The organism is Streptomyces sp. NPDC056486 (assembly GCF_042795295.1).
Lineage (GTDB): Bacteria > Actinomycetota > Actinomycetes > Streptomycetales > Streptomycetaceae > Streptomyces.
The window spans coordinates 1-40,415 of sequence record NZ_JBHTSF010000085.1 but is presented as its reverse complement, the minus strand read 5'-3'; the positions used below and the strand labels follow the sequence as shown (position 1 = coordinate 40,415).

Below are 40,415 nucleotides of genomic sequence, written 5' to 3'. Positions count from 1 at the left end.
GCGGCCCCGGGCCGCCGGTTTTGGGGGGGTTGGGGCCCCCCGACCCCTCGTGCCGGGCGGGGGTCCCCGGCGGCCCTCTGCCCTTGCGGAACAGCAGTTCAGGGGAAGCAACTCCAGGAGAAGCAGGTTCAGGAGAGGCAGGTTCAGGAGAAGCAAGTACTCGGCGTCGCGTGCGCCGGGTCCAGCGCGTTCGCGACCTCGTGGTGCGCGACCCGGTCGAGGATCCCTATCGCCACGTGCTCCGACAGGTCGACGGGGCACAGATCCTGGATGGTGACGTTGCGTACGCCGGGGCCGTTCAGGAACTGTGTGCGGTACGGGGTGACCACCTCGTCGTACTTGGTGGCGATGACGGTGTAGCGCACGCCGGGGACGGTGTCGCCGCCTTCGTTGAGCTTGGTCAGGAACGGCGATCCGGCCACCTGGTCGGCGAGGCTCGGGGTCTTGGTGGTGAGCAGGTCCTCGATGCCCGGGAAGTAGGGCAGCAGCTTGGCGAAGCCGAGCAGAGTGGTGCCGTGGTTGTCGGGCGCGAGACCGACCAGGGCGTTCACCTTCTGCGCGCCGCCGAGGAACTTCAGGTAGTAGCGGGGCATCATGCCGCCCTGCGAGTGGCCCACGAGGTCCGCCTTCGCGGCGCCCGTCGAGGACAGGATCTTGTCGACGAAGCCGTCGAGCTGCTCGGCCGACTTGTCGATCGGGCCGAGCCCGTTGAAGAACGGCACGCCGGGCAGCTGGCCGTAGTCGAGCGAGAAGACGCAGTAGCCGCGCCTCACCAAGTAGGGCGCAAGGACGAGCCAGTTGTCGATGGAGTTGCCGAAGGTGCCGTGGACGAGGACCACGGGGCGCGGGTGGGCGGCGGACGGCTTGCAGCCGTAGTCGTTCCAGCCGCTCGACGAGGCAGCGGGAGCGGCGGGGGCGGCGGACGCCGTGGCGGTGGGGGCGGTGAGGGTGAGCGCGCCCGTCACGAGGAGGGCGGCGGTGAACGCTCTGAGCGCTCGTCTCCAGGGCAGCATCGTGTGATCTCCTTGCGGCTCAAGGGAGTTGCGATGAGTGAGCCCTGTGATCCGGATCACGAGGATGCCGTGCACACGCCAAATTACGGGCGAGTAGTAAAAGTGTGAAGTTACGCGTCGGTAAAACTTCCAGCAGGTACTGGCACGGTCGCCCGGGAACGTCCGCTGCGGGCGCCTACCGCGGGGGCGCCTACCGCGGGGGCGTCACGAGCCCCACCTCGTACGCGATGATGACCAGTTGGACCCGGTCGCGGGAGTCGAGCTTGGTGAAGAGCCGCGCCACGTGCGCCTTCACCGTGGCGACGGTGATGAAGAGTTCGGCGGCGATCTCCGCGTTGGACAGACCGCGGCCCACCAGCGTGAGCACTTCGCACTCGCGGTCGGTGATGCCCTTGACCGTCCGCCGGGCCTGTGGCGCCTGATCGGGCCGCGCGGCGAACTCCTCGATCAGGCGCCGGGTGACGCTCGGCGCGATCAGACCGTCCCCTGCGGCCACCACATGGATCGCCGCGAGGATGTCCTCGAGCGCCATGTCTTTGACGAGGAATCCGCTCGCGCCCGCGCGGAGCGCGCCGTAGACGTAATCGTCGTCGTCGAAGGTGGTGAGGACGAGGACACGGGTCGTGCCGCCCTCCGCCATGATCAGACGGGTGGCTTCGATGCCGTCCATGCCGGGCATGCGGATGTCCATCACGACGACGTCGGGGCGTACGTCACGGGCAAGGCGGACCGCCTCCGCGCCCGTCCCGGCCTCCCCCACGACCTCGATGTCAGGAGTGTCGGCCATCAGGACGCGCAGGCCCGCGCGGACGAGGGGCTGGTCGTCGGCGAGTACGACACTGACGGTGCGGCCGGTCATCGGGCCGTCTCCGGCAGGGGCAGCAGGGCCGTCACCCGGAAGCCGCCTTCGGGGCGCGGCCCCGCGGTGAACCGGCCGTGCAGCAGGGCGACGCGCTCGCGCATGCCGACGAGGCCGAACCCGGTGCCCGCGGACAGACCGCCGCGGCCGTCGTCCTCTATTTCGAGGGACAGCTCGCCGCCCCGCTGCTCGACGGTCACCCGGCAGGTGTCCGTTCCCGCGTGGCGTACGACATTGGTGAGAGCCTCCTGGAGGATGCGGAACGCGGCCAGATCGATGTCGGGGGGCAGGGGCCCGCACTCCCCGCGCCGGTGGACCTCCGCGCGGACTCCCGCGTCCCGCGCCGACGCGACGAGACGGTCGATGTCGGCGAGCCCGGGGGCGGGTTCGCGGGGCGGCGCGGACGCGTCGCGGTCTTTGGAGCCCGGCGCGTCATCGGCGGCCCCCGGCTCCGCATCGGGCCTGCGCAGCGCGACCAGCGTCCGCCGCAGCCCCGCCAGGGTCTCCCTGCTGGTGGCCTCGATGGTGCTGAGCGCGTTGCGGGCCTCCGCGGGCTGGGTGTCGATGACCCGGCTGCCCACACCCGCCTGGATGGCGATGACGCCGATGCTGTGGGCGATCATGTCGTGCAACTCCCTTGCGATGCGCAGCCGTTCGGCGGCGACGGCACGGGCCGTGGCCTGGGCGCGCAGCGCGGCGGCGTGCGTACGGCGCTCACGGACCGAACTGCCCGCCATCCAGGCGGCGATGAGGGCGACGGCGATGAACACCACGGTCTCGCCGTTGTTGCTCGCCCAGCCGGAGGGCCGGCAGCCCTCCGGCCGGTACGGGACGGGTTGGCAGTCGCCGTCGGGCGGGAAGGCGAAGAGGGTGACGGCCTGGGTCGTGAACGCCATGAGGGCGGCGGCGATCGAGGTGCGGCGCGGGCGGGTGGCGGCGAGACAGCCGACGGCGCAGACCCCGGCAAGCGTCTGGAGGTAGCTCATCTCGATCTTGCGCATCTCCATCGTGGCCGCCACCGCTCCCAGGAGCAGGAAGGCGAGCGCCGGCAGCGGCCGGTGCCTGAGGAGGGACGCGACCACGGCCGTCAGCGCGATCGACGCGAGGACCATCAGGATGTCGAAGCCTTGCTGCCCGTTGTCGAAGGTCACGTACGTGACGACCGGATAGATGGCGGCCCCACTCCAGGCCAGACCCGTGCGCACCCAGTGCCACAAGCGCCCTCCGGCCACGCGTCGGCTCCGTCTCTCCTCGGTCTCCACGGCATCCACGGCCATGGGCTGACCTGGGTCGATGTCCATGCGCCGATCGTATGTGCCCTTTCCCCGCGGGGGTATTGGCCCGCGGTCGTACGCCCAAGGACTACCGGAAGCCTCCGGGGCGCTCGGTCACGCCGCCAGCGTTCCCGGCACGATCGCGCCAGGACCGAACTTCGCCCGCGCCCGGTCGGCCACCTCCTCGATCCGCCGGGCCTTGTCGTCCACCGGATCGAACATCAGCTGGTGGGCGGCCCGTTCGGCGGGCCCGAGCCCTTCGGCGCGCAGCGAGATGCCGCGCACCCGGGCCCGCTGGAGGCCGAGCGCCTCGTACATCCCGTACGCGGTCGTGGTCAGCGCGCCGGAGTGCGCGGTCGGTTCGGGCAGCGTACGGGTGCGGGTCGTCGTGGAGCGGTCCGCGTAGCGCACGGCGAGGGTCAGGGAACGGCACACCTGGTCCTCGTCGCGCATCCGCGCACCGAGTTCATCGGTGAGCGAGAGCAGCGCTCTACGGTGTCGTGCGGGGTCCAACTCGTCTCGCGGGAAGGGCCGTTCGGAGGCGAGGGAGCGGGCGGCGGCGTTCGGCACGACGCGTGCGCGGTCGACGCCGTGCGCCTTCTCGTGCAGCTCGCGGCCGGCTCGGGCGCCCACGAGGCGTTGCAGCGTGGACAGCGGCGCGGCGGCCACCTTGCCGACGGAGTCGAGCCCGTACCCGCAGAGGGTGCGGGCGGTGGCGCGGCCGACCCCCGGCAGTTCGGCGACCGGCTTCGGCCCGAGGAACTCCGCGACGGCGCCGGGCTCCGGACCCACGACCCGGGTCACCCCCGGCGCGGCTCCCCGCACGGCCATCCGCGCCAGCATCGGCCCGGGCCCTGCGCCGATCACGCAGTCCACCCCGTAGTGGGCGAGCGCCCGCACCCGGATCACCGAGGCGAGTTCGACGGCGTCGCGCCCGAAGTAGCGCATCGCTCCCCGTACGTCGACGAGCGCGGCGTCGGGCGGCAGGGCCTCGACGACAGGGCTGAACTCGCCGAGCAGCATGAGCAGTCGGGGTACTGCGGCCTCGTACATGGGCGGCAGGAGAAAACGTACGCAAAGGGTGCTCATCCCGCGCTCCTCCTCATCCCGCGCTCCCCGGACTCTGGTGCCACAACTTGCGTCCTGTCGCCGCCCGTTCGCCGGGTGGCTGGAGGTCGGCCCAGGGGTGCATCTCGTACCCCGTGGACATCCGGATACGTCGGCCGCCGTCTGCCGAGCCCCGGCGGCCGCCGTCCTCCGACGCCCCGTCGGGCTCCCCTTCCGGTCCTGGCCCGACAAGGCTTTCCGGTCCCGGCTCCGCGAGCCGCGCGCCCACCGCCTCCAGCCCGCCCTCCTTCCGCAGCTCCACCAGCTCCGCCAGATTCCATGCCGCCGCGCCGACCACGCTGAGGCTGCGCGGCCCGCGCCGCTGCACCACTCCGCGGACAAGGAGCAGCCAGGAGTGGAAGACGGTGTGCGCGCACCGTTCGTGGGCGTCGTCGAAGAAGGCCAGGTCGACCAGGCCCGTGCCGTCGTCCAGAGTGCTGAAGATGACCCGCTTCCCGGACCGGATCGGCGGGGTCTGGGTGGCCGCCTTGGCGCCCGCGACAAGGACGGTCGCCCCGTGTTCGGCCTCCCGCAGACGGCGGGCCGTCAGTACGCCGAGCTCACGGAGGAACTCCGCGTGGTCGCCCATGAGATGGCGCGATGAGTCCATGCCCAGGACGCCGAGCTCGGCGCTGAGCCGTTCCGCGTCGTCCAGGTCGGGCAGCCCGGCGGGTGCCGTCTGCCGCCCGCCGGACAAGGGGAGTTGGGCCCCGGATGAGCTCCGCGCGCCCCGCCGCAGCTCCGTCAGGTGAAGTTGCAGGTCGCGGCGGTTGGCGCCGAACGCGTCGAGCGCGCCGACCTGCGCGAGCCGCTGCGCGACCGGCTTTCCGGGCCTTGCCCGCTCCCAGAAGTCGAGGAGCGAGGCGTAGGGCTGCCCGTCCGCGATCCGCGCGGCCTCGGCCTCGCTGATGCCGTGGACGTCGGAGAGCGCGAGGCGCAGGCCCCACACCTCCCGGGGCCCGGCTGTATCAGCTTTATCAGCCTTATCAGCTTTATCAGACACCAGTTCGATACGGTGAGCGACCGCGGACCGGTTCACGTCCAGCGGAAGGATCGGCACCCCCCGCCGCCGCGCGTCCGCGAGCAGCAGCCGCTTCGGGTACATGCCGGGGTCGTGCGTGAGCAACCCCGCGTAGAAGGCAGCCGGGTGATGGGCCTTCAGCCACGCCGACTGGTAGGTGGGCACGGCGAAGGCCACCGCGTGCGCCTTGCAGAAGCCGTACGAACCGAAGGCCTCGATGATCTCCCAGGTCCGGCCGATCGTCTCGGCGTCGTACCCCTTCGCCGCCGCCTGCTGCGCGAACCAGAACCGGATCCGCCCCTGCGATTCAGGGTCGGAGAGCCCCCTGCGCACCCGGTCCGCCTCGTCGCGCCCGCAGCCGGTCATGATGTCCACGATGTCGATGATCTGCTCGTGGAAGACGACGACGCCGTACGTCTCCTTGAGCGGCCCCGCCAGATCCGGGTGCGGGTAGCGGATGGGCGCGCGGCCGTGCCTGGCCTCGATGAAGGGCCGCACCATGTCGGCGGCGACCGGTCCAGGACGGAAGAGCGAGATGTCGACGACCAGGTCGTGGAAGGTCGCGGGCTGCAGCCGTCCGACCAGGTCACGCTGGCCCGGCGACTCGATCTGGAAGCAGCCGAGGGTCTCGGTCGACTGGATGAGCCGGTACGTCGCCGGGTCGCCCGGCGGCACCGCGTCCACGTCCACCCGCTCACCCGTGGCCCGCTCGACCTCCCCCACCGCGTGCGCCATCGCCGACTGCATCCGCACGCCGAGCACATCGAGCTTGAGCAGCCCGAGGTCCTCCACGTCCTCCTTGTCGAACTGGGACATGGGCAGACCCTCGCCACTGGTGGGCATCACGGGCGTACGCGCGAGCAGCGAGGCGTCGGAGAGCAGTACCCCGCACGGGTGCATGGCGACCCCGCGCGGCAGCGCGTCCAGGGCCTCGACCAGGTCCCACAGCCGCCCGTGTTTCTCCGTCTCCCCTGCCACCGCCCGCAGTTCGGGCAGCTCCTCCATCGCCGAGCGGGCGTCCCGCGCGCGGATGTGCGGGAAGGACTTGGCGATCTTGTCGATCTCGGCCGGGTCCATGGAGAGGGCGGCGCCCACATCGCGGATGGCGTGGCGGACCCGGTAGGTCTCGGGCATGGCGACGGTCGCGACCCGCTCGGTGCCGAAGCGGCCGATGATCGCGCGGTAGACCTCGAGACGGCGGGCCGACTCCACGTCGATGTCGATGTCCGGCAGGACGGCCCGCCGCGTGGACAGGAACCGCTCCATGAGCAGGCCGTGCTCGACGGGGTCGGCGTGCGCGATACCGATGAGGTGGTTGACCAGGGACCCGGCGCCGGAGCCGCGCGCCGCGACCCGGATCCCCAAGTCACGTACGTCGTCGACCACTTGGGCCACGGTGAGGAAGTAGGAGGCGAAGCCGTGGTACGCGATGATGTCCAGCTCGTGGTGCATCCGCTCCCAGTACGCGCGCTGCGTGCGGCGCCTGTCGTATCCCCGGAGCACCATCCCCGCCGCCGCCCGCGATGCGAGCACGCGCTGCGCGGTGCGGCGCCCCGCGCCTACGAGGTGCGGCTCGGGGAAGCGCACGGAGCCGATGCCGATGTCGTCCTCGGGGTCGACGAGACACTCGGCGGCGACCGACCGGGTCTGCTCGACGAGGTGGCGGGCGGTGTCGCGGCGGAAACCGGCCGCCTCCACGATCCGCTCGGCGTTGCCCAGCATGGCGTCGGCGCCCTTCAACCACCGCTCTCCGCTGTCGAGTTCCTTGGTCGGGTCGACGGGGACGAGGCGGCGTGCGGCGTCGAGCACGTCGGCGACCGGGCCCATGCCGGCGTCGGCGTAGCGGACGGCGTTGCTCAGGACGGGGCGGACGCGCTGCTCGGCGGCGAAGCCGACGGTGCGGGCGGCGAGGCGGAGGGAACCGGGTCCGGTGCCTTCGCGGCCGTGCCACACGGACTCCAGGCGCAGCGCGTCTCCGTAGCGCTCGCGCCAGGGGATCAGGAGGCGGGCGGCCCGGTCGGGGCGCCCTGCGGCCAGTGCGCGTCCCACGTCGGACGCGGGGCCGAGCAGCACGGTCATGCCGTCGCCGTGGTTCTCCTCCCACGGAAGCACGGGCTGCCCATCGCCGCTCCGGTGCGCGGCGGTGATCAGGCGGCACAGCGCGGCCCAGCCCGTGGCGCCGTCGCGGGCGAGGAAGGTCACGCGCGGGGTCGACTCATCGATGAAGGCACCTCCGCGCACCGGGGTCCGTCGCCGCGCACCGCTCGCCGGGGTCGGTTCCCCCACCGCGAGCTCGGCCCCGAACAGTGGCCGCACCCCCGCCTTCGCGCAGGCCTTGGCGAACCGGACGGCTCCCGCGAGGGTGTCCCTGTCGGTGAGCGCGAGGGCGTCCATGCCCCGCTCGGCGGCGCGCTCGGCGAGCCGCTCCGGATGCGATGCCCCGTAGCGCGGGGAGAACCCGGAGACGGTGTGCAGATGCGTGAACCCGAGCACACGCACCTCCTGAAACCCTGAATCGATCCGTTCTCACATCCCCCGCCTCCACCATAGACCAAGTTTCGAACGTACGTACGACACCGACGTACGGCACTCGGTCCGAACCCGGTCCGACCCGCACCCGCTTCGCCCATTCGGCCCCGCCCACCTGCGGGAACGACAGGGGCCACGGAGCGTGGGGGCATGAGTTTCACCGATGAGTTGAAGAGCGCCGTCACCCCGCGAGCAGCCCTGCTGGTCATCGGCGTACTGGTCCTGCAGCTGCTGTTCATCGCCTCCTACGTAGGGGCCCTGCACGACCCGAAGCCGAAAGACGTGCCCTTCGGAGTCGCCGCTCCGGGTCCCGCGGCGAAGGAGACCTCGGACAAGCTCGGGAAACTCCCCGGTGGCCCGCTCGACCCCCGCGTGGTCAAGGACGAGGCCACGGCCCGGCACCAGATCATCAACCGCGACATCGACGGCGCCCTGATCGTCGACCCCCGGGGCACCACCGACACCCTCCTGGTCGGCTCGGGCGGCGGCACCGTCCTGGCCACCGCACTGGAGAAGATCGCCACCCAGGTCGACGGCGCCGAGAAGCGCACGGTCAAGACCGTGGACGTGGCCCCGGCGTCCACCAAGGACTTCGACGGGCTCTCGTCCTTCTATCTGGTCGTCGGCTGGTGCGTCGGCGGCTACCTGTGCGCCTCGATCCTGGCGATCAGCGCGGGCTCCCGGGCCGCCAACGGCGGGCGCGCTCTGATCAGGACCGGCGTCATGGCGCTCTACTCGATCGCGGGCGGCCTCGGCGGCGCGATCATCATCGGACCGATCCTCGGCGCCCTGCCCGGCAGCATCATGGGGCTGTGGGGCCTGGGCTCGCTCGTCGTCTTCGGGGTCGGCATGATCACGCTCGCCCTGCAGTCGCTCACCGGCATCGTGGGCATCGGCCTCGCCGTCCTGCTCGTCGTGATCGCGGGCAACCCGAGCGCGGGCGGCGCCTTCCCGCTGCCGATGCTGCCGCCGTTCTGGAAGGAGATCGGCCCCTGGCTGCCGCCGGGCGCGGGCACCTGGGTGGCGCGCTCCATCGCGTACTTCAAGGGCAACGCGATCACCGGACCGATGCTGGTGCTCGCCGCCTGGGCGGTCGTGGGCACCGTCGTCACCCTGGTCATGTCCTCGCTGCGCGGGGACCGCCAGCCGGGCCGGCGGCCCGCGATGGAGGACACGCAGGACACCGGCGCCCACCGCCGGTGAAAGACCGCTCCCCGGCCGTTGTCAGACCCGGGTGCGAGGCTTGAGCAATGATCACCACTCTGGCCGTCGAGGGCTACCGCTCCCTGCGCAAACTGACCGTCCCCCTGGACCGGCTGAACGTCGTGACGGGCGCGAACGGCACCGGCAAGTCGAGCCTGTACCGCGCGCTGCGGCTGCTCGCCGACTCCGCGCGGGGCGGGGCGGTCTCGGCCCTGGCCCGCGAGGGCGGACTCCCCTCGGCGATGTGGGCGGGCGAGAAGAAGGCGGAGGCGGGCGGCCTGCGCCTCGGCTTCGCGGGTGACGAGTTCGGGTACGCGGTCGACTTCGGATACCCCATCCCCACCTCGGGCACGGGCGCGGCGCCCTCCCTCTTCAACCTCGACCCCGAGATCAAGCGCGAGTCCACCTGGGCAGGACCCGTGCTGCGCCCCGCCGCGCTGCTCTGCGACCGCGCGGGCCCGGCCGTGCGCACCCGCACCGCCGACGGCGGCTGGCACCGCACCCAGGGCATCCGTCCCTACGACAGCATGCTGAGCGAGCTCGCCGACCCGCAGCTGGCCCCCGACCTGCTGCGGCTGCGCGAGCTGATCAGGTCCTGGCGGTTCTACGACCACGTCCGCACGGATGCCGGAGCCCCCGCCCGCGCCGCCCGCATCGGCACCCGCACCCCGGTCCTCGGCCATGACGGCGCGGACCTGGCCGCGGCCCTGCAGACCATCCGCGAGATCGGCGACCCGGCGGCGCTCGACGCCGCGGTGGACGACGCCTTCCCCGGCAGCCGGGTGGAGATCGCCGAGCACGGCGGCCGCTTCGAACTCCAGCTGCGTCAGCGCGGGCTGACCCGCCCCCTCGGAGCGGCCGAGCTGTCCGACGGCACCCTGCGCTATCTCCTGTGGGCCGCCGCGCTGCTCACACCCCGGCCGCCCTCGCTCCTGGTCCTGAACGAACCGGAGACGAGCCTGCACCCGGACCTCCTGCGCCCCCTCGCGGACCTGATCCTCACGGCGACGAAGGACACCCAGGTCGTCCTGGTGACCCACGCGCAGCCACTGGCCGAAGCGGTGGCCAAGGGGGCGGCCCGCCACCGCGTGGACGTGAACTCCATAGAGCTGCTCAAGGAGTCGGGGCAGACAGCGGTGGCGGGCCGGGAGAGCATGCTGGACGAGCCACTCTGGTACTGGCCCAAACGCTGAGCCGCGCCCCCGAAGGGGCGCGGGGGCGCTTCGACGAAGGCCTTTCCGGGTGGACCGGAGGCCCCTTTGTGAACGCTTCCACAAGAGGGTGCGCAAAGGGGCCGGACCACCCATGGCGGCCCGGCCCCAATCCTGCTCGCCCCCCTGGCCAGGGGGCCTATATGCCTAGCCGATCTCCGCGCCGACGGCGCTCAGCACCTCAGGAACCGGCTGGAAGAACGTCTCCCCGCCGGCGCTGCAGTCACCGCTGCCGCCCGAGGTCAGGCCGAGCGCGGTGTCACCCGCGAAGAGCGCGCCCCCGCTGTCGCCGGGCTCGGCGCAGACGTCGGTCTGGATGAGTCCGTTGACGACGTCGCCGTTGCCGTAGTTCACGGTGGCGTCGAGACCCTTGACCGTGCCGTCGTGCACCTGCGTGGTCGAGCCACTGCGCTGCACCTTCTGGCCGACGGTCGCGTCGCCCGCCTTGGCGATGGCCTGGGTCGAGCCGTTGTAGAGGTCCACCTCGCTGGGGTGCGCGGTGTCGCCGGTGTACTTGACCAGGCCGTAGTCGTTGTCGGGGAAGCTGGAGTCGGCGTTCTCACCGATCACCGGGCCGCCCTGCTTCTCGGACCAGCTCTTGACGGCCTCGGTGCAGTGCCCGGCCGTGATGAAGTACGGAGCGCCGTCCTTGACCACGTTGAAGCCGAGCGAGCAGCGGCTGCCGTCGCCCCAGATGGCGTCGCCGCCCGCGATCAAGGGCTTGAACTCCCCCTTGCTGTGCTGGAGTTCGGCCTTGGAGCCGAGCCCCTTCACGACCGAGTCGAGCTTGTCCAACGAGGCACCCTTGACCGTACGGTCCGCCGTGACGACGACCTTGTTGGTGGCCGGGTCGACCGCCCACGACGTGCCGGGGATGGACGCCTTGTCGCTGAGCGTCGAACGGGCGCTCTTCAGCTGGGCGAGGGAGTTCTCGACGATTCTCGCCTTGGCGCCCGCCGACTCGACGGCGTCCGCCGCACTCTTATCGAGGACGTTCACTACGAGGTTCTTGGCCTTGGCGTCGTAGTACGTACCCGCGGCGTCCGAACCGAGGTCCTCGCCGAGGACCGAGGCGAGCTTTCCGGCCTTCGCGACAGAGAGGGTGTCCGGCGTGGGGGTCGGGGCACTCTCACTGGCGTTCGCAGTCTGGAAGGTGATTCCGGCGGCGATCAGTGCGGTGATGCCCGCACCTGCCACGGCGGCACGTCGCTTGGATATGCGTCGGTGCTTCAATTCACGTCCTCCTGTGGGGGGTCGGCCCGTTCGGTGTGGGGACCTGGGGACCGGAAGGCGTACCGGCACGGAGTCGCTCACGCTGGTAAAGCCGCGTCCATGCCAAATGGTGCGGCCCACTATCCCGATACCGCCTGGTAGCACACAAGGTCTACTTCAGGACGCGCACGCGACCGACACTGTGCGCCCCCTGTGTCTTCACCGGCGCCGGTCTCACCACGTCGGTTCCCGTTGCAAACACCCCGTGCGAGCGGGTGATCGGCAGTGGGTAAGGTCTAGTCCTGTCCGATTCTCGACGCTCCCGGCGCGCCCGGAGCCCCGGCTTCCGAATCCGCCGCACCGAAATCCGGCAGCGCGGGAAGGGGCTCGGCGGGTGCGGGAACAGGCTCAGCGGGTGCGGCGGCAGACTCAACAGACGCGGCGGCGGGCGGCTGCTGCTGCGCCGGCGGAACCGGCGGAGCCGGCTGAGCCCGCTCCAGGAAGCGCAACAGCTCGACGGGGAAGGGCAGCACGAGGGTGGAGTTTTTCTCGGCGGCGACCGCCACCACGGTCTGGAGCAGCCGCAGCTGGAGCGCGGCAGGCTCCTCCGACATCTCGTGCGCGGCCTCGGCCAGCTTCTTGGAGGCCTGCAGTTCGGCGTCCGCGTTGATCACGCGCGCCCGCCGCTCGCGGTCGGCCTCGGCCTGCCGGGCCATGGACCGTTTCATCGTCTCCGGGAGCGACACGTCCTTGATCTCGACCCGGTCGATCTGCACGCCCCACCCGACGGCGGGAGAGTCGATCATCAACTCCAGGCCCTGGTTGAGCTTCTCGCGGTTGGAGAGCAGATCGTCGAGCTCGCTCTTGCCGATGATCGAGCGCAGCGACGTCTGCGCCATCTGCGAGACCGCGAAGCGGTAGTCCTCCACCTGGACGACGGCCTCGGAGGCATCGACCACCTTGAAGTAGATGACCGCGTCCACGCGCACCGTGACGTTGTCCCGGGTGATGCCGTCCTGCGCGGGGACCGGCATCGTCACGATCTGCATGTTCACCTTACGGAGCCGGTCCACGAACGGCACGATCATCGTGAACCCGGGCCCGCGCACCCCGCTCTGCAGCCGCCCGAGCCGGAGCACCACACCCCGTTCGTACTGTTTGACGACACGCGCCGCGGCCATCACATAGACCACTCCGGCACATCCGACGGCCACTCCCGCCGCCACAAGCTCCTCGACCATGCCGGCCCCCCAGGGTCCGAATTGGGCGTGTTGGGCGTGCACTTCGAAGGTAACGCCCCACGGCGCACAAAGGGAGACGGGAGACAGGAGAGAGCCCCCGCCCGGACTTCCGGACGGGGGCTCTCCCGCTGCTGGCTGCAGACCTGCTGCCGTACGTGGATCAGTGGATCGATGGATCAGCGAATCAGTACACGCTCACGCCGTACGCGCTCAGCGCCTCGGTGACCGGCTGGAAGAAGGTCGTCCCGCCCGAGGAGCAGTTGCCGCTGCCGCCCGAAGTCAGGCCGAGCGCCTTGGTTCCCGCGTAGAGCGGGCCACCGCTGTCGCCGGGTTCGGCGCAGACCGTGGTCTTGATCATGCCGTAGACGATGTCACCGTTGCCGTAGTTGACGGTCGCGTTCAGGCCGGTGACCTTGCCGCTGTGGGTGCCGGTGGTCGAGCCGCGCCGGGTGACGGTCTGGTTCACGGTGGGGTTGCCCGCGCTGGTGATGTCCTGGCTGCCGACTGTGCCGGGAGGGGTGGCCGAACCGGCGGCGTACTTGACGATGCCGTAGTCGTTGGTCGGGAAGCTCGATCCCGTCGTGGACCCGATCGTCGTGGTGTGTCCGGAGTTGGACCACCAGGTGCCCGCGCCGTCGGTGCAGTGACCGGCGGTGACGAAGTAGTAGGTACTGCCGCTGCGGACGTTGAAGCCGAGCGAGCAGCGCCAGCTGGACGCGTAGATCGCGTCGCCGCCGGAGACCAGCTTGCTGAACTTGCCGGGAGTGCGCTCGACCTTGAGGGCGTCCGCGTTGCTTCCCGCCGCCTCCCTGATCTTGGCGATCTCGGCCTTGGAGACGGTGCTGTCGGCGGTGACGACCAGGCGGTTCGTCGCCTTGTCGACGCTCCATGCGGTGCCTGCGACATCCGCGCCGAGCACCGCTTCGCTCGCGTTGTTGAGTTGCGCCGAGCTGAAGGTGGTGACGTCATTGGCGTTCGCAGCGGGGACGGCGAGCGCGCCGGCGGCCACAAGTCCGGTGGCCACGGCGAGCAGACGGGTGCGTCTCGCTATGCCGCTGCGGGGGGTGGTGCGCTTGTTCCTCACTTGTTGTTCCTCCCGGGGGGAAGTCAGTGGGCCGTGTGGGTTGCGGCCCGTGAGGCGCAGCCAATGGGCAATTGGCAAGCCGGATTCCGGTTACGCCGTGCCCCTGACAAGCGCTGCTCGGGAGTATTCGGGCCGCGGACACCACGCACAAGAGCGGCTTTCGGCCGTAAGCCATATACATGCCGAGCGGCCCCGGCGGCTGTCGTACCTGTCGTACGCCGCCGGGGCTCGGGTCATCGGCTCTGTTTCTGACGAGCCTGTGTCAGACGAGTCAGCTGTCGATTAGGTTCCGCTCCCCTGCGGCGATTTCGGCGTCAAGGGTGTTGCCCGGGGGCGGAAAGGGGCAGATGAAGTGGTCGGCGAAGGCGCACGGGGGAAGAAGCGCGCGGTTGAAGTCGACCGCCGTGCGCCCCTCGTCGTCGGGCGCGGCGGGCCGCAGGAACCTGAACCGGTAGCTGGACACCCCGCCGGTCGCGTCGCCGAACACCGCCCACAGCGACCCGTCGCCCTCCACCGAGACCTGGAGCGTGTGCTCCTTTCCGGCCAGGCTGAAAGTGAGCTCTCCGCCGAGGCCGAGCCCCCGCTCCACCCCGTCCGCGTTGGCGACCTTGATGGTGCGTACCCCGTCCACCGTGCTGTCGGCGGCGTACGGCGTGAAGAGCCCCGGCACCACCCAGCGCGCGTCGTACTCGGTGGCCTCGATGCCCCGGAAGGCGCGGCGCGTGGCGGACTCCGGGTCGAAGTCGCGTACCGCCCAGAGCCCTTCGCGCCGCAGCACGATCAAGCGACGGTCACCGTGGCCGACGCGGGCCGCGGCGACAGGCCCTGGGTCTGCGCCGAGACGGGCCTCCCCGTTGAAGAGCTGCCCGTCGAGGGTGAGCCCGTCGCCCACTTCAGCGGTCAGGACGAGCTCGTCACCCGCTTCGGTCCAGCGCCCGGGGATGCCCGGAAGCGATCCGTCCGGGTAGTCGGCGAGCCAGTGCGTGCCGGTGAGGGAGAGCGGGCCGTAGGGCGCCGACACCGTCTCCGTCCGCTGCTCGTGCCAGTGCTTCCAGTCGCGTACCGCGTCCGTCGTTGCGTCCGTCGTCATGTGATCAACCCTTCCATATGGGCCTGCGGCCATCCCCTGACGGCTCCCCGCCTCCCGCTCATAGCCCCCTACACCTTGGGCAGACCCTTGGGGTTGACCTTCGACTCCTTCACGGCCTCGCTCGTCAGATCCCAGCGCTTGAGGACCTTGGCGTAGCTTCCGTCCTTGATCACGTGGTTGAGCGCGGCGGCGTACGCCTCGACGAGCCCGCTGTCCTTCTTCGTGGTGGCGGCGATCTCACCCTGGATGCTGGGGCCGCCACCCGAGAGGGTCCCGATGATCTTCGTCTGCCCCGATGACGCGACGTGGTACGCGGCCGAGGGGTTCGGGCCGAGGTACGCGTCGATGCGCCCCGACTGGAGGGCCAGGTAGTAGTCGGAGTCCTTCTGGAAGTACTTGATGTTCACCGGCTTACGACCGGCCTTCTCGTTCTGCTCGCTCCAGTCGACGAGGATCTTCTCCTGGTTGGTGCCGGAGGAGACCGCGATCGTCTTTCCCGCCACGTCCGCGGGCTTCTTCGCCGTCCACTTCGCGTCCTTGCGCGCCTCGAAGGCGATGTTGTCGTGGCGGTAGGTCGCGAAGTCGTACTTCTCCTTGCGCTCCTCGGTCACCGTGACGTTCGAGAAGACCCCGTCGAACTTTCCGCTGTCCAGGCCGACGAAAAGGTTCTCCCAGGAGACCTCCTCGAACTTCGGCTGCAGGCCGAGCGTGTCGGCGACCAGGCTCGCGATGTCGACCTCGGAGCCGATCCGTGTCTTGTCGTCGGTGGCGTAGAAGCCGAGCGGCGCGACCGATTCGGCGCTGCCGCCGAGTCGCAGCGTGCCGCGCTCGCGCACCTTCGCGGGCAGGAGCTTCGCGAGCGCGTCGACCTTCTTGCCGCGTACGCGGTTCTGGTCGGGCCCGATGTTGATGTTGCCGACCTTCTTGGTGCCGGACGCGTCGCCGCCGGTCGCGGCGTCGCTGTCCCCGCCGCAGGCGCTGAGCAGGGGCGCGAGGGCCAGGGCGGCGACGGAGGCGGCGAGGGTGGTACGTCGGGACAGCATGCGGGAGCTCCTGGAGAATGTCGGGCTGAAGAACCCTGAGCGGGCGAAGAACCTTGAGCGGGCGAAGAACCCTGAGCGGGTGAAGAACCCTGAGCGGGTGAAGAACCTTGAGCGGGCTAAAGGACCTTGGAGAGAAACGCGCGGGTGCGGTCGTGCCGCGGACGGTCGAGTACGTCGCCGGGGGTGCCCTGCTCGACGATGAGCCCCTCGTCCATGAAGACCACCGTGTCGGCGACCTCACGCGCGAAGCCGATCTCGTGGGTGACGACGATCATCGTGGTGCCCTGGCTCGCCAAGTCCTTGATGACGTCGAGGACTTCACCGACCAGTTCCGGGTCGAGCGCCGACGTCGGCTCGTCGAAGAGCAGCAGCTTCGGTTCGAGGGCGAGCGCGCGGGCGATGGCGACGCGCTGCTGCTGCCCGCCGGAGAGCTGCTTGGGGTAGGCGTTCGCCTTGTCGGCGAGCCCGACCTTGGCGAGCAGGGCCTCGGCGTCCGCGACGGCCTCCTTGCGCGGCCGCTTCAGCGCCGAGACGGGCGCCTCGACGATGTTCTCCAGGACGGTCAGATGCGGGAAGAGATTGAAGTTCTGGAAGACGAAGCCGATCTGGGTGCGCTGCTTGAGCACCTCGCGTTCGCGCAGCTCGTAGAGCTTGTCGCCGGAGCGCCGGTAGCCGACGAGCGCGCCGTCGACACTGATCCAGCCCTTGTCCACCTTCTCCAGGTGGTTGATGGCGCGCAGGAGCGTGGACTTGCCGGATCCTGAGGGCCCGAGGATGACGGTGACCTCACCCTTGCGCACCTCCAGATCGAGGCCCCGCAGGACTTCCAGAGACCCGAAAGACTTGTGCACGGACCGGAGTTCAACCATCGCGCTCATCGCGATGCCCCCTTAGAGAAGTGGCGTTCGACGTAGTGCTGGAGGACCGAGAGGGCGCTGGTGAGCAGGACGTACCAGGCGGTGGCGACCATCAGGAGCGGCACGACGCGGCCGTTGCGGCCGTAGATGACCTGCACCTGGTAGAAGAGTTCGCCGATCGCCATCACGGAGACGATCGATGTGCCCTTGAAGAGGGAGATGATCTCGTTGGCCGCGTTGGGCAGGATCGAGCGCATCGCCTGCGGCAGGATGATGCGGCGGATCTGCCGCAGCCGCGGGATGCCGAGCGCCGCCGCGGCCTCCAACTGGCCGCTGTCGACGGACAGTACGCCCGCGCGCACGATCTCGGCGGCGTACGCGGCCTGGTGCAGGGCGAGCCCGAGTACCGCCGCGCTCATCGCCCCGACCAGGCCCATCGTGTCGAAGGAGAAGAAGCCGGGCCCGAACGGGATCCCGAACTGCAACTCCTTGTAGAGATAGGCCAGGTTGAACCAGAACAGCAGCTGCACGATGAGCGGGATCGACCGGAACGCCCAGATGTAGGCGACGGCCACCGCCCTCAGGAAGGGGCTCACCGAGAGCCGCATGAAGGCGATCACGATGCCGAGGGCGAAGCCGAGGGCCGTGCCGTAGAAGGTGAGCTGAAGGGTGACCCAGACCGCCTTGAGGATCACGTCGGCGGTGAAGAACTCGGCGAACACCTCCCACTCCCAGCCGGAGTTGGTGGCGAGGCCGTGCACGAACTGGGCCACGAGGACGGCCGTCGCGACGACGGCGGCCCAGCGCCAGGGATGGCGCACGGGGACGACCTTCAGCGCGTCGTGATCGTCCTTTGCCAGGTCACTGGCCGGCTTGCGCTCCGTCACGCTCATCGGGTGCGCCCCGAACCGCGCGCGTAGTGCCGCTCCACGTAGTACTGGCCGATGCTCAGGAGCGAGGTGATCACGACGTACCAGATGGTGGCGACCAGGAGCAGCGGGATGACCTGGTAGGTGCGGTGGTAGACGAGCTGCACGGAGTACAGCAGGTCCTGCACCGCGATCACGCTGACGATCGACGTGCCCTTGAGCGTGCCGATCAGCATGTTCCCCGCGGGCGGCACGATGGAGCGCATGGCCTGCGGAAGGACGATCCGCCGCCATCTGCGCCACCGGCTGAGCCCGAGCGCCTGCGCGGCCTCGATCTGCCCGCGGTCGACGGAGAGGATGCCGCCGCGCACCACCTCGGCGGCGTACGCGGCCTCGTGCAGGGTGAGCCCGATGACGGCGATGGTGATCGGCCCGAGGAGGTTCACGGTCTTCACGCCGAAGAGGTACGGGTACAGCGCCCCGATGTTGAACCAGAACAGCAGCTGCACCAGGATCGGCATCGACCTGAAGAGCCACACATAGCCCCAGCTGACCCCGCGCAGAACGGGGTTGGAGGAGAGCCGCCCCATGGCGAGGATGGCGCCGAGCACGAAGCCGAGCACCATGACGACGGCGGTCAGCCAGAGCGTGAGCCACAGGCCGCGCAGCACGGACGCGGAGGTGAAGTAGTCGCCCACCACGTCCCACTGGAACGCGTCGTTGCGGACGACGGAATTGACGGCGAGCGCGAGGAGCACGAGGACCGCGGCGGCGGCCACCCACTGTCCGGCGCGGCGCTGCGGAACGATGCGCGGAACATCGGGTGGTGGGTCCTGAGGAGGGGCCGGTGCGGCTTTGGCGAGCGTGTCGGAAGACATGGGGAAGGCTCCGTGGTCATCGGAGATCTCCGGCGCACGACGGAACGCTCAACAGAACGTTCGGCGGGAGATCACACACGGGTGATGCCTTCACACGGACCGAGCCCCTCAGCACGATCCGCCTTGAGAGTACGGGGCGCTTTCGGCCCGCTGTCAAGGGTGTCCAGGATATGAGCAGTAGGTCTCACGGCAGTTGACGCGGAAACGGATGCCTGTTCCACTTGCCCCATGCATTCGCAGCAGTGGCTGGTCACGCGCTCCCACATCGACTTTGGTCGAGTGTGGTCGGCGTCGTGTTCGACGACTCTCTGAGCCGACCCCCTGCGCGCTGAGCCCTCTTTTTCCGTTCCTGGGTCTCTTCTGCCTCGCATCTCCCGTGCGCCGCATCTCTTGTGCGTCCGTGCGCCATTGACCTCGCCTTCACACGCGTACACCGCCGCCGCACCGTTCTGAGCGACGGCACCCCTCCCTCGCCGTACGTCCGCTTCGCCCTGCCCTGCTGCCTGATGGAGAGCGTCACGCCATGAGCAAGTCCCCGCATTCCCGTCGTTCCGCATATTCCCGTCATGTTCCGGCGGCCTTCGCCCTGCTCACCGCCGCCACGCTCACGCTCACCGCCTGCGGCTCCGGTGACTCCGCCGACACCACGGGCGGCGCGGCACCCGCGGGCAAGAGCGGCAAGATCCCCACGCAGGACGTGGTCTCCCCGGTCAAGAAGAACGCGGCGGCCGCGAAGCTCCTGCCTGCGGACGTACGCGAGCGGGGCACCCTCAGTCTCGCGACCTCCGTCGGCGGCAGCCCGCCCGGCAACACCTACCTGGAGGACGGCAAGACGATCGTCGGCCAGGACGCCGACTTCGCGGAGGCCGTCGCCAAGGCGCTCGGCCTGAAGCTGAAGCGCGAGGCCGCGAGCTTCGAGGCGATCCTGCCCGCCCTGGACAGCGGGAAGTACGACCTGGGCACCGGAAACTTCGGTGTGACCGAGGAACGGCGCAAGACCATCGACTTCGTCACGTACATCAACGACGGCCAGGGCTTCGCCGTCCGCGACGACAGCAAGCTCAAGAAGGTCACCGACTTCAAGCAGCTGTGCGGTCTGAACGTGGCGACCGGCGCGGGCACCACCTTCGAGGTCACCCTTGAGGACAACAAGCACGTGTGCGAGGACGCGGGCAAGAAGCCCTACAGCGTCAAGACGTACGCCGAGCAGAGCGCGATCTGGGGCTCGCTCCAGCAGGGCCGCAGCGACGTGGTGATGTCCACGATCAACGGTCTGCGCTACGCGGTCGACCAGCAGGAGGGGCTGAAGTTCCTCGGCGAGTACCACCGTCTCGACGTCGGCTTCGCCTTCAAAAAGGGCACGAGGCTGGCGCCCGCCTTCCAAGCAGCAGTGAACCAGTTGATTGAAGACGGCACATACGACCGCATCCTGAAGAAATGGGGTACCCGGGGCTCTGCGATCGAGGAGTCCCAGATCTCCCCGCCGGAGATCAAGGACTGACTGTGGGTCAGGGGTCCGCGCCCGAAGGGGCGCGGGGAACTGCGCGACCAGCCACGACGAGCCCGCAGACGAAAAGCAGACCCGCAAGTAGCTAGAGCCCGCAGTCGCAACACTGGCAGCACTCGCAGACACCGCAGCAGCCACAGTCGCCGCAGTTCGCGCAGCAGCCCTCGCGCTTCTTGCGGGACCAGGGGCCCTCGTACGAATCGGCGCAGCACAGCTTGCAGGTGCAGCAGAGCCCGACGGCGACCGCGCACCCCGCCCAGAACCCCCGCTTGCCCGGCTTCGGCGGCTGCGGCTCGGACCCGGGCCCGCCCCCGAATCCGCCCGGACCGCCAGGACCCCCTGGCCCGCCGGGCACCCCGCCTCCGTACGGATTGCCACCTCCGTACGGGGACTGCGGGCCGTACGGACCGCTGGAGGGAGGTCCGTACGGTCCGCTCTGATCGGGCAGACCACCCTGCGGCGGCCCGAAGGAACCGCCCTGATGGGCCGTCACTTCATGAGTGTGCCCGCAGGCGTCGGTCCCGAAGGCGCGGTCCACCGAACGCCCCAGCTCGTGCGCGAGCAGCATGTGGGCGAGCTTGCCGTCGGTGAATTCGACCTCGCGCAGTGCGAGGCGTATGCCGTGCAGCGCGTCATCGGCGAGGCGGCGGGCCTCCGCGAGGCCGGTGCCCGTGGCCGTCAGCGGGTTCCAGGCGCCCGACGCAGCGTCAGCTTCCTTGTCCTCCACGGCATCCAGGAGATGCGCGAGCCTGCCGAAGAGCCGCCCGGCCTCCGCGAGCGGCTCGGCGTTGTCCGGCCTGCCCGCGATGACGGCGGTGTGCGCGAAGGCCGCCGCGGTCGCGGTCTCGGTCGGCTCGGTGACCGTGAGCAGGGGGGTGCCGGGGCCCGCCAAGCCCTCGATGCCGACTTGCCGTTCGACGGCGTCGAGCAGGACCGCCGTGTCGAAGCCCACGTCGGCGCCGGTGCGCGCGCCCGCCCGGTCCCAGCTCCGTGCGACCTTGCGGGCGGCGGCGGCCACCGGCCTGCGCGCCAAGAGGCCGTCCCCGTCGACGACGTGGTCGCGCACCTTCGCGGACGCGAGCACCAGCGAGACCGCGGCGGCGAGCCGTGCGCCCTCGCCCTGCGCGACGGACGCGGTGCGCATGCCGCGCAGCGGGCAGGGGCCCGCGGTGCGGCGCCAGCCGGTGGACTGCTGGGCCTGAGCCTCCGTCAGAACCGAGATGATCAGGCCGTCGTAGTTGGTCACGACGCGGGCGAACTGTCCGTGATCACCGCGAAGCGCGAGGCAGAGTCCACACAGATGCGCCATCCACTGAGCCTTGAGTCCCTCGCCCAGACGATGGCTGCAGGGCCTGACAATTCCGAACATACGACTCCCCCGTGAGCCCGCTGACGATCAACTCGGGCATCGTATCGAGGGGTCCGTTCACCCGGACGCACCGGCCGTCACCCATACGCCGTGAAGAATCATATTTCACTCACTGTCAGCAGCCGTACACAGCAGACCCCTTGGGGAGCCACGTGTATCGGCGTGTTGACTCTGCACCAGTACCGTCACGAAAACCCCGCGCGGCGACTATCCACTTGGCGCACTATCCGCATCATGGACGAACATGGGGATGCGGAACGCAGAAAGCCCGCTGTGAGAGGAGGCGTCCATGGGATCGGTGCGCAAGGCGAGTGCCTGGCTTGGCCTCGTCGACGACAACAACAACGACGAGCGTTACTACGACGGATATGACGACGACGCGGCCGAGGGACCCGGCGATGCCTGGGTGACCGACCCGCGGGTGCGGGTGGTGGCCGAGGCCGCCGAGGAGGAAGGGCGCCGGATCGGGACCGTGACCCCGGACAGTTTCCGGGACGCGCGCGGCATCGGCGAGCTCTTCCGGGACGGCGTCCCGGTCATCATCAACCTCACATCGATGGAGCCCGGCGACGCCAAGCGCGTCGTGGACTTCGCGGCAGGCCTGACCTTCGGCCTGCGTGGCTCCATCGAGCGCGTGGCGACGCGGGTCTTCCTGCTGACCCCCGCCGACACGCACATCGTCAACGGGGAGGCCACGAGCCGTCCGACGGACGGCTTCTTCAACCAGAGCTAGCGGGCGAGGCCGCTCACCGGAACGCGTCAAGGCCGGTGAGCGCCTTGCCCAACACGAGCTGATGCATCTCGACGGTGCCCTCATAGGTGAGCACCGATTCGAGGTTCGTCGCATGCCGCATGACGGGGTACTCGAGCGAGATCCCGTTCGCGCCCAGGATCGTCCGGGACGTGCGGCAGATCTCGATCGCTTCTCGTACGTTGTTGAGCTTGCCGAAGCTGACCTGTTCGGGACGGAGCCTGCCCGCGTCCAGACGCCGGCCGAGGTGGTGCGCGAGCAGGATGCCCTTGTGCAGCTCGACCGCCATGTCGGCGAGCTTGGCCTGGGTGAGCTGGAAGCCGCCGATGGGCCTGCCGAACTGCTCGCGGGTCTTGGAGTACTCGACGGCTGCCTCGAAGGAGGAGCGGGCGGCGCCCATGGCTCCCCAGACGATGCCGTAGCGCGCGTGGGAGAGACAGCTCAGGGGACCCTTGAGCCCGGTGACCTCGGGAAGCACGGCGTCGGCGGGGAGCCGTACCTCGTCCATCACCAGCTCACTGGTGACGCTCGCGCGCAGCGACCACTTGTGCTTGATCTCGGGCGCCGAGAAGCCGGGGGTCTCGGTGGGGACGACGAAGCCGCGGATCCCCTCGTCGGTCTGCGCCCAGACGACGGCGACACCGGCCACCGACCCGTTGGTGATCCACATCTTGCGTCCGGTGAGCACCCAGTCGGTGCCGTCCTTCTTCGCGTGCGTACGCATGCCCGCCGGGTCGGAGCCGTGGTCGGGCTCAGTGAGCCCGAAGCAGCCGATGATCTCGCCCGCGGCCATGCCGGGCAGCCAGCGCTGCTTCTGCTCCTCGGAGCCGAAGCGGTGGATGGCGTACATGGCGAGGGAGCCCTGCACGGAGACGAGCGAGCGAATGCCGGAGTCGGCGGCCTCCAGCTCCAGACAGGCGAGCCCGTACTGGACGGAGCTCGCTCCGGCGCAGCCGTAGCCCTCCAGGGACATGCCGAGCGCGCCGATCGAGCCGAGCTCACGGGCAAGATCACGGATGCCGGGCAGTTCGCCCTTCTCGTACCAGTCGGCGATGTGCGGCAGGACGCGGTCGGCCGCCCAGGTGCGGACGGTCTCCCGGATCGCGAGGTCCTCCGGCTCCAGGAGGTCGTCGATGCCGAGGGGATCGGTGGGGTCGAAGGGCGGCAGGGGGGTGCGGCTGCGTGCGGACATCTCGGGCCTCCGGCGGCGCAAAAACTAGCAGTGGTAGTTACTTACGGCTCGCGCCGACGTTACGACGCGGGGTCGCGCACGTCCAGAGTCGCCCGGTGCGTCCGCGTCAGCGGACGGATTCCGCAGGAACTCCCGCCTCGTCCCGGGGCGCCGGAATCCCCTGCTCGGGCCGCTCCCCCTGCGTCCCGCATTCCATCGTCCGCGGCAGCTTCAGCGCCATCAGCGCCCCGAGCAGCAGCAGCCCCGCGCTGACCAGCAAGGTCACATGCAGCCCATGCACGAAGGACTCGCGCGCGGCGCTGCGCAACGCGTTGCCCGCGGCGCCGCCGAGCCCCGAAGCGACTTGGTACGCCTCACCGAGCGAGTGACTGGCGGCGGCGCTCTCCTTGGCGGGAACGCCCTGCACTGACGAGAGGCCCGGCGCGTACGCCGCGTTCATGACGCTGCCGAGCAGTGCGATGCCGATACCGGCGCCCAGCTGGTACGAGGTCTCGCCGATCGCGGCGGCGCCGCCCGCCTGCGACGGGGGCGCCTCGCTGAGCATCGACTCGTACGAACCGAAGAGCGTGAGCTGCAGGCCGAGGCCGAGGAGCACGAAGCTGGTGATCAGGAGCGAGTCGTTGGCCCGCTCACCAAGCCCGGTGAGCATCAACACGGCCACGGCGGTGAGGGTGAAGCCGAAGGCGACCATCGTGCGCGGGCCGAAGCGGTGAAGCACCTTCGATCCGGCGAGGCCCGCGGCCATCGCGGCGACGGTGAGCGGCACGAGCCGCATACCGGTCTCCAGCGGGGAGAGGCCGAGCACCAGTTGCAGATACTGCGCGGCGACCAGTTCGAGGCCCACCAGGGCGAGCATCGCGAGCACGATGCAGCCGAGCGAGGTGCTGAACGCGGGCCGCGCGAACATCGACAGATCGATGAGCGGGAACTTGCGCCGCCGCTGCCTGCGGACGAAGCCGATGAGGAGGAGCCCGCCCAGGAAGAACGAGAGGAGCGTCGTCATGCCGAACGGCGACTCTCCGCCACCGGCCCGCTTCACCGCGAACACGAGGCCGAAGAGACCGCCCGCGGCCATCAGCGCGCCGACCACGTCCCACGGCCCGTCGCGGTCGCCCGTCGACTCGGGAAGCAGCAGGCGCCCGATGGGCAGGCTGACCAGCATCAGCGGGATGTTTATCAGGAAGACCGAGCCCCACCAGAAGTGCTCGAGCAGGAAGCCGCCGAGCAGCGGTCCGCCCGCCGCGCCGATTCCGGCCACCGCGCTCCACACACCGATGGCGACGGCCCGCTCACGCCGGTCGGGGAAGACCTGGCGCAGGATCGAGAGGGTCGCGGGCATGATCATCGCGCCGCCGACGCCGAGCAGGGCGCGGGCCGCGATCAGGACCTGGGCGTTGTCCGCCATGGCCGCCACGGCCGATGCCACGCCGAAGAGGGCGTAGCCGAGCAGCAGCACACGTCTGCGGCCCACCCGGTCACCGAGGGTGCCGAAGAGGATGAGCAGCGAGGCGCAGACCAGTGGGTAGACGTCCACGATCCACAGCAGCTCGATGCCGCCTGGCTTCAGGTCTTCGGTGACGGCGGGCACCGCCACATGCAGAACGGTGGCGTCGACGGCGACGAGCAACAGGCTTACGCAGAGAACGACGAGCACCAGCCAGCGGTTGGCGCCGCCCTGCGACCCGGGTACCCGACGGCCGGAAGGAGCGGTGGCCGTGGTTGAACCCGACATGTGCGATACCTCCCAGTGATCCCTCGCATCGGCGGCCCCGCGGGACGTGATCTCCCAGCTGGCGGCAACGAAAGGCGAGTGAGCCGTCAGAGTACGCGAGTTCACGGCTGTGGCGCGTGGCGGACCTCTCACGGTTGAGCGCAGAAGGTGTGGCGTACGCCACGCTGCCCACGCATGGACCACGCACCCGAGCGGGCAGCCGGTTCCCGCCTGTGCCGATAATCGAGCCCGTGACCGACCTGGAACAACGCCTGCCACCGCCCTCCTACGGCGCCCGTGCGGGCGCCGCGCTGCGCCGTGCGGCGCCCGCGCTCCTCGCCTACATGGGGGTGCGCGCCCTGGGGCTCGCGGTGCTCGCGGTGTGGAGCGCGGCGGCGGGCAAGAGCCCGCACACGCTCCTCACGGCCCGCTGGGACTCGCTCTGGTACACCCGCGTCGCCGAGCACGGCTACGGCTGGGAGGTGCGGCTCCCGGACGGCAGCGTCCACTCGAACCTCGCGTTCTTCCCGCTGCTGCCCTGGCTGGAGCGGCTCGTCTCGGCGATCAGCCCCCTTTCGTACGCCGACGCGGGCCTGGTGGTGAGCTGGCTCGCCTCGCTCTGCGCCGCCGCCGGGATCTTCGCGATCGCCGATCACCTCTACGGGCGCCGCGCGGGAATCTGCGCGGTCGCGCTGTGGGCGGTCCTGCCCGTGGGGATCGTGCAGTCGATGGCGTACAGCGAGTCGCTCTTCACGGCGCTCGCGGCCTGGTCCCTGTACGCGGTGCTCACCGGCCGCTGGGTGTGGGCGGGCCTGCTCGCCTCCTGCGCGGGCCTGACCCGCCCCGTGGGCGCCGCGGTCGTCGCGGCGCTCTGGGTGACGGCGGCCGTCCATATCCACCGGGAGCGGCAGGCCGGGTGGCGCATGATCCTCGGCGCGGTCCTGGCCCCGCTCGGCGCCGCGGGCTACGTCCTGTGGGTCGGCCACCGCACCGGCGACGGCCTCCTCGGCTATCTCGACGTCCAGGCCGGCTGGGGCAACGGCTTCGACTTCGGCTACGCCTTCGCCCGCTTCATCGGTGACAAGTTCACCGCCTTCCCCGCGGCCCTGGCGGGGGTCGGCCTGATCGTCGGGGTCGCCCTGGTGATCTGGCTGTACGTCATCGGCGTACGCGGGAGGCAGCCGCTGCCACTGCTCGTCTACAGCGGGATCGTCGTGGCGCTCGCCCTGTGCGCGGCGGGCTATTTCGGCTCGAAGCCGCGCCTCCTGCTGCCCGCCTTCCCGCTGCTCCTGCCCCTCGCTGTGGCACTCGCCCGGCTGCGTTCGTCCAGGTCGGCGATGGTGCTCGGGGGTGTGGCCGCGGCGAGCGCGGTGTACGGGGCGTTCTGGCTGAACGGCTCGGGTCCGCCATGATCATTTACGGGCCCCGGTGAGCGCGGGGGAAATTCCACACCAGGTCACGGTGAACGAATTCATAAGCGCCATAAAACCGTCTCACTAATGATCAACAAATTAAGTAAGGGGCTCTCGGTCGAATAGGGAATCCGCAGGAATAAACCTCCGCCTGAGAGGAATGCCACATCACATCGTCATCACAAAGCCACTGATTCGGCCTAGTCACGCACTCACTCGCTGTAACGTCGATTGGGTGCGTACCGAACGAAACCTCACCCGTCTGGATCGGGTCTTCGCCCGTCTCGACCGTGAGCCGGAACGACCGGCCGGCCTCGATGTACCGAGGATGAGCAGGCACCGGATCGTGCTCTTCAGCGCGACCCTGGCCTTCTACCTCGCCATCGTCGTCGCCGTGCTTGCCACGTCCTGGCTCGTGCGGTTCGACTGGCAGGTCATGTTCTTCCGGCCCTACCAGCAGTGGCCCGAGATCCACGCCTTCCTCGACTACTGGGTGGTCCTCGGCCAGCGCGGCCCGACCGCCGTGATGGTCGCGGCCTGGCTGGGCTGGCGCTCCTGGCGTCAGCACACCATCCGCCCGCTCCTGACCTTCGGCGCGGCCCTGCTGCTCCTGAACGTCACGGTCGGCGCCGCCAAGATCGGCATGGGCCGCCTCGGCCCGCACTACGCCACCACGATCGGCGCCAACGAGATGTGGCTCGGCGGCGATATATTCCCCTCCGGTCACACCGCCAATGCCGTGGTGACCTGGGGAATCCTGGCCTACATGGCCTCCACCCCGCGCACCCGCCGCTACCTCTCGGCGCTCTCGGCCGTGGTCTCCCTCAGCGTCGGCCTGACCACCGTGTACCTCGGCACTCACTGGCTGAGCGACGTCTTCCTCGGCTGGGCCGCGGGTCTGCTGGTCCTACTCGCGCTGCCCTGGGTGGAGCCGCTGCTCACCTGGGTCGAAGGCTGGATCTTCAGCCTGCGTGACCTCTGGCGCGACCGCCGCGCAGGAGCCGGCGTCCCGGCCCCTGTCGCCCCGGTCCCCGCGATGTCGCCACGGCCCGCCGCCGTACCGGCCGACGAGCCCCAGGTCCGCGAGCCGGTCGGCGCCGCGCGCCCCGCCCGCGCCCCGGCCTACCTCGCGCCAGGACCGCACACACCGCGCTCCGAGCGCAGCCCGGTCACCCCGGCGGGCAGCCGCCGCCCGCCGCACTCCGAGCGCGCCTCACGCGCCGCCACGCCGGCCCGCCCGGTGGCGGGCGGCTAGCCCCGAGACAGCGGGGGTCGGTACGCACAACCCATCCCCCGCATCACGAAAGGCCCCGGTTCCGCTCAGGAACCGGGGCCTTTCGCCTGTCTGCTGCTTGCCTGTCTGGTGCTCGCCGGACTGGACTTCGCCGTACGTCGCCGGGGGCTCGGTCAGCCCTTCCAGCAGCGGATCACGACGCCTTCCTTGACCTCGAAGTTGAGCCGCCCCGCGAGGTACTCCATGGTGATGATCGTGCCGGGCGGCAACGACCTGACAGGGGACCAGCCGCGCTCACGGGCCTGCTGCTCGGCGCCCTCGGCCGCGAGGCCGACGTAGGCGTCCAAAGTGTCCTGGGGTTCGGCGGGAGGGGTCGGAATAGGTGCCATGGCCGCCACGTTAGGCGGCGTGGCCCGACCGGGGGAAGGCCGTAGCCGGACACCATGGGTCACCGGTCCCTCTCCGGTCACGCTTTTGTCACAGGATCACGACGCCCGTTTCCTCTTAACTCCGTCACACGTACGGGCGGTTCCGGAGTTGTTCCGACGTGATTCCTGTATTTACCGCGAGCCCTTCGGCGGCGACCGGAAACGACCGTATTCGCCCGGCCGAAAGGCGGGCCGGACACCTTTGCGCGCCCCCGCAATTCCCGAATCCTGGATGCTCCGGGGGATGTGACGCCGCATAAGGAATTCATGGTTCCAGCACAGCGGGCTCGTACGCCCCCTGTCGGAGTCAGGGTGACGCGAGCATCATGGCCCCGGCTGGCAGGCCCACGGTGCGCGACGGCGAAGGGGCGGGCGTATGGGGACCGAGACCGAGGCACCACAGGCGCGACCCGTCCGGCAGAAGAGCCCGGGCCGGATACTCGTGGACTGGCTGACGACCACCGACCACAAGAAGATCGGTCACCTGTACCTGATCACGGCCTTCGCGTTCTTCCTCGCCGCGGGCCTGATGGCCATGCTGATGCGGGCCGAGCTCGCCCGCCCCGGGCTGCAGCTGATGTCGAACACCCAGTTCAACCAGATGTTCACCATGCACGGCACGATCATGCTGCTGCTCTTCGCGACGCCGACCTTCGCGGGCTTCGCCAACGAGATCATGCCGCTGCAGATCGGCGCGCCCGACGTCGCCTTCCCGCGGCTCAACATGCTCTCGTACTGGCTGTTCCTCTTCGGCGGCCTGATGGTGCTCGGCTCGCTCATGGTGCCCGGCGGCCCGGCCGACTTCGGCTGGTTCGCCTACGCGCCCCTCAACAGCATGGAGCGCTCGCCGGGGGTCGGCGCCGACCTGTGGATCATGGGGCTCGCGCTCTCCGGGTTCGGCACGATCCTCGGCTCGGTGAACTTCCTGACGACCATCATCGGGATGCGCGCGCCCGGGATGACGATGTTCCGGATGCCCGTCTTCACCTGGAACGTCCTTTTCACCTCGATCCTGGTCCTGCTCGCGTTCCCCGTGCTCGCCGCCGCACTGCTCGTCCTGGAGGCGGACCGGCGCTTCGGATCCATGGTCTTCGCCCCGGAGAACGGCGGTGCGCTGCTGTGGCAGCACCTCTTCTGGTTCTTCGGGCATCCGGAGGTCTACATCATCGCGCTGCCGTTCTTCGGGATCATCTCCGAGATCATCCCGGTGTTCAGCAGGAAGCCGATCTTCGGCTATCTGCCCCTGATCGGCGCGACGATGGCCATCACCGGGCTCTCGGTCGTCGTCTGGGCGCACCACATGTTCGCGACGGGCGCGGTGCTCCTGCCCTTCTTCTCCTTCATGTCCTTCCTCATCGCGATCCCCACGGGCGTGAAGTTCTTCAACTGGACGGGGACGATGCTCAAGGGCTCGCTGTCGTTCGAGACACCGATGCTGTGGGCGATCGGCTTCCTGGTGAGCTTCCTCTTCGGCGGGCTCACCGGCGTCATCCTGGCCTCGCCACCGCTCGACTTCCACGTCACCGACTCGTACTTCGTGGTGGCGCACTTCCACTACGTCGTGTTCGGCACCGTCGTCTTCGCGACCTTCGGCGGCTTCTACTTCTGGTGGCCGAAGCTCACCGGGAAGATGCTCGACGAACGGCTCGGCAAGATCCACTTCTGGACGCTCTTCGTCGGCTTCCACGTGACGTTCCTCGTCCAGCACTGGCTCGGCGCGGAAGGCATGCCACGGCGGTACGCGGACTATCTGGCGGCGGACGGCTTCACGGTGCTCAACACCATCTCGTCCATCGGGGCGTTCCTGCTCGGGCTGTCCACGCTGCCGTTCCTCTACAACATCTGGAAGACCGCCAAGTACGGCAAGAAGGTCGACGTCGACGACCCCTGGGGCTTCGGCCGCTCCCTGGAGTGGGCCACCGCCTGCCCGGCGCCGCGCCACAACTTCGTCACGCTGCCCCGGATCCGCTCCGAGTCCCCGGCGTTCGATCTGCACCATCCCGAGTACGCGGCGTTCCAGCCGCCGGGGACACAGAATCCGGATCCGCAGACCGAACACCCCGGTCCAGGGCCCGGCTCAGGAGGTCCCGCGCCGAGCTGAGCCGCTCGGTGAAGTCCGCGGGCTCGACCACCTCGAACTCGAAGCCCATGAGCAGCACATGGATCACCATGACGTCCAGGCTCATGGCGCCCGTGCGCAACAGACAGCTGTGCTCGGTCTCGGCCTCAAGAGTGCCGTCGGACGGGGTGACCCGCTGGGCCGCCTCCTCCAGGGGCACCAGGAGCCGGAACACCGCCTGGGCGGCGTACGCGCGCGTGGAGACGCCCTTGGAGACATAGGCGGCGAGATCGTCGGCGGGCGGGGTGCGGGGGTCGAAGCGCGGTCCGTGCGGCGGCGTCGGTGTGATGCGGTCCGCGCGGAACGTCCGCCAGTCGTCGCGTTCGACGTCCCAGGCGACCAGGTACCAGCGGCGCTCGGTGCAGACGAGGCGGTGCGGTTCGACGGTGCGCCGGGTCGAACTGCCGCCGTGGTCGCGGTAGTCGAAGCGCAGGCGCTCCGAGTCCCGGCAGGCGTGGGCGAGCTCGGTCAGGACCGAGGGGTCCACGGCGTGCTGCCGCGGGGCCTGAAGCATCGGCACGGTGAACGCCGTCAGCGCGCCGACCCGGCGCCGCAGCCTGCTCGGCAGGACCTGCTCCAGCTTGGCCAGGGCGCGTACGGAGGTCTCGCCGATGCCCTCGATGCCCTGTCCGGCCGCGGTGCGCAGACCGACGGCCACCGCTACCGCCTCGTCGTCGTCCAGGAGCAGCGGCGGCAACTCGGCGCCCGCGCCCAGCTGGTACCCGCCGCCCGTGCCGGGGCTCGCGTTGACGGGGTAGCCGAGCTCGCGGAGCCGGTCCACGTCACGCCGCACGGTGCGCGGAGTGACGCCGAGCCGCCCTGCCAGGTCCGCGCCCGACCAGTCGCGGTGGGCCTGCAGGAGCGAGAGCAGGCGGAGCAGTCGTGCGGAGGTCTCCAACATGGAGCCGATTGTGCCCGGCGTCGCGGACAGCCACGGTCCGCGATGGCGTCAGTCCCCTACGACATCGGCTACGACATCGGCCGCGATCGTGTCCGTCTCGCGGATCCGGACCGAGAGGTCGTTGTCGTTCGTGTAGTACGCCCCCGCGTCCAGCGGGCCGTGCGCCGCGGTGTCGAGCCGCACCGACGGGTAGGTGAAGATCTGCTTCTTGTCCGGCACGTCGTCCAGGAGCCGGGCGAGCCGGATCCGCGGCCCGCTCTCCCCCGCGGGGCGCAGCCAGAGGTCCCAGGGGCCCGGGCCGCTCTCGGCCAGCACGTCGCAGTGCAGGTCGAAGCTGAACTCCACGCCGTCGGTCTTCAGTTCGTAGCGCTCGATGCGCTCGGGCTCGGCACGGAGGGACGCCTCGGCGTATGCGGCGCCGGTCAGCGCGGTGCCGTACACGCGGCCCTGCGCGCTCACCGAGGTGCCGGCGATCTTCAGCTCGCCGATCTCCGCGTGCGGGGCGCGCAGCCAGCTGCGTACGGAGAGGTTGCCCTGCTTGGTCGCGTACGGAATGCGGACGGCGATGTAGCCGCGGGCCCCGCTGGGGGCGCGGTCGACGAGGGAGCGCAGGTCGTTGACGCCGGGTGCGAGGCGGCGCGGTGTGCCGCCCCCGACCTCCGCGTAGGCGTTCCAGCGTCCCTCGGCCAGCTCGACGCTGCTGGGCAGCGCGGCCCGCAGCCTGCCGTCGGCGGCCGGGGACAGCGGCAGGCGCACGTCCTCATCGGTGGAAGCGGCGTCGCGGCGGCGCAGCAGCAGGTAGGCGGAGCCCTCGCCACCGGGGTCGGTGACGTCGAAGGTGAGACCGCCCGCGGAATCGGCGATGCAGTCGGCGCGCGGTGCCGCGGGAACGTCCTGATCGGCACCGGTGTCGCAGGGCGGAGAGGCGTCCGGGGTGGCCAAGGCCGTCATGCGGTGAATCCTTTCGTCTGTATGCCGCTGGTCGGTACCCCATGTCCGATGTCCCGTACTGCGTACGCGCCGCCGAGCAGCGCGCCTCGGGTGCGGTGCAGTGAGCCGCGCATCCGGCCGCCGAAGGAGCTGCCGCGGGCGAGCATCCCGGTGAACATCGCGTCGTAGCGCTCGGCGATGCGGGCCGGGTCGAAGCGCTCGGAGTCCTGGAGGGCGGCGCCCGCCATCCGCCGGCGCAGTGTGTCGTTGTTGATCAGTTCGAGCAGTCCGCCCGCGATGGCGTCGGGGTTGCCGACCTCGACGAGGCGTCCGTCGACACCGTTGTCGATGATCTCGCCGGGCCCGTGCGGGCAGTCGGTGGCGACGACGGGCAGTCCGCAGCGCATGGCCTCGACGATCGTCATGCCGAAGGACTCCAGGCTGGAGGTGACGGCCGCGATGGAGCCCTTGGCCCACTCGGGCTCGATGGGGTGGGCGGGCCCCATCAAGAAGACGTGGTTGTAGAGGCCGAGCTCATCGATCAGGGCGCGCAGCTTGTCCTTCTGCTTGCCGCCGCCGTATATCCGAAGGCGCCAGTCGGGGCGCTCGGCGCGCACCTGGTCGAAGGCCCGTATCAGCAGGTCGTACCGCTTGACGGGGGCGAGGCGCCCCGCCGCGACGACCCACTTCTGGTTGCCGTCGGCGGGCTCGATGCCGGGCGCGGGCACGGGGTTGGGCACGGCCTGGATGTGGACGCCGGGCAGTCGCATCATGCGGCGGTAGGCGCGGGCGTCGGCCTCGGTCGTCGTGGTCAGGACGTCGAGGCGGGGATAGACGCTGCGCAGCTGACGGCGCAGTTCCTTGGAGTGGCTGTCGAGCGTGAGGTGCTCCTGGCCGACCCGCAGCGGGCCGCGCGCCGCCTCACGGGCGATGTGCACGTTCAGGCCGGGCCGCGTACCGACCACCACATCGGAGCTGAGCGAGGAGAGGTGCGCGGCGATGCGCCGGTCGGTGAGGGCGTTGTACTGGCCGTAGCGGCCTTCCGCACCGGGGAACGTCCGGGCGGGCCGCAGGGCGTCGGCGCTCTCCCCCTCGTAGCCGGGGCTGTCCTTACGCATGTCGACAAGGTGACTGAGCCTGACGCGGGAGTCAGGGGAGAAAACGGGCTCGTCACGGTGCCGGAAGACGGAGACGATCTCGACGTCGTGTTGCTCGGCGAGAGTGTTCGCCAAGTTGTACGTCGTCCGGATCGTCCCGCCGATTCCGTACGCGTTATGAATAAGGAAAGAGATGTGCATGCGTCCCCGTATCCCACGCTTCCCCGCGGACAGTCCCTCTCGTCCGCCTACCGCAGGGTTAGACGGGGATTACGGGAACAGGGTTGGGTTTCATCATCATCTTGTTCCTCAAGAGTTGCGCCATCGGTATCGCGCTTCGGGAACTTTCCTGCTTGGTCTACACATCATGGCTGGTAGGAGAGCTGCGGTACGTCGAAGCAGTTCTTGGCCATGTCTCCCTGTGTGACCCACCCCTCACCGTCCTTCCAGCGGGCCACCGACACACAGGTCATACGGGTCTCCGGCGGATCGGCCCGTTCTTCGTACGTCACCGGAAGCAGCAGCCCTTGGGCGGTGTACGACTTACCCCGGTTCATGAAGCGGTCGACGCACGCGCGCGTGACGTCCCCCCGGCACGACTTCGCCGCGTCCGTGAACCACATGGCGGCGGCCCAGCCCTCGAGCTGCCACTGGGAGAGACCCTTGTGCCCCTTCATGGCGTCGCGGAAATCGCGTACGGCCGGATGGTCCGTGTCCTCGTAGTTGCGGCTCGCGCCCGTGACCCACAGGGCGTTGCGGCAGCGCGGTGCGTCCTTGTAGTCGTCGGCCACGGAGGAGGTCCAGTTCTGGACGTTGGTGACCTTGGCGGTCACCTTCGCCCCCACCGCGTCCATGGCCTCGCACAGCTTGGCGTTGCCGTGGGTGTCCAGCGCGTCGAAGACCAGGTCGGCGCCCTGCTCCTTCAGGTCGGCCGCCGCCGCGCGGAAATTGGGCAGCGCGAAGTCGACCTGCTCGGTGACCACCTTGTAGCCCTCGGCCTTCAGGCCCCGGGTGACGAGACGGGCGTACGCGGCGGATGCGGCCTGGTTGTAGGAGACGACGGCCGCTGTCCGCGCCCCCTGCTCCCGCTTGAAGTAGCGGTAGACCTCGGTCCCGCCGATCAGCTTGCCGCCCCAGCCGGGCTTACCGTTCCGTGGGGCGAGGCTGCCGTAGATCCCGTAGAGATGCGGATAGGTGTCGTACGCGGACCCGATCGGCTGCCCGCCGACATCGGGCACGCGCGCGCGGGAGACGCGGGAGGCCCCCGCGTAGTCGAGGGAGCTGGTCGCGACGAGCGCGACGACGCGCTCCTCCTCGACCAGCTTGTGCACGCATTCGTTGTTGCCGACGCCGCTGCCGCCGTCGTCACACGTACGCACCTCGACCTTGCGCCCGTCGATCCCGCCCCGCGCGTTCAGCCGCTCGAAGTACGCCTTGGCCCCGTCCCGCGGCCCGGTGAACGCGGAGCCGCCGACGGGGCTCGTCGCACTGGTGATGATGCCGACCCGGATCGGCGCCCCCGCCGGGGCGGGCGCCGTGCTCCTGCCCCCGCGCCCCTCGAAGTCGCTCTCGGGGAGCCGGCTGCCGCACCCCGCCACCGCCACGAGCAGCGCGGCTACGGCAAGGGCCTCAACAGCCCGGACCGGGCGACTCATTGCCGCTCAGCTTCACCAGTGCGCAGAGAGTCTTGACGGACACCTTCCAGGTGTCGTCCTGGTTGACGGAGGTGCCCGAGGCGTCGGGCAGCGCGGTGGCGCCCTTCAGAGTCAGCGCGTACGTCACGTCCGCCTCGGTCGCCGATGTGAATCCGACCTTGTCGACCTGGGCGCCCACCTGCTTGCCGCGCTCGTCACCGCTGAAGCTCTTGAGGACGGCGCGCATCTTGGGCCCGTTCTCGAGAACGGCCTCCTTCTCCTTCATGGAGACGGCGGGATCGAAGAACTTCTCCCAGTTCTTCTTGACCTGTTTCTCGGCCACCGCCGGATCCGTGGGCGCGCTGCCAGTCGTAGTAGCGGTCGCGGTCGCGTCGTCCGAGGGAACGTCCTTGGTCGACTTGGCGGCGGACGGCTTCGGCGGATCGCTCTCGCCGCCCCCGCCGCTGTCATCACCGCATGCCACGGCGGCCGGAGCGACGAGCAGGACCGCGGCAGCCGCCATAGCCGCGCTCCGCACCCTTCCCCGCTTGAGATCGCTCCCCCGCCTGCGCCTTGTCCAGAGAACCATCTGGTTCACCGCCGGGTATCGGCCGAGCCGTCGGGCCCGGAGCTTTCAGGGTCAGCTTCCAGAAGGCATAGTGCAATCCATTGACTGACATGGACAGCCCATCGACGTGACTGACGTGTTCCAGGGGGCCCATATGCGGGCGGCTCGACCGGATCAGACAGCTCGTTCGGCTCGGCTCAGCGCCGTGCGCCCCGTTCTCTGGGCGGCCTTCGCCGCCCTCGCCACCGGTGCGGTGCTCTGCGTGATCGGCTGGTACGGCATGTCCGGGGAACGCTTCGCCGAGCGGCAGCTCCCGTATCTGGCGTCGTGCACGGTGCCGGGAGCGGCACTGATCATCGCCGGTGCCGTGCTCTTCGCCCACGGCAGGAGCGCCCTGGCCACGGCCCGCGTGGAGGAGCTGTACGAGCTTTTGGTGACGGCGGGCACGCCTCCCGCCACCACGAAGGGGCGAGAGGCCCCGGTGGCGACCAGCGGCGACGTCCTGATGATCCCGGGCGGGACCCTCTGGCACCGGGCGGACTGCCCCCTGGTGGCGGGGAAACCGGAGGCGGTCCCCGCGGACGCCCACATCCTCGCGACCGGCGACCTGAGCCCGTGCCCCATCTGCGATCCGCAGCCGTCCCCCACGTCCTCCAGCACCCCGGCACCGGAGCGATGACCCGGTGGCCTCCCTGAGCTACGACCTGACCCTTGCCGGGCTCGCGGTCGGCAGCGCGGCCGCCCTCACCGGCATCGGCCTGATCGTCACGTACCGCGCGACCGGTGTCCTGAACTTCACGCACGGCGCGATCGCGATGATCTGCGCGTACGTTCTGCGCCAGCTGACGGTGGAGTGGCACTGGCCCCTGCCCCTCGCCACGGCGCTCACGCTCCTTCTCGTCGCCCCGTCCATCGGCCTGCTCCTGGAGAAGGCGGTTTTCCGCCCCTTGTCGATCCTGGGCGGCGACCCGGCCCAGACCTTGGTGGCGTCCATCGGCGTCTTCATCCTCCTGGTCGGAGGCGCCGCGCTGATCTGGGGCCCCGGAGCGAGGGCGGACGCCCCGACCCTCGTACCGGCGGACCCCTGGGCCCAGTTGGCGGTGACGGCCGCCCTCGCCGCCTCGGTCTGGGCGGTCACCCGCTGGACCCGCTTCGGCAACCGGCTTCGGGCCGTGGTCGACAATCGGCCCCTCGCCGTCCTGAGCGGGATCGACGCGGACCGGGTGGCGTCGGCGGGCTGGGCGTTCGGCGCGTTCACGGCCGGCCTCACGGGCGTGCTGCTCGCCCCCTTCGTACGTCTCGACCCGTACGGTATGCCGCTCCTGGTCATGGAGGTGGTGGCGGTCGCGGTGGCTGCGCGCATGCGGAGCCTGTCCGTCGCGGTGGTGGTGGCGCTCGGACTCGGCGTGGCCCAGAGCCAGTTGACCCGGCTGCACCCATCAGGCTGGGCGGAACCCCTCCTCCAGGCGGTGGGGGCCAACCTCTTCGTGGTGGCCCTGCTGATCGCGGCCCTCGTACTCCCCGGCATCGGCTCGCAGAACACGCTCCCGCGCACGGCGACGGCGCGCGTCCCGACTCCACCGGGCGCGTGGATCGTGGCGGCGGTCCTCTTCCTCATACCCCTTGGCTTCGCGGGCTCGGACCTGACCACCTCGGTCCAGGTCCCGGCCTTGGCCGTCATCCTCCTCTCGCTGGTGATCGTCACCGGCAGAGGCGGCCAGATCTCCCTCGGCCAGGCGGCGTACGCGGGTCTCGGCGCGCTCTTCACGGCGCTCCTGACGGCGGGCCGCTTCCCGGGCCTGCCCGAACTCCCCCACCTCCCCGCCCTGGCCGTGGCCGTCCTGCTCGTGGCGCCCCTCGGCCTCCTCACCGGCTGGCCCGCGATTCGCCGCCGCGGCCTCGCGCTCGCCCTGGCGACGTTCGCGGTCGGCGTCGGCGTCAGCCGCTTCGTCTTCGCCCAGCCGTACGCGACGTCGGGCCTCGCCCTGGACCGCCCGGCGGGCTTCGACAGCGACCGCGCGTACTACGTCCTGGAACTGGTCCTGCTCGCGGCGGCGTTGCTCTTCGCGATCAGCATGCGCCGGGGCCGCATGGGGCGTGCGCTGGCCGCGATGCGGGACCACGAGGCGGGGGCGAGCGCGGCGGGGGTGCCGGTGCGCAGCCTGAAGCTCACGGCCTTCGTGGCCGGGGCGGCGCTCGCCGCGCTGGGCGGCGGGATGCTGGGCATGGGCCTACGGGCCTTCGACCCCGGCGCGTACGACCCGGTGCGCGGGCTCCTCTGGTTCGCGGCGGTGGTGGTCCTCGGCGCGGACAGCTTGCTGGGCTCGCTGGTCGCGGCGGCGCTCCTGGTGGGCCTGGACGCGGGCACGCGGGGTGGCGTGGCCGCGGCGGTGATCGGTGTCCTCGCGGTGCTGGTGGGGCGCTTTCCGGGAGGCCCGTACGAGGCACTGCGTGCGGCTACCGCGAGGCTGAACAGGCGTCCTTCCCTGACGCCACTGGGGAGGCGGACCCGCGCTGCCCTGACCGCTCCTCCCCACCCACCCACCCGATTGCCCGGCGTCGACCCCGCTGACGATGAGCGCACGGGAGCAAGTCGCGCCGGGCCGGAGCACGGTTCGCGGCGCTCCGGATCCGAAGCAGCCACGCGCCCGGCGGCGGATGGCGAGGACGGACATACCGAGGCGGCCCCGCCCCCGGACAGGTCCCACCGCGCGGCCCCGCGCCTACTGACGGCCCACGGGATCACCGCCGCCTACGACGGCTTCACCGCCCTGGACCGGGTGGATCTCTCCGTACCGCCCGGCCACATCACCGCCGTAGTAGGACCCAACGGCGCAGGCAAGAGCACCCTCTTCCACTGCCTGGCAGGCACTCTGCGCCCCGAATCGGGCCGCATCACCTTCGACGGCCGGGACATCACCCGTACCCCCGCCCACACCAGGACCCGCCTCGGCGTGGCCCGCACCTTCCAGCAACTGGCGGTCTTCCCGTCGCTGACCATCACGGAGAACGTCCAAGTAGGCGCGGAACAGGGCCGAGTCCAGAACCCCGAAAGCACCGCCCACGCCACCGCCCAGTCCCTCCGCCTCCTCTCCCTCCACCACGACGCGACCCGCCACCACCCCGCCGCGGACCTCCCCACCGGCACCCTCAGACGCGTAGAACTGGCCAGAGCCCTGGCGGGCCGACCGCACACGCTGCTCCTGGACGAACCGGCAGCAGGTCTGGACACCGCCGAAGTGGCCGCCCTGGCCCGCGTCCTGCGGGCCCTGGCGGCCGACGGCATGGCGCTCCTGGTGGTCGAGCACGACATCGACCTGGTCGCGAACCTCGCCGACACCGTCCACGTCATGGCGGCGGGCCGCATCATCACGTCGGGCCCGCCCATCGAAGTCCTCCACAGGGTGACCCCATGAAAACCGGCATCCAGCTCCACGAGGCCCGCGTCCGCTACGGCCCCCTGGAGGCCCTGCACGGCGTGAGTCTCGCCGCCCCGGCCCCCGGCCTCACCGTCCTCCTGGGCCGCAACGGCTCGGGCCGCACCACAACTCTGCGCGCCCTGGCCGGCACGGCCCCCCTCGCCACCGGCACCGTCACCTGGGACGGAGCGGACGTCACCCGGCTCAACGCGCACGCACGCGCGAAGCGGGGCCTGTGCTTCGTACCGGACGGGCCCGCGGTGTTCGGCCATCTCACCGTCGACGAGAACCTCGACCTGTCAAGCCCCGAGGCCAAGGCCGACATCACCCCGGCCCTTGACGCCTACCCCGAGCTGCGCCCCCTGCTCCCCCGCCGGGCAGGCACCCTCTCCGGCGGCGAGCAACGCATGCTGGCCCTCTCCCGCGCCCTCCTGACGGCCCACGCCCGAGTGATCCTCATCGACGAACCCACCCAGGGCATGTCCCCCGCCGTCGCGTCCCGGACGTACGACCTCCTCGTCGGCCTCAGCAGGCACGCCTGCGTCCTGACCGCGGAACAGCGACTGCCGTCCGGCCTGCGTGAACACGCGGACCGGACGGCAGTGGTGGTGCACAGACTGCGCCGTGGCGCGGTCGTGTTCAGCGGCGAGGCGAGCGAACTCGGCCGACGGAGGCGGTCCGAACGGCCTACTCCGCGATGACCTTCTCCGGAGCAGCCTTCTCCGGAGCGTCGCTCTTCGGATCGGCCTTCTCCGGGGCGGTCTTCTCCGGGGCGGTCTTCTCCGGGGCCACCTTCTCTGGAGCGCCCTTCTCCGGGGCCGCCTTCGTCGGATCGGCCGTCGACGGAGCGGCCGCCGACGGGGTGGCCTTCTCCGGAACGGCCTGCTTCGGAACGACCTTCTTCGGGACGGTCTTCTCCGGGGCGTCCCTCTTCGGGGCGGTCTTCTCCGGAGCGTCACTCTTCGGATCGGCCTTCTTCGGAGCAGCCTTCTCAGGAACGGTCTTCTTCCGGATGACCAACTTGGTGCCGACATCCAGCTTGTCGGGCTTGCTCCCCACGGCCTTCCGGTTGGCTTGATACAGCGCCTGCCATCCGCCCTTGACCTTGTAGCGCCGGGCGATGGAGCTCAGCGTCTCGCCCGACTTCACGACGTGCACGACGACGCGGCTGTCCCGGATCTCCTTGGGGATCTTCTTCGAGCACACGGGCCAGGCCTTCCACCCCTGAGTGCGCAGCACCTCCTCGGCGACCTTGATCTGCTCCTTCTTGGTGGCGAGGTCGGCACGCGGCGCGTACTTGAGCCCGCCGTGCGCCTCCCAGGTGGGCTGGTAGAACTGCAGCCCTCCGTAGAAGCCGTTCCCGGTGTTCACATGCCACCGGCCGCTGCTCTCGCACTGGGCGAGGCAGTTCCAGGGCCCCTCGGTGCGGGAGCAGTCGTACGCCGCGACGGCGAACCGGGGCGTCGCCAGGGGCGGTGCCGGAGCCGCGGACGCGGATGCCGGGAGGAGCAGCGAGGAGACCGCGGCGACGACCAGACCAGCGGGCCACAGCGACCGAAGACTCTTGATCGGCATCGGGTACATCCGCTCACGCTAGGCAGCCCCACCACGGCGCGGAGCCATGCCGCGCCGCCATGGGCGCGGTCCCACCC

The 40,415-nt window shown here is 70.3% G+C and carries 32 protein-coding genes and 2 pseudogenes; 11 read left to right on the top strand and 23 right to left on the bottom strand.

Features of this window, described 5'->3' with window-relative positions:
- Positions 1–143: 143 nt before the first annotated feature.
- The 5 genes from ACFQ7F_RS28565 to ACFQ7F_RS28545 all read right to left on the bottom strand — a co-directional run bounded on the left by ACFQ7F_RS28565 (position 144) and on the right by ACFQ7F_RS28545 (position 7,767).
- Positions 144–1,013 carry an esterase/lipase family protein gene (locus ACFQ7F_RS28565; protein ID WP_383276005.1) on the bottom strand — a complete coding sequence of 290 codons (870 nt, stop codon included), beginning with the start codon at positions 1,011–1,013 and terminating at the stop codon, positions 144–146.
- Positions 1,014–1,203: 190 nt separating this feature from the next.
- Positions 1,204–1,872 (bottom strand): response regulator, encoded by a 669-nt coding sequence (locus ACFQ7F_RS28560; protein WP_383276002.1) that lies wholly within the window; start codon positions 1,870–1,872, stop codon positions 1,204–1,206.
- Positions 1,869–3,173, bottom strand: a complete 1,305-nt coding sequence (locus tag ACFQ7F_RS28555; RefSeq protein WP_383275999.1) for a sensor histidine kinase — start codon at positions 3,171–3,173, stop codon at positions 1,869–1,871. Before ACFQ7F_RS28555 ends, ACFQ7F_RS28560 begins: the two co-directional genes overlap by 4 nt.
- Positions 3,174–3,260: 87 nt before the next feature.
- The gene (locus ACFQ7F_RS28550) at positions 3,261–4,235 is read right to left on the bottom strand and encodes a hypothetical protein (protein WP_383275996.1); all 975 of its coding nucleotides are present in this window, start codon (positions 4,233–4,235) and stop codon (positions 3,261–3,263) included.
- A 13-nt stretch (positions 4,236–4,248) separates the two neighbouring features.
- Positions 4,249–7,767, bottom strand: coding sequence for a DNA polymerase III subunit alpha (locus ACFQ7F_RS28545; protein ID WP_383275993.1), 3,519 nt, complete (start codon positions 7,765–7,767; stop codon positions 4,249–4,251).
- A 186-nt stretch (positions 7,768–7,953) separates the two neighbouring features.
- Between ACFQ7F_RS28545 and ACFQ7F_RS28540 the strand changes: the two genes are divergently transcribed.
- Entirely contained in the window at positions 7,954–9,006 is a 1,053-nt protein-coding gene (locus tag ACFQ7F_RS28540; protein WP_383275990.1) for a DUF3533 domain-containing protein, read from the top strand.
- Between the two features lie 47 nt (positions 9,007–9,053).
- A complete protein-coding gene (locus tag ACFQ7F_RS28535; protein WP_383275987.1) occupies positions 9,054–10,199 on the top strand; it encodes an AAA family ATPase in 1,146 nt (381 codons plus the stop codon).
- 165 nt (positions 10,200–10,364) lie between these two features.
- Here the strand turns inward: ACFQ7F_RS28535 and ACFQ7F_RS28530 are convergent, their stop codons facing one another.
- The 8 genes from ACFQ7F_RS28530 to ACFQ7F_RS28495 all read right to left on the bottom strand — a co-directional run bounded on the left by ACFQ7F_RS28530 (position 10,365) and on the right by ACFQ7F_RS28495 (position 18,491).
- Positions 10,365–11,450 (bottom strand): S1 family peptidase, encoded by a 1,086-nt coding sequence (locus tag ACFQ7F_RS28530; RefSeq protein WP_383275984.1) that lies wholly within the window; start codon positions 11,448–11,450, stop codon positions 10,365–10,367.
- Between the two features lie 275 nt (positions 11,451–11,725).
- Positions 11,726–12,670, bottom strand: a complete 945-nt coding sequence (locus tag ACFQ7F_RS28525) for a slipin family protein (RefSeq protein WP_383275981.1) — start codon at positions 12,668–12,670, stop codon at positions 11,726–11,728.
- Positions 12,671–12,854: 184 nt separating this feature from the next.
- Positions 12,855–13,754, bottom strand: a complete 900-nt coding sequence (locus tag ACFQ7F_RS28520; RefSeq protein ID WP_383275978.1) for a S1 family peptidase — start codon at positions 13,752–13,754, stop codon at positions 12,855–12,857.
- A gap of 271 nt (positions 13,755–14,025) precedes the next feature.
- Positions 14,026–14,844 (bottom strand): DUF1684 domain-containing protein, encoded by an 819-nt coding sequence (locus ACFQ7F_RS28515; RefSeq protein WP_383275975.1) that lies wholly within the window; start codon positions 14,842–14,844, stop codon positions 14,026–14,028.
- Between the two features lie 68 nt (positions 14,845–14,912).
- On the bottom strand, positions 14,913–15,887 hold the full coding sequence (locus ACFQ7F_RS28510) for an ABC transporter substrate-binding protein (RefSeq protein WP_383275972.1): 975 nt from the start codon (positions 15,885–15,887) through the stop codon (positions 14,913–14,915).
- A gap of 116 nt (positions 15,888–16,003) precedes the next feature.
- Positions 16,004–16,756, bottom strand: coding sequence for an amino acid ABC transporter ATP-binding protein (locus tag ACFQ7F_RS28505; protein ID WP_383276014.1), 753 nt, complete (start codon positions 16,754–16,756; stop codon positions 16,004–16,006).
- Positions 16,757–16,761: 5 nt separating this feature from the next.
- Positions 16,762–17,637: an amino acid ABC transporter permease gene (locus ACFQ7F_RS28500; protein WP_383275969.1), complete on the bottom strand. Its 876-nt coding sequence runs from the start codon at positions 17,635–17,637 to the stop codon at positions 16,762–16,764.
- A complete protein-coding gene (locus ACFQ7F_RS28495) occupies positions 17,634–18,491 on the bottom strand; it encodes an amino acid ABC transporter permease (protein ID WP_383275966.1) in 858 nt (285 codons plus the stop codon). Before ACFQ7F_RS28495 ends, ACFQ7F_RS28500 begins: the two co-directional genes overlap by 4 nt.
- 523 nt (positions 18,492–19,014) lie before the next feature.
- Between ACFQ7F_RS28495 and ACFQ7F_RS28490 the strand changes: the two genes are divergently transcribed.
- A complete protein-coding gene (locus tag ACFQ7F_RS28490; protein ID WP_383275963.1) occupies positions 19,015–19,992 on the top strand; it encodes an ABC transporter substrate-binding protein in 978 nt (325 codons plus the stop codon).
- 91 nt (positions 19,993–20,083) lie between these two features.
- Here the strand turns inward: ACFQ7F_RS28490 and ACFQ7F_RS28485 are convergent, their stop codons facing one another.
- Positions 20,084–21,367, bottom strand: coding sequence for a DUF5685 family protein (locus tag ACFQ7F_RS28485; protein WP_383275960.1), 1,284 nt, complete (start codon positions 21,365–21,367; stop codon positions 20,084–20,086).
- A 289-nt stretch (positions 21,368–21,656) separates the two neighbouring features.
- Here ACFQ7F_RS28485 and ACFQ7F_RS28480 point away from each other — a divergent pair, with 289 nt between their 5' ends.
- Positions 21,657–22,100 (top strand): cell division protein SepF, encoded by a 444-nt coding sequence (locus tag ACFQ7F_RS28480; RefSeq protein WP_383275957.1) that lies wholly within the window; start codon positions 21,657–21,659, stop codon positions 22,098–22,100.
- Positions 22,101–22,113: 13 nt separating this feature from the next.
- On the opposite strand, the gene ACFQ7F_RS28475 is transcribed toward ACFQ7F_RS28480, so the two are convergent.
- A complete protein-coding gene (locus ACFQ7F_RS28475; protein WP_383275954.1) occupies positions 22,114–23,310 on the bottom strand; it encodes an acyl-CoA dehydrogenase family protein in 1,197 nt (398 codons plus the stop codon).
- A 106-nt stretch (positions 23,311–23,416) separates the two neighbouring features.
- Positions 23,417–25,042, bottom strand: a complete 1,626-nt coding sequence (locus ACFQ7F_RS28470) for an MFS transporter (RefSeq protein ID WP_383275951.1) — start codon at positions 25,040–25,042, stop codon at positions 23,417–23,419.
- Between the two features lie 230 nt (positions 25,043–25,272).
- On the opposite strand from ACFQ7F_RS28470, the gene ACFQ7F_RS28465 reads away from it, so the two are divergent.
- Together ACFQ7F_RS28465 and ACFQ7F_RS28460 are read left to right on the top strand one after the other, a co-directional pair.
- A complete protein-coding gene (locus tag ACFQ7F_RS28465) occupies positions 25,273–26,433 on the top strand; it encodes a hypothetical protein (protein WP_383275948.1) in 1,161 nt (386 codons plus the stop codon).
- 235 nt (positions 26,434–26,668) lie between these two features.
- Complete coding sequence (locus tag ACFQ7F_RS28460; RefSeq protein ID WP_383275945.1) at positions 26,669–27,688, top strand: phosphatase PAP2 family protein; 1,020 nt, start codon at positions 26,669–26,671, stop codon at positions 27,686–27,688.
- A gap of 152 nt (positions 27,689–27,840) precedes the next feature.
- Here the strand turns inward: ACFQ7F_RS28460 and ACFQ7F_RS28455 are convergent, their stop codons facing one another.
- Positions 27,841–28,056, bottom strand: a complete 216-nt coding sequence (locus ACFQ7F_RS28455; RefSeq protein ID WP_383275942.1) for an I78 family peptidase inhibitor — start codon at positions 28,054–28,056, stop codon at positions 27,841–27,843.
- 415 nt (positions 28,057–28,471) lie between these two features.
- Between ACFQ7F_RS28455 and ctaD the strand changes: the two are divergent.
- Positions 28,472–29,998: pseudogene (gene ctaD / locus ACFQ7F_RS28450) on the top strand (cytochrome c oxidase subunit I); the annotation flags it as partial.
- 46 nt (positions 29,999–30,044) lie between these two features.
- Here the strand turns inward: ctaD and ACFQ7F_RS28445 are convergent.
- The 5 genes from ACFQ7F_RS28445 to ACFQ7F_RS28425 all read right to left on the bottom strand — a co-directional run bounded on the left by ACFQ7F_RS28445 (position 30,045) and on the right by ACFQ7F_RS28425 (position 35,299).
- Positions 30,045–31,115 (bottom strand): helix-turn-helix transcriptional regulator, encoded by a 1,071-nt coding sequence (locus ACFQ7F_RS28445; protein ID WP_383275939.1) that lies wholly within the window; start codon positions 31,113–31,115, stop codon positions 30,045–30,047.
- Between the two features lie 48 nt (positions 31,116–31,163).
- Positions 31,164–32,066 carry a hypothetical protein gene (locus ACFQ7F_RS28440; RefSeq protein ID WP_383275936.1) on the bottom strand — a complete coding sequence of 301 codons (903 nt, stop codon included), beginning with the start codon at positions 32,064–32,066 and terminating at the stop codon, positions 31,164–31,166.
- Positions 32,063–33,343 (bottom strand): glycosyltransferase family 4 protein, encoded by a 1,281-nt coding sequence (locus ACFQ7F_RS28435; protein WP_383275933.1) that lies wholly within the window; start codon positions 33,341–33,343, stop codon positions 32,063–32,065. The genes ACFQ7F_RS28440 and ACFQ7F_RS28435 overlap by 4 nt, the downstream gene beginning before the upstream one ends.
- A 164-nt stretch (positions 33,344–33,507) precedes the next feature.
- The gene (locus ACFQ7F_RS28430; RefSeq protein WP_383275930.1) at positions 33,508–34,797 is read right to left on the bottom strand and encodes an ABC transporter substrate-binding protein; all 1,290 of its coding nucleotides are present in this window, start codon (positions 34,795–34,797) and stop codon (positions 33,508–33,510) included.
- Positions 34,772–35,299, bottom strand: a complete 528-nt coding sequence (locus tag ACFQ7F_RS28425) for a hypothetical protein (RefSeq protein WP_383275927.1) — start codon at positions 35,297–35,299, stop codon at positions 34,772–34,774. Before ACFQ7F_RS28425 ends, ACFQ7F_RS28430 begins: the two co-directional genes overlap by 26 nt.
- 199 nt (positions 35,300–35,498) lie before the next feature.
- Here ACFQ7F_RS28425 and ACFQ7F_RS28420 point away from each other — a divergent pair, with 199 nt between their 5' ends.
- From ACFQ7F_RS28420 to ACFQ7F_RS28405, 4 genes are read left to right on the top strand one after another with little or no spacing between them, the layout of a single operon-like run.
- Complete coding sequence (locus ACFQ7F_RS28420; RefSeq protein WP_383276011.1) at positions 35,499–36,023, top strand: hypothetical protein; 525 nt, start codon at positions 35,499–35,501, stop codon at positions 36,021–36,023.
- A gap of 4 nt (positions 36,024–36,027) precedes the next feature.
- Positions 36,028–38,760 carry an ATP-binding cassette domain-containing protein gene (locus ACFQ7F_RS28415; protein ID WP_383275924.1) on the top strand — a complete coding sequence of 911 codons (2,733 nt, stop codon included), beginning with the start codon at positions 36,028–36,030 and terminating at the stop codon, positions 38,758–38,760.
- Positions 38,757–39,464 (top strand): ATP-binding cassette domain-containing protein, encoded by a 708-nt coding sequence (locus ACFQ7F_RS28410; RefSeq protein WP_383275921.1) that lies wholly within the window; start codon positions 38,757–38,759, stop codon positions 39,462–39,464. Before ACFQ7F_RS28415 ends, ACFQ7F_RS28410 begins: the two co-directional genes overlap by 4 nt.
- Entirely contained in the window at positions 39,461–39,841 is a 381-nt protein-coding gene (locus ACFQ7F_RS28405; RefSeq protein ID WP_383276008.1) for a pentapeptide repeat-containing protein, read from the top strand. Before ACFQ7F_RS28410 ends, ACFQ7F_RS28405 begins: the two co-directional genes overlap by 4 nt.
- Here ACFQ7F_RS28405 and ACFQ7F_RS28400 read toward each other — a convergent pair.
- Positions 39,835–40,338 (bottom strand): annotated as a pseudogene (locus ACFQ7F_RS28400) (transglycosylase family protein); the annotation flags it as partial. The gene ACFQ7F_RS28405 and the pseudogene ACFQ7F_RS28400 sit on opposite strands and share 7 nt — an antisense overlap.
- Positions 40,339–40,415: the final 77 nt, after the last annotated feature.

Excerpts from the sequence above, each read along its gene's own strand:
- ACFQ7F_RS28560 (WP_383276002.1), bottom strand. The coding sequence starts at position 1,872 with ATGACCGGCCGCACCGTCAGTGTCGTACTCGCCGACGACCAGCCCCTC.
- ACFQ7F_RS28500 (WP_383275969.1), bottom strand. The coding sequence starts at position 17,637 with ATGAGCGTGACGGAGCGCAAGCCGGCCAGTGACCTGGCAAAGGACGAT.
- ACFQ7F_RS28440 (WP_383275936.1), bottom strand. The coding sequence starts at position 32,066 with ATGACGGCCTTGGCCACCCCGGACGCCTCTCCGCCCTGCGACACCGGT.
- ACFQ7F_RS28495 (WP_383275966.1), bottom strand. The coding sequence starts at position 18,491 with ATGTCTTCCGACACGCTCGCCAAAGCCGCACCGGCCCCTCCTCAGGAC.
- ACFQ7F_RS28430 (WP_383275930.1), bottom strand. The coding sequence starts at position 34,797 with ATGAGTCGCCCGGTCCGGGCTGTTGAGGCCCTTGCCGTAGCCGCGCTG.
- ACFQ7F_RS28470 (WP_383275951.1), bottom strand. The coding sequence starts at position 25,042 with ATGTCGGGTTCAACCACGGCCACCGCTCCTTCCGGCCGTCGGGTACCC.
- ACFQ7F_RS28525 (WP_383275981.1), bottom strand. The coding sequence starts at position 12,670 with ATGGTCGAGGAGCTTGTGGCGGCGGGAGTGGCCGTCGGATGTGCCGGA.
- ACFQ7F_RS28405 (WP_383276008.1), top strand. The coding sequence starts at position 39,461 with ATGACCTTCTCCGGAGCAGCCTTCTCCGGAGCGTCGCTCTTCGGATCG.
- ACFQ7F_RS28555 (WP_383275999.1), bottom strand. The coding sequence starts at position 3,173 with ATGGACATCGACCCAGGTCAGCCCATGGCCGTGGATGCCGTGGAGACC.
- ACFQ7F_RS28540 (WP_383275990.1), top strand. The coding sequence starts at position 7,954 with ATGAGTTTCACCGATGAGTTGAAGAGCGCCGTCACCCCGCGAGCAGCC.
- ACFQ7F_RS28445 (WP_383275939.1), bottom strand. The coding sequence starts at position 31,115 with ATGTTGGAGACCTCCGCACGACTGCTCCGCCTGCTCTCGCTCCTGCAG.
- ACFQ7F_RS28410 (WP_383275921.1), top strand. The coding sequence starts at position 38,757 with ATGAAAACCGGCATCCAGCTCCACGAGGCCCGCGTCCGCTACGGCCCC.
- ACFQ7F_RS28475 (WP_383275954.1), bottom strand. The coding sequence starts at position 23,310 with ATGTCCGCACGCAGCCGCACCCCCCTGCCGCCCTTCGACCCCACCGAT.
- ACFQ7F_RS28505 (WP_383276014.1), bottom strand. The coding sequence starts at position 16,756 with ATGGTTGAACTCCGGTCCGTGCACAAGTCTTTCGGGTCTCTGGAAGTC.
- ACFQ7F_RS28455 (WP_383275942.1), bottom strand. The coding sequence starts at position 28,056 with ATGGCACCTATTCCGACCCCTCCCGCCGAACCCCAGGACACTTTGGAC.
- ACFQ7F_RS28565 (WP_383276005.1), bottom strand. The coding sequence starts at position 1,013 with ATGCTGCCCTGGAGACGAGCGCTCAGAGCGTTCACCGCCGCCCTCCTC.
- ACFQ7F_RS28515 (WP_383275975.1), bottom strand. The coding sequence starts at position 14,844 with ATGACGACGGACGCAACGACGGACGCGGTACGCGACTGGAAGCACTGG.
- ACFQ7F_RS28485 (WP_383275960.1), bottom strand. The coding sequence starts at position 21,367 with ATGTTCGGAATTGTCAGGCCCTGCAGCCATCGTCTGGGCGAGGGACTC.
- ACFQ7F_RS28420 (WP_383276011.1), top strand. The coding sequence starts at position 35,499 with ATGCGGGCGGCTCGACCGGATCAGACAGCTCGTTCGGCTCGGCTCAGC.
- ACFQ7F_RS28550 (WP_383275996.1), bottom strand. The coding sequence starts at position 4,235 with ATGAGCACCCTTTGCGTACGTTTTCTCCTGCCGCCCATGTACGAGGCC.
- ACFQ7F_RS28535 (WP_383275987.1), top strand. The coding sequence starts at position 9,054 with ATGATCACCACTCTGGCCGTCGAGGGCTACCGCTCCCTGCGCAAACTG.
- ACFQ7F_RS28480 (WP_383275957.1), top strand. The coding sequence starts at position 21,657 with ATGGGATCGGTGCGCAAGGCGAGTGCCTGGCTTGGCCTCGTCGACGAC.
- ACFQ7F_RS28510 (WP_383275972.1), bottom strand. The coding sequence starts at position 15,887 with ATGCTGTCCCGACGTACCACCCTCGCCGCCTCCGTCGCCGCCCTGGCC.
- ACFQ7F_RS28435 (WP_383275933.1), bottom strand. The coding sequence starts at position 33,343 with ATGCACATCTCTTTCCTTATTCATAACGCGTACGGAATCGGCGGGACG.
- ACFQ7F_RS28425 (WP_383275927.1), bottom strand. The coding sequence starts at position 35,299 with ATGGCGGCTGCCGCGGTCCTGCTCGTCGCTCCGGCCGCCGTGGCATGC.
- ACFQ7F_RS28490 (WP_383275963.1), top strand. The coding sequence starts at position 19,015 with ATGAGCAAGTCCCCGCATTCCCGTCGTTCCGCATATTCCCGTCATGTT.